Here is a 56266-nt window from a genome sequence, read left to right as displayed (position 1 = left end):
CGAGCCCTGCCATGTTGATGACCAGAAGTGCCTTGAGAAGCGGTGTGGGCGGCGGGGGATCGACCAGGCCAAGCTGTTCGAGACCGAGCCCGATCGCGGATAGGGCCACCAGCCCGTAAGCCATGACCAGCAGAATGGCGGCCAGCGGACCGCGCCGGTCGCGCAATTGCATCCACAGATCGACCGGCTGCTTGCCCCAGCCGAGCCGGTCCCATCCCTGCAGCGCGATGCCGTGCATCCAGCGGGTCTTCTGACGGACCGAGGCATCGAGCCGCGCGGGGAAGAACGCCCGCGTTGCAATCAGGCGGTTGTCGGCGCCGCGTATACGCAGGAACCGTCCACGTCCGCCCGCCTCCACTATCTTGAGGCCGAGTTCGTAGTCTTCGGTGAGCGATTCCTCGGCGAAGGGCTTGCCGCCCTGCCGGATCGCCAGCTTGTCGAGCGAGGCGCGCGCAATGGCGCAGCCCACGCCAGCCCCCGGAATGGCCGCGCCCAGAGCGTCACGCACCACCAGCGCCTTGGCGTGGGATTCGGCGAACTCGTCGCAATAGTGCGAGCCTACGAGGCGCGAGCCGTGCTGCGGCAGGGCCAGCACGGGCAACTGGACGAAATCGGCGTGCCACAGGGCCTGGTCCAGCACCGCCAGCGCCGCGGGATCGACCATGTCCTCCGCATCGTGAAGCACGACCATGCGCGCCTTTGTCCCGCTGCGGTATTCGTCCTCGCCCAGCGCCTGGTGCAGGCGGTTGAGGCAATCGGCTTTCGATGTGGGTCCGTCGCGGCCGTGCACGACCAGCCGTACGCGCGTGTCGCCCCGGGCAGCGGCGACGACCGAAGCCATGGTCTCCGGGTCATTGCGATAGCAGCCAACGTAGATCCGCAGTTCGTCCTGCGGCCACACCTGGAGCATGTGGCCCACGGTCGCACCGATGACGCTGGCTTCCTTCCACGCGGGAATGAAGACAGCAGCTGCGCCTGCAAGGTGCGTGATCTGGTTGGGGTCGCCCTCTTCAAGACGGGCGGTGCGGATGCGCCCGCGGAGGCGGAGCCACAGGTAGCTGCAGTCGAGCGCGAATTCGTCGATCAGGCCGAGTGCGAAGAACGCCGCTGCGAACAGCAGCAACTCGTGCTGAACCAGCACGAACCATTCCGCGATGGTAAACGACCCTAGTACCAAGCGGCACCCCCTGACTTTCTGGATAACCGCGAGTTTCAAGACTTGCAACGTGGGCCGCTTTGCGAAAGAGAGCGTCCCCAAGATGAACGAACGTCCTTCAGCTTTCCGCCTCGTCTTTGCCCCGGTCCGCGCGCTCTTCGTCAGCGACGCTTCGGCAGGCATCCTGCTCATCCTCGTGGCTGCCGCCGCCATGATAGCGGCCAACTCGCCGCTGGCCGGCGAGTACGAGCAATTGTTCTACGGGAAGCTGCCCTGGACCCCGATCCCGAAGCTTTACGACCTGCACCTGTGGATCAACGATGGTCTGATGGCGATCTTCTTCTTCGTCGTCGGGCTCGAAGTGAAGCGCGAATGGATCGAAGGGCAGCTTTCGACCGCGCAATCGCGCCGGCTGCCGATCCTGGCCGCCATCGCCGGCATGGCGATCCCCGCGCTGGTCTATGTCGGCGTGGTTGGCGGCGATGCTCAGCTGCTGCGCGGCTGGGCGATCCCGGCAGCGACCGATATCGCCTTTGCGATGGGCGTGCTCGGCCTGCTCGGCAACCGCTGCCCCGCCTCGCTGCGCCTGTTCCTGCTGACTGTGGCCATCGTCGACGACATCGGCGCGGTCATGGTCATCGCGCTGTTCTACACCGCCAACATCAAGCTGCTGTGGCTGGCAGCCGCGGCCGGCGTCGTTGCGCTGATGCTGGTGCTGAACCGCATGCGCGTGTCGTCCTACTGGCCGTTCATCCTGCTGGCGCTGGTACTGTGGTACTTCGTCCTCAACACCGGCATCCACGCAACCATCGCCGGCGTTGTCGCAGCGCTGTGCATCCCGATGCGCGGCAAGGACGACGACACCATGCTCGAACATCTCGAGCACGGCCTTGCGCCCTGGAGCGCCTATCTTGTCGTGCCGGTATTCGGCTTTGCCAATGCGGGCGTTCCTCTGGCCGGCATGGGCGTGGAGCAAATCCTCGCCCCGCTGCCGCTGGCGATTGCCGCTGGCCTGTTCCTCGGCAAGCAGCTTGGCATCTTCACCGCGATCTGGATCGCCGACAAGATCGGCTTCGCCCCGCGACCCGACCAGGCAAGCTGGCAGGAGATCTGGGGCGTTTCGATCCTGTGCGGTATCGGCTTCACCATGTCGCTGTTCATCAGCGGGCTTGCCTTCACGGGCGACCAGCTGCTGATCAACGAGGCCAAGATCGGCATCCTGCTGGGTTCGCTGATCTCGGCGGTCGCCGGGTACCTGATCCTGCGTTTCTCGGCCACGCACCCGGACGACGCCAAATCGCCCTACATCGACTAGGCAGCGGCGTTACCAGCTACCGGTGTTCTCCATGCTCGCCCAGGGTTCTTGCGGGTCGAGATAGCCTTCCTGCAACAGCTCGATCGAGATGCCGTCGGGCGTCTTGACGAAAGCCATGTGACCGTCGCGCGGCGGGCGATGGATGGTGTGGCCTGCGTCCATGATCCGCTGGCAGGTCGCGTAGATGTCGTCGACGCGGTAGGCCAGGTGACCGAAATTGCGCCCGCCATCGTATTTCTCAGCAGGCGTGCCGTCTTCGGCGGGCCAGTTGTAGGTCAGCTCGACCTCCGCAACGCCCTCTTGGCCCGGGGCTGCGAGGAAGATGAGCGTGAAACGGCCCGCTTCCACGTCGAAGCGGCGCACCTCCTCAAGTCCGATAAGCTTCAAGAAATCGACCGTCGCGTCGGGGTCTTCGACGCGGATCATGCTGTGCAGGTATTTGACCAAAGGTAACTCCATTCATCGCTATTCAAGCACGGTTCATCGCCGCGATACTACGCAATCCTCGGGAGGCACATTGCTGAGAGGACCGCGATCATGACCGACGAAACCGCCGACACCGCCAATGGTGCCACGCCGAACACGGGCGATGCAACGCTCAAACGCTGGCTTGCCAGTTCGGGAGTTATCGCGATCGGGCTGATCGTCGGTGGCTTCGTCCTTGGCGATGGTCTGGTGCGCATGAAGGCGGCCGAACGCAGCGTGACCGTGCGCGGCCTTGCCGAGCGCGAGGTTACTGCGGATCTCGCCACCTGGACCCTGTCCTTCGCCTCGACCGCCCTCAGCCTCCAGCAGGCGCAATCCAGCACCGACCGCGACGCCGAGGCGGTGCGCGAGTTTTTCGACGAGCTCGGCTTTCCCGATGACGCGCTGACCCCGGGCGGGGTCAATGTCTCCAACTACACCAACGACGGCCGCGTGTTCTACACGGTTCGCCAGCGGTTGATCCTGCGCACCAAGGACATCGAACGCGCGCAGAGTGCGGTGAGGCGCCAGGCCGAGCTGGTGCGCCAGGGTGTCGTCCTGGAGGACGGTTCCGGGATCAACTACACCTTCACCGGCCTCAACGCGATCAAGCCCGAAATGGTCGCCGAGGCCACGCGCGACGCGCGGTCCGCGGCCGAGCAGTTCGCCAAGGATAGCGGCGCCGATGTGGGCAGCATCCGCAAGGCGACGCAGGGGTATTTCTCGATCGACGCGCGCGATGGCGAAGCGGGCGGATGGGGCGTGGGCGATACGCCGTTCAAGAAGGTCCGGGTGGTGACCACCGTCGACTTCTCGCTCGATTGACATGCAAAAGGGGGCGCGCCGGCACAGCACGCCCCCCAGGTGTTTCCCGCCAGCGAATTCTCAGAAACTGGCGGAAAGCGTTCCGACGATGGCGTCGTCGGTGAAGCCGTCGATCGACGGGCCTTCGGTGCCGACATACGCAACGCCAAATTCGAAATTGCCCGACGATGCCGAGACACCGAGCGACCAGTCGAGACCGCTGTCGTCAGCCGTACCGGCGAGCAGCGGCGGAGCCAGCGCACCGTCGGTGTAGCCGAGGTGACCGGTGACGGTCAGCGGCGTATCGGGAATGCCGAAGCCGAGATCGGTGTAGAGGTAGAGGTTGTCCTGATTGCCGAGCGAATCCTGCGAGGGTGCATAGGCAATGCCGAAGGTCGCATCGGCCGGGCCGAAGTTCACGCCGATCGAGGCGTAGGGCTCGATATAGTCGGTATCGAGGCCAAGCGTTTCGGTCGGGTAGATGTAGTAGAGAACACCGATGTCGACGCTGACTGCGTCGCTGATGTTTCCGCCCCAGCCGGCGTAGATGTCGACTTCGAGGTCGCCGTAAGCCGCGCCGCCCTTGATGGAGCTGGCCCAGGTGCCGATGTAGAAACCGCTGTCATGGGCGACATCGAAGCCGCCCTGGACTGCCGGATCGCCGCCCGACAGCGAGACACCGCGAAAGCGGTAGTCGGTGGTCAGGGCAACATTGGCGGACGCGGTGAAGCCGCTGCCGATGTCTTCTTCATCCTGGGCCATGGCCGGAGTTGCGAGAGAGAGGCCCGCCGCAGCGAGCGAAACGGCCATGAGGCCGCGAAAGGACGTGAGCATTACAGACTCCTGTACGAGTGTCGCTTCGTCCCACCTGCGAATCCGCCGGGGCCATTTTGTTAGGCTCCTCGTCCGGATACGGGCATAAACCTGCACAGAGTCAGCCACTCACGCAAGATCGCTTCCGATGTTTTTCGCATACGCAGCGAAAGCTGTGCTTTTTTCGCAACTGCAATACGGTACGCGGGACACAGTTTGTTGCCCGCTCCGGTGCAAACGCCTATCTGTGTCGGCCCGTACTAGGTCGCACCTGAATACCCATGATGAAGCTCGCCAAACTCTTCAAGAAAAGCGCCGCCAGCAAATGGCAGCCCCGCATTCCCGAGGGGGAGCGCTATTACGTGATTGGGGACATTCACGGGCGCTGTGACCTGCTGGACGCGCTGGTCGAGGCGATCGAAGAGGATGACAAGGCCAGCGGCCCTGCTGAAAGCACCGTCGTCTTCCTCGGCGATCTCGTTGATCGCGGCCCGGAAAGCGCGCGTGTGATCGATGTGGCGCGCCAATGGGGCAAGCAGCGCCGCGTGCGCTATATCGCCGGGAATCACGAGGAAATGTTCCTCGAAAGCTTCGAAGACAAGGAAATGCTGCGGCACTTCCTCAAGCACGGCGGCAAGGAAACCGTGCTCAGCTACGGCATCAAGAAGAAGCGTTACACCGAGCTCACCATGAAGGAGCTCCAGGCGGAGCTGCACGAGCTGGTGCCCAAGAAGCACCGCAAGTTCCTCGAGGGCATGGAAGATATGGTGATCGCGGGGGACTATGTGTTCGTCCACGCCGGTATCAACCCAAAGCGCCCGCTCGACGACCAGAAGCAATCGGACATGCGTTGGATTCGCGAACGCTTCCTCAAGCACCGCGACCCGTTCTCGCATGTGGTGGTGCATGGCCACACGATCTTCGAAGACATCGAGCACACGCCTTATCGAATCGGCATCGACACCGGCGCGTTTCGCACGGGCAACCTGACGGCCCTGGTCCTCGAAGGCACCCAGCGCCGGTTGATCCACGCAAGGGAAGAGGACGGCACTATCGCCGTCGAGCACGCCGATTTCCCCAAGGGCAAATAAGCTTAGGGCATAAGCGCGATCATCGGGCCGAAACCGACCCTGGCGCCGCACGAGAGGTAGCGCGAGGCTTCATCGGGAGTGTCGCCCATATTGCCCGAATAGCGGAACTCCAGCCTGTCCCCGAGCAGGCGGAACAGGGGCACGCGGGTGCCGTCATCCTCCTGCGCCGAGTACCAGCCATTGGCCGGATCGAACCGGGCCCGCTCCACGCCGAGGCTGCACATATGCGCGTTGCCGCCGATTGCTTCGCCCGATGCGCTGATCGACCCGTCCTCGTGCATGGTAAGCGTGGCGCCCTGCAGCGCACTGGCCCGCAGGGGCTCGGCGAGCCGGCGATAGAGCGGTGTCGTGCGGAATGCCGGATCGAAGCGCAGCGCCGCCTCCACGTAGGTTCTCGTCGCCCCCGGCGTAAGCGTGCTTTTCGGACCAAGCTTGCCTAGGAGGGCGTCGGTGCGCGCTGCATAGGCCGCCTCGATGCAGTCGCTGTCCTCGCAGCGGTCGCGCTCGGCCAGCCAGCGCTTCTGCTCCGCCCCTGTGGTCAGGCCCTTGCCGCGCGCCTCAGCATAGACTTCGGCCAGCAGCCGATCAGCTTCACGCAAGCCCTGGGCCCATTCGCCGCAGATCAGGCGTTCGGCCCGGGTCCCAGCCTTCGCGCAATCGAAGGAGGGCGCGTCCTGCGAGCGGGGATCGACGATGTTGCGCCGGATTTCGGCGATATCATCGGGTGAGAATTCCTCCACCTGGCGCTGCGCGGGATCGGTGTTCGATGCATGGTAGAAATAGACCGGTCCGGTGAATTGCGCGGAGGCCGGCAGGTAGGCCAAGGCTCGCAAATCGAGCACCGTCCGATCGAACTCGGCCCCGGTGAAATCATCGCCGCCATAGACGGAAAGCTGCGAGAGATCCGCCCCGCGGAAACTCGCTCCGGTAAAGGTGGTGGCTTCAGTGCCGCAGCTTTCCGACATTACGATCGAGCATTCGAAAACGAAGCTTTCCATCTGCGCGCCGGTGAACCGGGTACTTGCCAGCGAGCTTTCCCAATAGGCTCCGACCCAACGCCCACCGCGCAGCGATGCCCCGGCAAGATTGGCGCCGGACAGGTTCACGCCGACAAAGCGCGGCGCATCCAGCCGCGCCCCGCGCATCCTCGCGCCCGAGAGGTCCGAGCGCACAAAAGACAGACCTGAAACCGAAACCCCGTCCCAATTCGATCGCGGAAAGCCGCTCGAATGAAAACAGGTGCGCTCCAGCTTGGCGGCCGCCTCGCGGAAATCGGCCTCTGCAATCTGCGCGCCGTAGACGATCTGCGGGGTCCCGCGATCGGGCAAGCGAGCAGTCATGTCCTCGACTGATGCAAGCGCGCTCGCGTCGAGGATGGCGGCTTGCGGGTAGCCGCAGGCGCTTCGCACCTCCTCGGCCCTGTCCTCAGTCAGCGGCGGCGCCGGCTCAGCATGGGCCGGCACGGCCAGCCCCACGCTGCTCAGGACCGCAAGGCTGCCAGCAATTTTCCGGATCATCCCTATCCCCCTTTTGAGGCAGAGGGCTACCACACTCGGCAGGATGCGGAAACGCCAGGGGGCCTGTAAGCCGGGTTCTGTCTCCACAGACGGTATCCGACAAGCGGACCGTATCTGCGGCGGCAGCCATTCGTCTGGGCCATGGATTGCTCCATGGCTCAAGCAGCCAACCCGGGCGGTCGATGCGAAACGCACCTGCTGCAAGCAGCGCGCCGCCCCTATTCGGCCTTGCTCCGGGTGGGGTTTGCCATGCGGACCGCGTTACCGAAGCCCCGGTGCGCTCTTACCGCACCCTTTCACCCTTGCCTGATCCCGTAAACGGGCCATCGGCGGTATGCTCTCTGTGGCACTTTCCCTCGGCTTGCGCCGGGCGGGCGTTACCCGCCACCCTCGTTTCGTGGAGCCCGGACTTTCCTCGCGATCGAAATCACGCGGCTGCCCGGCCCCCTGGCGAAGGCGCAGATAGGCGCAAAGCGGCGTTTCGCCAAGCGTCGGCGTTACTCGCCCTCGCCGCCGATACCTTCGAGCGATTCGTCGGGCGCCAGCAAGAAGCTCCAGATGAGCGCGCCGATTGCCCCGCCGATCAGCGGTGCCACCCAGAACAGCCACAACTGCCCGACCGCCGCGGTCTCGGCGTAGAAGGCGACGCCGGTCGAGCGCGCCGGGTTCACCGAAGTGTTGGTGACGGGGATCGAGATCAGGTGGATCAGCGTCAGCGCCAGGCCGATTGCGATGGGCGCGAAACCGCCGGGCACCTTGGACGAGGTCGAGCCGAGGATCACGATCAGGAAGCCTGCGGTCAGGACGATCTCGATGAGGAGTGCCGCCTGCATCGAATAGCCGCCCGGCGACAGCTCGCCAAAACCGTTGGAGGCGAATCCGCCGGGCGCGAAGCCATCCGCGCCCGAAGCGATCACGAAAAGCGTTCCGGCCGCTGCGAAAGCGCCCACGACCTGCGCCGCCCAATAGGGCACCAGTTCGCTCCAGGAAAACCGCTTGGCGACCGCAAGGCCGAGCGAGACCGCCGGATTGAAATGCCCGCCGGAAATGCCGCCGACCGCATAGGCCATTGTCAGAACGGTCAGGCCGAAAGCAAAGGAAACACCGACAAAACCAATACCGAGTTCGGGATAACCGGCCGCCAGCACCGCCGCGCCGCACCCGCCGAACACCAGCCAGAACGTGCCGAAGAACTCGGCAAAAAGCTTACGCATCATTGTCCCTCTCCCCTTGTTTTCGGGGGAGAGTGCACTTTGGCGCGGGAAACGCAAGGATTCCGTAGGGTCAGGCTCTCGCCTAGCGGTGGGCGCCGCGGTCCCGATCCAGCAGCAGCTGGAACAGGATCGCCCGGATTTCGCCATCGACCTCGCCGTCGATCTTGCGCGGACGCCACCGGCGCTGGAACGCCTCCACCGCCTTGTGGCCATCGGTCACGTCGTAGCCGAAGCGTTCGAGCGCGAGGTAGAACGCCCCATCGTTGTCGAACGGATCGCCGAGCTCGATCTTGGGCGTCGGAAGGCACAGGCCGTACTCAGCCAGCCGCTCCCATGGGAACAGCTCGCCCGGATCGATCTTGCGCTGCGGGGCGATGTCGGAATGGCCCAGCACATTGGCGCGCGGCACGTCGTGGCGCTTCATGATCGCGGCGAGGAGCGGCACAAGCGCCTCGAACTGCGCCTCGCTGAAGTCGCGGTAGCCGTGAAGATGGCCGGGGTGGTCGAGCTCGATCCCGATGCTGACCGAATTCACATCCTTCTGGCCGCGCCAGTAGGAAACGCCCGCATGCCAGGCGCGCTTCTCTTCGGGCACGAGGCGGGTGACCGTCCCGTCCTCGGCAATCAGGTAGTGGGCGGAAACCTTGGCTTCAGGATCGCACATACGCTCGAGGGCCGCTTCGGGGCCGAGCATCTCGGTGTAGTGGATGACGACCGTATCGATCGCGCCGCTGCGCTCGTCGAAATTGGGCGAAAGCCGTTCCTGGTGGACCAGTTCGTCCCCTCCGCCCGCAGTGCCGGTCAACCGATCAGCCCTTCGCCCTGCGGCAGGACCGCACCGAGAACCAGCGCATCGGCGCCCTTATGATACTGCAGCCCGCCGCCGCTCTGTTCGGCGAGCAGGTTGATCATGTGGGCCGCGGCCGTGCGGCTGGTCAGCTCGCTGCGGTCGAGCGAACCGTCGAGCGCCTTGCCGATGGTCTCGTCGAACGCGATCTTGGGCCCGGCGGCGCGGACCACAATTTCGCAGGCCCCATCGCGCATTTCCGCACCGATATCGAGCGTGCCGCCGCGCACCAGTGCATCGATCGCGATCTGGGCAAAGTTGAGCAGCACCTTGACCGCAGGCTTGCCCAGCGTTGCATCGGCAAGCGCCCAATTGATCGTGACATTGGCCTTTTCGGCGATCAGCGCCTCGATGAGCGCCTTGGGCTCCTCGATATCGACCCGTTCTCCGAAACCGCCGGCTGCGCCGAAGGCGAGGCGGAAGAACTTGAGCTTGTTGGTGCTGGTATGGGCGCTCTGTTCGAGCAGCTGCATCACGTTGGCCCGCATTTCCGGGTCGGTTTCCATCGCCAGCAGCTCAAGGCCGTTCGAAAGCGCTCCGACGGGGCTGAGCAGGTCATGACACAGGCGCGAACAAAGCATCGCGGCAAGATCGATCGATTGACGGTCGTCCATTGGGATCCCGGAATGGTAAATATGCAGGGAAGGGTCTTAGCGAGGGGCGACCACATAGGGAAGCGCTTCGAACCCTGCATCCCCCGAACGCCACAGCGTGATTCGCTCTGCCGCGATTATCGCCCAGATCGCCCCATCACCGGCTGACTGCTGGCGGTCGGTGGCTGAGGGTTCGGCGCGGCCGTTGGGGTGCGAATGATAATAGCCGATCACCGAAGGGCCGCCGGACCGCGCCGCACGGTGCGCGTCGACCAGCGCCTGCGGGTCGATTTCGAAATGGCGGTCGGGTGCGGGATGGACGTTGGTTGTGGGCCGGATCGCCTTGATTGTGTCGTCCGCCCCCAGCAGGATGCCGCAGCATTCCTGAGGATGCGCCGAGGCGGCCTCTTCAAGGAGGCGTTCCACGACTGCGCTTGAGAGTTCGGCCGGCATCGCGCATGGCCCATACCATGGCCGATGGCGAAATCATCACCGGAACGCTGGAAAGCGCGGGCCGCCTCGACAAGGCGTTGGCTGAGGCGAGCGACTTGTCGCGCGAGCGGGTGAAGGGCCTGATTGCAGCCGGGGCGGTGACTGTAGGCGAAACGCTGGCGAAAAGCGGGTCGGCCAAGGTCGCGGCAGGCACGCGCTTTTCGATCGCCCTGCCCCCACCCGAAGCGTTGGAGGCCGAGCCGCAGGACATCCCGCTCGATGTGGTGTTCGAAGACGCGCACCTCATCGTCGTCAACAAGCCGGCGGGCATGGTGGTGCATCCGGCTGCAGGCAATCCGGACGGCACCTTGGTCAACGCCCTGCTCTACCATTGCAAGGGACAGCTTTCGGGCATCAACGGGGTCGCCCGTCCGGGCATCGTGCACCGGATCGACAAGGACACCTCGGGCCTGCTGGTCGTCGCCAAGTCGGACGCGGCGCATGAAGGCCTGGCGAGGCAATTTGCCGACCATTCGATCACCCGGCGTTACCTTGCCGTGTGTGCTGGTCATCCGAACCCGCCAGCGCGGACCATTTCAGGCCGGATCGGCCGTTCGGACCGGGATCGCAAGAAAATGGCGGTCCTGCCGGACGATGCGACGCGCGGAAAGCACGCGGTCACGCATTTCGAGACCTTGCAGCGCCTCGATCACGCCTCGCTGATCGAATGCCGGCTTGAAACGGGCCGCACACACCAGGTCCGCGTTCACTGTGCGTCAATCGGCCATGCGCTATTGGGAGACCCTGTCTATGGACGCACTCCCAAGGCTCTCAAAGGCCTTCTCGACGAACTCGGTTTTGCCCGTCAGGCTCTCCACGCTGCACGGCTCGGATTCAGCCATCCTATCAGCGCAGAAACCTTGGATTTCTGCGCCGAATTGCCCGCCGATATGCGGGAACTGATCGACCAAACCGCACGTTGATATCGACGAATGCCATGTGCAATTTCGCCGGCGTCCGCTATATGTAACCGCAGTGGCCCGAGAGTCGGATGCCCATCAGGGGTCCGGCAAGTGAGGTCGACGCAAGAAAGGTCAGGGTACGAGTGAGCAACACCAAAACTTTGAGCGTTCCGGCGCTCGGCGGCGAGCAGAGCCTCAACCGCTATCTCTCCGAAATCAAGAAATACCCCGTGCTGACGCAAGAGCAGGAATACATGCTCGCCAAGCGCTACGAGGAGCATGACGATACCGAAGCTGCTGCGCAGCTCGTCACCTCGCACCTGCGCCTGGTTGCGAAGATCGCAATGGGTTACCGCGGCTACGGCTTGCCGGTCTCGGACCTCATCTCCGAAGGCAATGTCGGCCTCATGCAGGGCGTGAAGAAGTTCGAAGCCGATCGCGGCTTCCGCCTCGCGACCTATGCCATGTGGTGGATCAAGGCGAGCATCCAGGAATACATCCTTCGCAGCTGGTCCCTCGTGAAGATGGGCACCACCGCCGCGCAGAAGAAGCTGTTCTTCAACCTTCGCCGGATGAAGAAGAACCTCGACGCCTACGAAGACACCGATCTCCATCCCGACGACGTGACCAAGATCGCCACCGATCTCGGCGTGCCCGAGCAGGAAGTGATCAACATGAACCGCCGCATGCTGATGGGCGGCGACGGATCGCTCAACGTGCCGATGCGCAATGGCGAAGACGGCTCAGGCGAATGGCAGGACTGGCTGAAGGACGATGGTCCTTTGCAGGACGAGCTCGTCGCCGACGCACAGGAAAGCGAAGTGCGCCACGACATGCTGGTCGAAGCGATGGACAGCCTCAACGACCGTGAGAAACACATTCTCACCGAGCGCCGCCTGACGGAAAACCCGCAGACGCTCGAAGAGTTGAGCCAGGTCTACAACGTCAGCCGCGAACGCATTCGCCAGATCGAAGTGCGCGCGTTCGAAAAGCTGCAGAAGGCCATGAAGGCCATCGCTGGCGAACGGCTGCTGCCCGGCATGGCCTGAGGCGGCTCACCAATCACCGAGGACGGCGCGAGAGACCAACCGGTTTCTCGCGCCGTTTCGTTCTAGGACTCTGACATGTCCACGCGGGCCTGGTCGAAGGCGCCGCTGCGCAGGTCGGACCGCGCCAGCGTGATCCGCATCCTGCCGCCATCGGCGAATGTCCACCCTACCAGACGCGCGCTTTCAAGCTCCAGAAGCAGCACGTCCTGCGGCTGCTCCAGCTCTGCGCCGGCGCCCGTGGGTGCCCCGCCGATCTTGCCCAGAGGCGCACGCGCCTGCGCGGCAAGATACTGGCTCCAGAACGCGTTCTGCTCGTCGGTGAGAACGTCCGGTCGGCGCGTATAGGCCTGCTTGGCGTGCTCGATAGCAACGGGGATCATGGAGGATCCGGGATGCGGGTCCCCCGCGGTCACCTGCGTCAGAGGACGTTCGACCAGCTTCAGGCGGCGATCGCCGTCCTTGCCGCCGCGCATGCGGGCCGCCACCGGCACTTCGGCAAGCCCCTCCATGATCTGCGCGATTTCGGCCGGCTTGAGCCCGTTCTTGGTCGCATGATCACGGACCATCTCGGCCAGTTGCAGAAGGTGCGCCTGCGCCGCCGTGTTGGTATCGACCTCACTCACGAAATTATTGTGTTGGGTTTCGGTCCGCGACAGTTCAGCCCGCAGGCTCGCCGCTGCGTCCTGATCGGGCTTTTCCGCTTCGAGGGCCTGGGTGAGCTTGCGGCGCAGTTCATCCACCGCCTTGCGGCTTTCCGCAGCAACGCTTTCGTTATCCGAATAGCGCGCTTCGCTCACGGCGGCGAAATCGTCGTTGATGGCATCGAGCAGGGCCAGCATGGCAAACTCGTCGACAGGGTGCAGAGCGGGGTTGGCAAAATCGAACGTGTCAGGACCGGGCGTTGGAGCTGATCCTGATCCGTCCTTCACCGTCTCGTCCTGCAGTTCGAGTGTTACCGGCCACTCGGCAAAGCAGCGCGGAATTCGCCGGCCTTGCGGTTCATCGGCGGCGAAACCGCCAAACGGACCGAACAGGGAATAGTCGAAAGCAAATGCGTCCGGTCGTTCGTCCTCGCCCGTACCGATCGTGGCCACGTGTATCAGGTGGGGGGCGTTTGTCTCCGGATGAAGAAACACCAGCATCCAGCCCTCGCGCGGCCCTTCGCCGTGCCACATGCGCTCGTCCAGATCGGCGAGGCATATGCCGGCAAAGAACACGTAGCGCTTGCCGTCCGCTTCCGGCCATTCCGCGCCGAACGGCAAATGCGGGCGCCCGCCTAGCCAGCTGCGCAAGGGCGCGTCGCGATCGATCGGGACCTGGGGTACGAGCAGGGTCGACCATTGCTCCGGCCCCTCGGGCTCGGAGGCCGTTTTCTCCAAAGTTTCGGCAGGCGCGTACGGCTCCGCTTCGTACGCCGGTGCGGGCGGCGGATCGCTCTGATCTTGCTCCGCGAATTCAGGCGACACCAGCTCGCCGGTTTCGCTTTCCGGATCCGCCTCTTCTTCCTGTTCGTGCGCGCGCTCTTCCTGCTCCCGCCGCGTGGCGGCCAGGCGGGAGAGGCGCTCGCTTGCGACACGGTCGCTTTCCGATGCGACCTGCGCCTGCTCATCCAACCGCGCGCTGCGCGCGGCTCGCGCGCGCATCACCAGCCATGCGGCCCCAAGGAGCACGACCGAGATTCCAACAGCGACGAGTATGCGGATGTCCATGCAGCGGACCTAGCGGCTAATTGCAAACAAGGAGTGGAGGCCGGGAACGCCCGGTTACGAGGGCGGCGCGAGGTCGAGAACCGCGGCGATCATCGCCTCGGTGCCGAGCGTCACCGATTCGCGCGGCGCCACCTTGAAGAGCGGCGAATGGTGCGAGGGTACTGCGGGCCCGCCGGCAGCCTCTGCGTCGAAGGCTTCCTGCGGCGTACCGCCGACCGCGAAATAGTAACCCGGCACACCGTATTCATCGGCGACGAAATAGGCGAAGTCCTCCGCGCCCATGCCGCGCTGCTCCCAGGGCTGCCAGACATCTTCACCAAGGTCGCGCTTCATCACCGCGTTGAGGCGGCGCGCGAGCTCCGGATCGTTGTTGGTGACGGGTGTGCCTTCGGACACGGTGACCGTCACCGGCAGCTCGTCAGGCAGGCCGTGCGCCTTGCCGATACCAACAGCGATGCGCTCGATCGCGGCCAGCAGCTGCGCGCGGGTCGCCTCGTCATTGGCGCGCACCGTCAGTTGAAGGTCCGCGCGGTCGGAAATGATGTTGTGCTTGGTACCCGAATGGAAGGCACCCACGGTGATGACTGCGGGCGAGAGCGGCTGGATCTCGCGACTGACGACCGACTGCATGGCCGTGACGATCTGCGATGCGATATAGACCGGATCGCGGCCCATATGCGGGCTTGCGCCATGCGCGCCGACCCCGGGTACCATGATGTCGACCGAATCCGCGCTCGAATACTGGATGGATTCGGAAGCCGAGATCTTGCCGGTGGGCAGGATCGAGGCGACGTGGAACGCCAGCGCGTAATCCGGCTTGCCGAAGCGTTCGTAGAGCCCATCATCGAGCATCGCCTTGGCCCCGCCCACGCGTTCCTCGGCTGGCTGGACGATGAACATGAGCGTGCCCGACCACTGGTCCTTCATCGCCATCAGGCGCCGCGCGGTGCCCACCATCGAGGTGATGTGCACATCATGGCCGCACGCATGCATGACCGGGTACTCCTGCCCGTCGAGCCCGACCTGGGTCGCCGTGGAGGCGTAATCGAGCCCCGATTTCTCCGGCATCGGCAGCCCGTCCATATCGGCGCGCAGCAGGATCAGCGGACCATCGCCGTTGCGGACGATGCCGACAACGCCGGTGCCGCCCACACCTTCGGTTACCTCGAGACCCGCAGCGCGCAGCTCGCTCGCCATGCGCTTGGCCGTCTCGGTTTCAAGGAACGAGAGTTCGGGATTGGCGTGAAAATGCTTGAACAGCGCTTCGAGGTGGCTGTCGTAATCCGCCGCCACGGCCTGCTTGATCGCCGCGGGATCCGCGGCTGCGGGCGCAGCGCCCAGTGAAAGGGCCGCGGCGAACGCGGCGGTGCCCAAAAGTGCCTTGCGCATTGAATACTCCCTCACGGCCCCTCGCCGGGCCGCGACGTAAGCACGACGCGCGGCGCCGGGCAAGCTGGCAGATTGCGCCATGCCCGGCCGAAGGCTAAAGGCGCGCCATGCGCTGGCTGGTTCGCTTCCTGTTCAAGGCCTTACTCGGCTTCGTTGGCCTCAGCCTCCTGCTTGTGTTGCTGTTCCGCTTCGTCCCGGTTCCGGTGACCGCCACGATGCTGATGGACGCGAACGGCATCACCAAGGACTGGACCGCGCTATCGAACATCGACCGATCCATGGTCCGTGCGGTGATCGCGGCCGAGGACGGCAAATTCTGTGCCCACGACGGCTTCGACCGCGAGGCGATCGAGAAAGCGATTGAAAGCAACCGCCAGGGCGGGCGCCTCCGTGGTGGTTCCACGATCAGCCAGCAGACGGCGAAGAACGTCTTTCTGTGGCAAGGCGGCGGTTACATCCGCAAGGGTTTCGAGGCCTGGTTCACCCTGCTGATCGAGCAGATCTGGGGCAAGCGGCGGATCATGGAAGTCTATCTCAACGTCGCGGAAACCGGCATCGGCACTTATGGCGTCGAAGCGGGCGCGCGGCGCTATTTCGGCAAGTCGGCGGCCTCGCTCACCCAGCTGGAAGCCGCGCGGATGGCCGCCGCGCTGCCGCTGCCCAAGGAGCGGTCGGTGAAGAACCCGGGCGGCTGGCTGGCGCGCCACGGCAACACGATTTCCGCGCGTATCGGCGTCGTCGCGCGTGACGGGCTCGATTCCTGCGTCTATCGCTAGGACCGAGATGGGCGCGGGTCACAACCATACGCACAGCCATGGGCACGGGCATGGCCACGGTCACAGCCACGCGCCGGCCGATTTCGGCAACGCCTTCCTGATCGGGATCATCCTCAACACAGGCTTCGTGATCGTCGAGGCGGTCTACGGCTGGATTTCCGGTTCGATGGCGCTGATTGCCGATGCGGGACACAACCTGTCCGACGTGCTCGCCCTGATGCTCGCCTGGGGGGCAAGCGTCGCGGCCAAGCGCCCGCCCTCGCAGCGGTTCACCTACGGCTACAAGAGCTCGACCATCCTTGCCGCGCTGGCCAACGCGGGCCTTTTGCTGGTCGCCATCGGCGCGATCCTGTTCGAGACACTGCACCGCATCGCCGAGCCGGCTCCCGTCGAAGGCGAAACCATGGCCATCGTGGCGGGCATCGGCATCGTCATCAACGCCGGCACCGCCGCGCTCTTCCTGCGCGGCCAGCACGACATCAACATTCGCGGCGCCTTCCTCCATATGGCGGCGGACGCGCTGGTCAGCCTCGGCGTGGTTATCGCCGGGCTCGCGATCCTGTGGACCGGGAACGCGTGGATCGACCCGGCCGTCAGCCTCGTGATCGTGGCGGTCATCGCCTGGGGCACCTGGGGCCTGCTCAAGGATTCCATCGCCATGAGCATGCTGGCGGTCCCCAAGGGCATCTCCGAGACTGACGTACGAACCTATCTCACAGGCCTTCCCGGCGTAGCGGCGGTCCATGACCTCCACATCTGGCCGATGAGCACCACCGAAACCGCGCTGACCGCGCATCTGATCATGCCGGAAGGCCATCCGGGCGATGCACTGCTGCGCGAAATCCAGCACGCGCTCGATCACGATCACGGAATTGGCCATTCAACCATCCAGATCGAACGCGAACACCATTGCGAGAGCGGTTGCTGATGCGCGCCGCTTCCGCCGAAGCCCGCGAAAAGCTCAAGGCGGCCATGCGCCGGCTGGCAGGCGGCGACCGCGCGGCGCTCGAAGAGGTTTACCGTGCAACCTCGGCGAAACTATTCGGCATCTGCTACCGTATCTTGGGGGACGAGAAAGAAGCCGAGGACGCATTGCAGGACGTCTACCTTACCTTGTGGCGCCGTGCCGACCGCTACGACCCCGAGCGGGCGAGCCCGATTTCGTGGCTGGCGACCTTTGCCCGCAACCGCGCGGTCGACCGGCTGCGCACGGGCAAGGTGCGCCGCGGCGCCGTGCCGGAGGATGAAGCCGCCCCCATTCCCGACAGCGCGCCGCTCGCCGACACGATGATGATCGACGAGGAACGCAGCGCGCGCGTGCACACTTGCCTTGAAACGCTCGACGAGACCCCGCGCGAGGCGATCCGCACCGCCTTCTTCGAAGGGCGCACCTATGCCGAGTTGGCAGAGCGCATGGACGTGCCCCTGGGGACGATGAAAAGCTGGATCCGCCGCGGGCTTGCCAAGCTCAAAGGGTGTATGGAGGCGGGCGAATGACGGCTGAGCAGACCCTTGCCGCGGAATACGCACTCGGCCTCCTCGAAGGCGAGGAACTGCTTGCCGCGCGCGCCCGCGAAGCGAGCGATCCCGCGTTTGCCGCGCAGGTGACCCAGTGGCAGGAGCGGCTGGCCCCGCTGGCCGATGCGGTCGATCCGCGAACGCCCCGCGCCGAAGTCTGGCGGCGGATCGAGGCCGAGCTCGCCGATGATGGCGGAAGCGCCGAGGTGATATCGCTGCGCCGCAGCCTGCGCCGCTGGCAATGGGCCGGCGGATTGAGTGCCGCAGCCGCGGTTGCGCTGGCCTTCCTCGCCCTGCCCCAGCTGGGCGGGCCGACTGACCCCGATGCGCCCCAGGTGGCAAACGCCGGCCAGAACCTGCCGCTGCTTGCTGCGAACATGCCTATCGAAGGCACGCCGCTCAGCCTCGACTTCACCTATCTTCCCGAAGACGACAGCCTGCTGGTCGGCGCGGTCGGCCTTTCCGCTGATGGCGTACACGACCATGAGATCTGGTTTGTCCCGGCAGAGGGCGACCTTGTGTCGCTTGGCATCGTCACGCCGGGCAAGGTCGTCGCGCATACCGTACCCGCCGATGTCGCCCGCGCGCTCGAAAGCGGATCCCAGCTGGTGCTGACGCGCGAGCCTCTGGGCGGCAAGCCGGCCGATGCCGACGCAGGCCCGGTGGTCGCAGAAGCCCGGTTTACAACGATTTAGCCACTTTTTTGCAGCCCGCTGCATCCGCAGCGCAGCCGCCTTCGTAACTCATCGCACAGGCAGGACGGGGCCTTGTGCAAAGGAGAGTTACGAATGTCGATTTCCACCAAGTTCAAAGCCGCAGCCCTCGCTTCGTTTGCGGCCATGGGCACCTTCGCCCTTGCGACCGGAGCCCCGGCTATCGCTCACGACCATGGTATGAAGGCGGCCAAGAGCCAGCCCAACATCGTCGAAACCGCTGTCGGCACTGGCGTCCACGACACGCTCGTGGCTGCCGTGAAGGCGGCGGACCTCGTGGACACGCTGTCTTCGCCGGGCCCGTTCACCGTCTTTGCCCCGACCGATGATGCCTTTGCGGCCCTGCCGGATGGCACGGTTTCGACGCTGCTGAAGCCGGAGAACAAGGGCACTCTGACCAATGTCCTCACTTACCATGTCGTCTCGGGCCGCGTGCCGGCCGCAGCGCTGACGCAGGCGATCCGCCAGTCGGGCGGTACCTACGAATTCCAGACGGTCGCGGGTGAAACGCTGAGCGCGGCCTTCGATGGCCACACCATCGTCGTGACCGACAATGCCGGTCGCACCACCAAGGTTGTCCAGGCCGATGTGAAGACCACCAACGGCGTGATCCATGTCACGGACGGGGTTTTCCTGCCCGGTTGATCCGGTTGTCCCCCAGGGTGCCGGCCGGGCCACCCCATCCTCCGCGCGGCACCCAACTCGTCCCCGCCCGGCGCACACTCTCGCCGGGCGGGGATTTTTGGGTCTTCGGACGGTTTACTGACCGAAGTTGTAGGAGAACCGCAGACCGATCTGCCGCGGAGGCAGGATGTGCGTCGAGAAGGCCCGCGGATACACGGTGCCGCCTTCGAAGTCGGTCACGGTCTGGTTGAACTGCGGCGTACCGATCGCACCGGTCTCCGCAAACTTGTCGAACAGGTTGTCGACGAACAGCGTCGCGGTCCAGTTCGCCGCTTCATACGACACCGCTGCGTTCGCAACGGCGAATCCCGGCAGCGTGAAGCTGGACCCACGCCCGCCGGCGCGCGTCAGCACGCTGCTCTGGTAGGTCAGGCTGCCGTTGAAGACGAGGCCATCGCCATTGTCGAGCGGCAGGTTGTAGGCGCTGAACAGCGAGAACTGCGTCTTCGGCGAACCGGGCAGGCGATCGCCGTCCTGGCCATCCTCGAAGCCCGAACCGAAGCCCGGAGGCGTGATCGTGCGGATCAGGTCCGGCGTGAACGCGGTCAGCGTCGAATCGGTGTAGCTGAAGTTGCCGCGCAGCTGGAAGCGGTCGGTCGCCCGCCAGCTTGCCGACAGCTCGACACCCTTCGAGCTTGCGCCCGAACCGTTGACCGTGATCGGGATGTTCGCGTTCACCGTTGCCGAGCCGAGCTGCGGATCGATCCAGTCGATGTAGTAGAACGCCCCGTTGAACGTCAGCGCCCCGTCCGCAAGCGTCGACTTGAAGCCGATTTCGTAGTTGCGGGTGGTGTCGGGCGAGAACTGGCGTTCATCGCGCGCCGAGATATCGGTCGGGTTGGGGCCGAACTGCTGGCCCGGTGCCAGCGCACAGGCGCCCTGCGTGGCGTTGGGATCGAATGCCGGGCATTCGCCGAGGCCGTTCACGCCGCCGATGCGGTAGCCTTCGCTGACCGTTGCGTAGAGCAGCAGATCGTCGCTCGCCTGCCAGGACACGTTGGCCTTGAACAGGAAGCCATTGTCCGACTGCGCAAGCGCGGGATCGAAGGCCTGGCTCGCAACCTGGTCGAGCGTAAGCGGGGTGTAGCTGAGCGGCTCGAACAGCGGGAAGTCCACCGTCGAGGCGGCCTTGAGGCTGTAGTCGTAATAGCGGCCACCCAGGGTCACGGTCAGCTGGTCAAAGAAGGTGTAGCCCAGTTCACCGAAGACCGCGGCTTCCGTCAGGCGGCTGCGCGCGGTGGAGAAGTACTCCAGCGCGTCCGGACGGTCGGTCAGGCCGAAGCCCAGAGCCGGCTGGTTCACGTACTGGACGTAGTTGGGAACGAATTCCGACGAGGAACCGGCTGCATCGAAGCGGTTGTAATAGCCGCCGAGGATCCAGTTGAATGGACCATCGCCCTTCGACACGAGGCGGATTTCCTGGTTGATCCGCTCTTCTTCGCCCACTTCGCGGGTGAAGGCGGTGAAGCCCGGGAACAGCTCGTAGCTGTATTCCAGCGTGATCAGCAGGTTGGTCTGGTCGCGCTGGCCATCGTCGCTGAAGGTGCTCCAGCCGGTTGCCGAGGTCAGTTCGGCAAAGCCGAGGTCGGCGACCATTTCGAGCGCGATCAGGTCGTTGGTGATGGTGTTGGGTTCGCGCACGCGGAAGGCGGCTTCGTAGCGGCCGACGCTGGCGGTGCTGTCAAGCAGGCCCGGCACATTGTTGCGCCAGTGCGAAACCCGGCGGCCTTCGATGTCGGCTTCCTGGTAATAGTAGGTCAGCGTCGCATCGAACCAGGGCGCCGGTTCCCAGCGCGCCGCGATACGGCCCGACAGGGTCTGCTCGCCATCGGCATCCTTGACGCGGCTGAGGCCGGCACCCGTATCGGGGTTCGTGACGCCGATCTGGTCGACCACGTTGACGTAATCGATGAAGCCCGAATTGTCGGTCCAGTCGAGCGAGCCGCGGATCGCGAAGGTGTCCGTCAGGCCGACGTTGAGCGTCATGCCGGCTTCGTAGCTGAGGCTCGATGCCTCATCGAACTTCGACACTTCGCCGCGGACCGAGCCGGTGGTTTCGCCGAACTGCGGCTTGCGCGGGATGTAGCGGATCGCGCCGCCCAGCGTGCCGGCACCGTAGAGCGTGCCTTGCGGGCCAAGCAGCACTTCGACGCGCTCGAGGTCGTTGAGCTTGAGGTCAACGAACACGGGGATTTCGCCGATGTAGGTGGCGACCGTGCCGCCGCCGTCGTTGTTGCCGTCGCCCGAGCCGATTGCGTCGACGTTCAGGCCGCGCACGATCACCGGGTTACCCTGGCGGCCGCCACGGTCGACGATGTTGATGCCGGGTACGAACGGCAGGAGGTCCGACAGTTCGGTAAGGCCCTGCTCCTCGATCTGTTCGGCGCCCACGGCCGCGATGTTGAGCGGGATGTCCTGGACCGACGCTTCGCGGCGGGTTGCGGTGACGACGATGACGTTATCGCCTGTCGGCGCGCTCGCGGCTTCGCCGCCGTCCTGCGCAAAGGCGGGGACGGCCGTAGCGGCTGCGATCATGGTGCTGCTGAGCAGCGCCGCGCGGGTGATGTGACCGGTTGTTCTCTTTTTCATATCTTACTACCTCATGATTGGGCGTTTCGAGGAGCAGCCCCTCATGCTGCAAAGCAACATGCTTCAGATTTGAGACAAGGTTGGCGAAATTTGTCAACGCCGCGACGGGACGAACTGATATTTTCGATCTTCTAAGTGCACGAAAGCAACTATTCGCCGGGAATTTCCAGGCAGCCCATGCTGCAGCGCAGCAGGCGCTGAAAGCCGATCCTTCGGCGGTGGAGGCCGTGCTGATCATGGTTGCAATCGCCGTGGAACACGGCAATGGCCCGGGCGCGGAGCGGCTCTGCGCCATCGCCGCGCGCACCGGTCATACCAGTTGCTGGCTGGCGGTTCTCGAGGCGCGCGTGGCGTTGCTCAAGCAGGACCAGGAACGCGCGCGCGAACGGGCGCTGGCGGCGAGCACGCTGGGCACGGACGACCCGCATATCGCCAATCAGCTGGGCGTCGCCTTGTCGCGCACGGGCCGCCACGCCGAGGCTGTTGCCCCCTTCCGCCAGGCAGTGGACGGCGTGCCTGACCATGCGGACTACCGCTACAACCTCGCGGTGGCTCTGCAGTTTGCGGGCGAGCTTGAGGCCGCCGAAGCCGAATTTCACGCGCTTGTCGCCCTCGCCCCCGACCATGCAAAAGGATGGGGCGCGCTTGTCCAGCTGGCGGACACGCCGGCCCCCGAATGGGACGAACGCCTTGCGCGCCTGTTCGAGGAAACGACAGAGGTCGAGGCGCGCCTGACGCTGGGCCATGCCCTCGCCCGCCTTGCCGAAGGCCGCGAGGAGTGGGACAGCTCGCTTGAATGGCTGGACCGCGCCAAGGCCGCCAAGGCGCAGGAAGTCGCCTATGCGCGCAGCTTCGCCGACGCCCTGGCCGATGCAGCAACCGCCGCCAGGAAAGCCGGAAACTTTGCGCCGAGACCCGAGGGCGACGAGCGCCCTATCTTCATCGTCGGCATGCCGCGCAGCGGGACTACTTTGGTCGAACGCATCCTGTCCTCCCACCCGCGTGTGCGCTCGGTGGGCGAGCTGTCCGACTTTGCGATCCTCCTGAAGCAGGCCCTCAAGACGCCGGGACAGCTTGTGCTGGAACCCGCGCTCCTCGAAGCGGCCGAGTCGGCGGAAGACCTCTCCAAGGTAGGAGCCGCCTATCTCGACCGGGTCGGCCAGCTGGCAGGCGAGACACCGCATTTCATCGACAAGATGCCCTTCAACGCCTTCTTCACGCCCGCCATTCTGCGCGCGCTGCCGGGCGCGCGGGTGATTTGCCTGCGCCGTTCGCCCTTCGACGTGCTGTTCGCAAACTACCGCCAGCTCTTCGCCACCGGCTTCAGCTATTACAGCTACGCCTACGACTTCGGCGACACCGCGCATTTCGTCGCCTGTTTCGAGCGTATGGCAGACGCTCTCGAAGCGAGCTTGCCGCCCGAACGCTTCCTGCCCGTCCGCTACGAGGATGTGGTCGCCGACCAGCGCGGCCAGACAGAACGGCTGCTCGAGTTCTGCGGGCTTGAATGGGACGATGCCTGCATGGAATTCCACCGCAACGCCCAGCCCGTGGCCACGGCCAGCGCCGTGCAGGTGCGCTCGCCCATTTACGCAAGCTCAGTCGAGAAATGGCGGCGCTATTCGGACGGCGCAAAGCGGGCCATAGCCGAGCTAGGCCAATACGGACTGAGGCCCTGACCGGGGTTCGGTCAGGGCCTCAGCAGATTTCCATTTCGGAAGGCTGGGAGGGCTCGCCCTAAGCGGCCTCTTCCTCGTCCTTCTTGCCGCCGTGGACCTGGATCGGTTCCTTCTTGCCCTCGACCACGTCCTTGTCGATCACGATCTCGGTCACGCCGTCCATGTCGGGCAGGTCGAACATCGTGTCGAGCAGGATCGCTTCGACGATCGAACGCAGGCCGCGCGCGCCGGTCTTGCGTTTGATCGCCCTCTCGGCAATCGCGACCAGGGCTTCGTCGGTGAAGGTCAGCTCCACGTCCTCGAGCTCGAAGAGCTTGTGATACTGCTTGGCAATGGCGTTCTTCGGTTCCTGAAGGATCGTGACCAGCGCATCGACATCGAGGTCGTGCAGCGTGGCGATGACCGGCAGGCGGCCGACGAATTCAGGGATCAGACCGAACTTGAGGAGATCCTCAGGCTCGCTCTTCTCCAGCAGCTCACCGATGCGGCGCTTGTCCGGATCGGCGACATGCGCGCCGAAGCCGATCGAACGCTTCTGCAGGCGGTCGGCGATGATCTTGTCGAGACCGGCAAAGGCGCCGCCACAGATGAACAGGATGTTCGTGGTGTCGACCTGCAGGAATTCCTGCTGCGGGTGCTTGCGGCCGCCCTGCGGCGGGACCGAAGCGGTAGTGCCTTCCATCAGCTTGAGCAGCGCCTGCTGCACGCCCTCGCCCGAGACGTCGCGCGTGATGGAGGGGTTTTCCGCCTTGCGGGTGATCTTGTCGATTTCGTCGATGTAGACGATGCCGTGCTGGGCCTTCTCGACATTGTAGTCGGAGGCCTGGAGCAGCTTGAGGATGATGTTTTCCACGTCCTCGCCCACGTAACCGGCTTCGGTCAGCGTGGTGGCGTCGGCCATGGTGAAGGGCACGTCGAAGGTGCGCGCAAGCGTCTGGGCGAGCAGCGTCTTGCCCGAACCGGTCGGGCCGACGAGCAGGATGTTCGACTTCGCCAGCTCGACATCGCCGGCCTTCGCGCCGTGCTTCAGGCGCTTGTAATGGTTGTGCACCGCGACCGAGAGGACGCGCTTTGCACGGTCCTGCCCGATGACGTAGTCGGCAAGCGTGGCGCAGATTTCGGCGGGCGTGGGAACATCGCCTTCCTTCTTGCCGGTCAGTCCCGCCTTGGTCTCTTCACGGATGATGTCGTTGCACAGCTCGACGCATTCGTCGCAGATGAACACGGTCGGGCCCGCGATGAGTTTCCTCACCTCGTGCTGCGACTTGCCGCAGAAGCTGCAATAAAGGGTCGATTTGCTGTCGGTACCGCTCAACTTGGTCATATCCTAAACGTCTTCCCCGCGCTCCCGTCGGAAGATTCCCGACTGTAGGGCGCATGGGACATGGGTCAATATCCTAGGTATCGCGCACCCCTTGCCACAAGCTGAAGCGGCAAGGTTGCCCAATTCCTACGACATTCTTGCAACAGTCCCGCGCAGGAACAGGTTCCGTGCGCGGGGTAAACTGCTGGATCACTCGGGCGCGCCGCCCGATCCTTCGGCATCGCCGCCTTCACTTTCGGGGCGGGTCTCGAAGACCTTGTCGACGAGGCCGAACTTCATCGCTTCCTCGGCTTCGAGGAAGGTGTCGCGGTCCATCGCCTTTTCGATCTCTTCGAGGCTCTGGCCGGTGTATTTCACATAAAGGTCGTTCATGCGCTTCTTGATGCGCAGGATTTCGCGCGCCTGGATTTCGATGTCCGAGGCCATGCCGCGCGCGCCGCCCGAAGGCTGGTGGACCATGATGCGCGCGTTCGGCAGCGCAATGCGCATGCCCGGCTCACCGGCGGCGAGCAGGAAGCTGCCCATCGAGGCCGCCTGGCCCATGCACACGGTCGAAACGCGCGGCTTGATGTACTGCATGGTGTCATGGATCGCCATGCCGGCCGTCACCACGCCGCCGGGCGAGTTGATGTACATGCTGATCGGCTTGGAGGGGTTTTCGCTTTCCAGGAACAGCAGCTGGGCGGTGATGAGCGAAGCCATGCCGTCTTCCACCTGGCCGGTCACGAACACGATTCGTTCGCGCAGCAGGCGGCTGAAGATGTCGAAGCTGCGTTCGCCGCGGCTGGTCTGCTCCACAACCACGGGCACGAGCGCGCCGGTAACGGGGTCGGTGGTGAACTGGCCCTGGGTGCCGTGTGCATCGCTGCCGAACAGGTTGATCATGAATATTCCTCTTGCCGGATCGTTTGGCCGCCTATGTCGCCATGGCCCCCGCGATGTTCAAGGGGCTTTACCAAGCAATGCACCGGATATGTCGGAGATGACCAATATCGGGGCAGCCTTGCGGGACTAATGGACCACACATGTCGTCGGTCGAAGGGACGAATCCGTTTGTCGGGCTTCGAATGGCATCGGTCGAAGCGGGATTGGGATTACTGCCTACAAGCGTAGACGAAGCGCAAGAAAACAACGGAAGACTGCAATTCCATGACCTTACGCTTTGCCCCCCTCGCCGTATCCACCCTCGCCCTGGCCGCTTCTTTCGCGGCTCCTGCCCACGCCCAGGACGAGGCCGGCGATAGCGAGGCCAACGCCGTCCTGGCACCGCCGCCTTCCGATGGCGCGCAGGTCTTCGAGCCGGCCTATTTCGCCCAGTTCGCCCCGCGCAACGCGCTCGACATGGTCAGCCGCATCCCCGGCTTCACCATTAGCGGCGGCAACGACCAAGGCCAGCGCGGCCTCGGCCAGGCCAACCAAAACGTCATCGTCAACGGCGAGCGTTTCTCGAGCAAGTCCGACAGCCTGCGCGACCAGCTTCGCCGGATCCCCGCGAGCGATGTCATCCGCATCGAGATCCTCGACGGCAACTCCACCAACGTGCCAGGCCTCACCGGCCAGGTCGCCAACGTCGTCTACACCCGCAGCGAGACCTCCGGCCAGTTCCGCTGGGAGACCGGCTTCCGCGCACACAACACCGAAGCGCAACTCTTCGGGGGCGAGGCCTCGATCACCGGCAGCAGCGGCGCGCTCGACTACACAATCTCGATTTCGAACGACAACAACCGCTTCGGCGCCGACGGTCCGACCATCATCACGGACGGCACGGGCGCTCTGATCGAGGAGCAGTACACCAAGCTGTCGGGCAAGTTCGACAACCCCAAGCTCGCAACCATCTTCGGCTATGATTTCGGCGGCGGCGTGGTGGCCAACCTCAACCTCAGCTACCGCGAGGATTACTTCAAGCGTAGCGAACCGGAGATCGGCACGCCGGTCAACGGTCCCGTCCGCACCCGCGATTTCTACATCGAGGAAGACGGCCCCGAATACGAGATCGGCGCCGACATCGAATTCCCGCTCGGCCCCGGCAAGCTGAAGCTGATCGGTCTCGAACGTTTCGAGCGCGACAATTTCGTTTCCACCGTCGTCGACAGCTTTTCCGACGGCAGCGCCAGCAGGGGCTCGCGCTTTGCACAGGTCAACGAGGCGGGCGAACGGATCGGTCGCTTCGAATACGGCTGGGGGATGCTCAACGCCGACTGGCAGCTCTCGGGCGAGGCCGCGTTCAACCGCCTGGACCGCGTCTCCAGCCTGTTCGTGCTGAACAGCGCCGGAGAGTTCGACCAGATCCCCTTCCCCGCCGGCATCGGCGGCGTGACCGAAGACCGCTATGAAGGCAGCCTCAGCATCTCGCGCGAGCTTTCCGACACCTTCTCGGTCCAGCTCATCGGCGCGATGGAATTTTCAAAGATCGAGCAGACCGGATCGGCCGCGAATTCGCGCAGTTTCAAGCGCCCCAAGGGCTCGTTCGCTGCCACCTGGAAGCCGGCCGACGATTTCGACATCTCGGTCACGGTCGCGCGCCGCGTAAGCCAGCTGTCCTTCGGCGATTTCCTCGCCAGCGTGAACCTCAACAACGACAACAGCAACGGCGGCAACAACGAGCTGGTGCCCTACCAGAGCTGGAACGTGGAGATCGAGGCGAACAAGACGCTTGGCGAATGGGGTTCGATCCAGCTCCAGGCCCGCCAGGCCTGGTTCGAGGATTTCATCGACTGGTTCCCGCTTGCCAATGGCGGCGAGGCGCGCGGCAATATCGGCGATGCGGACCGGCTGCACCTGCAGGCGAACGCCACCATCAATCTCGACCCGATCGGATTCAAGGGCGCGCGGCTCGACATCGAAGCGGTCAAGCGCTGGATGAACGTGACCGATCCCTTCACCGGCGAGACCCGTCCCTTCTCCTACGACCAGGAAGGGATGTTCGAGATCGACTTCCGGCACGACATTCCCTCGACCGACTGGGCCTGGGGCGCAAACCTCAGCCACTTCGACAACGCGCCCTATTCGCGCCGCTTCGAAGCAGGCCGTGACTGGGAAGGACCGCTGTGGGGCATGCTCTTCATCGAGCACAAGGACGTCTTCGGCCTGACCGTGAGGGCGCGCGCGATGAACCTGCTGGGCGCCCGCAACCGCTGGCAGCGCACGGTCTTCGACGGACCCCGCCCCAATGGCGCGGTGCTGTTCAACGAGGACCGGAATCGCCGCATCGGCCCGATTTTCCGCCTGACCGTCAGCGGCGACTTCTAACGCGCAGGACCCAAGCGGGCCCCACGCGCGTTGGATGCGCAAAGGGGGCAGGATTTGGAACTCGATCCACGCATTGTGATGTTCATCGTGTTCGGCGCGGGGCTGACCCTCGCCGTGACGCTCGAACGCTGGCTGGCGAAGGTCTGGCTGTCGCTGCCCATCCTCTACGTCGCCGTCGGCTACGCACTGTGGTCGCTGCCCCTGGGCCTTCCCAGCATCAACCCGACCACCGATGGCTTCGACGCCCTGACGCTCGAATACATCACCGAGTTCATCGTCATCGCCTCGCTGATGGCGGCGGGGATTGCGATCGACCGTCCGGTGAGCTGGAAGAACTGGGGCCAGATCTGGCCCCTGCTGGTGATTGCCATGCCGCTCACCATCGCCGCCGTGGCCCTGCTCGGCTGGTGGGCGCTGGGCCTCGCCCCGGCAAGCGCCATGCTGCTCGGCGCTGCGCTAGCCCCCACCGATCCGGTGCTTGCGCGCAGCGTGCAGGTGGGTCCGCCCGGTGAGGACGAACGCCACGATGTGCGTTTCAGCCTGACCGTCGAAGCCGGCCTAAACGATGGCCTTGCCTTCCCCTTCACCTACCTCGCCATTGCCGCAGTGGGCATGACCGCGCTGGGCGACTGGACGCTCGAATGGGCGGCCTTCGACCTCGTCTGGCGGATCGCGGCGGGCTGCGTCGTTGGCTGGTTCGTCGGCCGGGTGGGCGCCTGGTACGTGTTCGAGCGCGAAGCCGATGCGCCGATGGAGGACATCGACGAGGATAGCGAAACGTCAGGCCGCCCTGTCTATTCAACCAGCGAAGGCCTGATCGTGCTCGGCACGCTGCTGCTGGCCTATGGACTTGCCGAGATCGTCGAGGGCTACGGTTTCCTTGCCGTCTTCGTCGGCGCCGTGACCGCGCGCCAGCAGGAGAACCGCAGCCGCTATCACAAGATCAGCCACCACTTCATCGACCAGATCGAACAGATCGTGCTGGTCGCAGTGCTCTTCGGGTTCGGGGCGATGCTGGCAAGCGGCGTGCTGGGCGCGCTGACCTGGCCGGCGGCGCTCGTGGGCATCGCGCTCGTGTTCCTGATCCGCCCGCTCTCCGGCCTGCTGGCCGAGCTCAATTGCGACCTGCCGATGATCGGCAAGCTGGCCGTGGCATTCCTGGGCGTGCGCGGGATGGGCTCGATCTATTACCTGGCCTATGGCCAGAACAGCGCCGATTTCGACCAGATCGAATTGCTGTGGGCGACCGTGAGTTTCACGATCCTGCTTTCGATCGTGGTGCACGGTATCGTTTCCGGCCCCTTCATCCGCCACGTCGAGAACCGGCGAGCGCATGTCCACACCGGCCAGGATACCAGCATGGCCTCGCTGTCGCCTGGCGGCACCGATATCGAGATCGAAGAGCCGACCAAACCCGGCTAGCGAGGGCCGCAGCCCTATACGCAAAGGGGCGGCGAACCGAAGTCCGCCGCCCCCTTGTGCGTTGCCGGTAAGCGAGGCTTACTTCTTGGCAGCGGCCTTCTTGGCCGGAGCCTTCTTCGCCGCAGGCTTCTTGGCAGCCGGCTTCTTGGCGGGTGCCTTGTCGTCGGCAGCCTTCTTGGCCGGGGCCTTCTTGGCGGCGGGCTTCTTGGCCGGAGCCTTCTTCGCAGCCGGCTTGTCGTCGGCCTTCTTCGAAGCGGCCTTCTTTGCCGGGGCCTTCTTCTTGGCCGGAGCCTTCTTCTTCGGCTTCTCTTCGGTGGTCTCTTCCGCTTCGATCGCAGCTTCGAGTTCCTCGCGCGTCACTTCGCGGTCGGTGATCTCGGCCTTGTCGAAGAGGAAGTCGACGACCTTGTCTTCGTACAGCGGCGCGCGCAGCTGAGCGGCAGCCATCGGGTCCTGCTGGACGTACTGGACGAAACGCTCACGATCTTCCGCGCGGTACTGCTGGGCAGCCTGCTGGATGAGCATGTTCATTTCGTTGGCGTTGACTTCGACGCCGTTCTTCTGGCCGATTTCCGACAGCAGCAGGCCAAGGCGGACGCGACGCTCGGCGATCGAGCGGTAATCGTCCTTCTCGTCTTCCATTTCCTTGAGCATGGCTTCGGCGTCGTCCGACTGCGCGGCTTCCTGCTGGAGCTGGGCCCAGATCTGTTCGAACTCGGCGTCGACCATGCCCTGCGGCACGGCGAAGTCGTGGCCAGCAGCCAGCGCGTCGAGCAGCTGGCGCTTCATCTGCGTGCGGGTGAGGCCGGCAGTTTCCTGCTCGAGCTGGCCGCGCAGCAGTTCCTTCAGCTTGTCGAGGTTTTCGAGGCCGAGGTTCTTGGCGAATTCGTCGTCGATCTTGGTGTCGGTCGGGACCTTCACCTGCTGGACGGTGATGTCGAACTGCGCGTCCTTGCCCTTGAGGTTTTCCGCCGGATAGTCCTCGGGGAAGGTCACGGTGATGGTCTTCTTGTCGCCGGTCTTCACGCCGGTGAGCTGCTCTTCGAAGCCGGGGATGAACTGGCCCGAGCCGATGACGAGCGGGGTGTTCTCGGCCTTGCCGCCTTCGAATTCGACACCGTCGATGCTGCCGACGAAGTCGATGATCAGCTGGTCGCCGTCGCCCGCCTTCTTGGTCTTGGCAGCATCCTTGTAGGCCTTGTTGTTCGACGCGATGCGCTCGACCGCTTCGTCGACCTGCTCGTCGGTGACCGGAACGGTCAGGCGCTCGAGCGTGAGGCCATCGGTGTCGGGCGCTTCGATTTCGGGAAGCACTTCGACGTCGACGGTCAGTTCGGCGTCCTTGCCTTCTTCGTAGCCTTCAGCGAGCTCGACCTTCGGCTGCATCGCCGGACGCAGCTTGTTTTCAGTCATCACCTGGTCGACCGATTCGCGGATCATGTCGTTGACCGTCTGGCCGTGCAGCTGTTCGCCATGCATCTTGCGCACGAGGTTGGCCGGAACCTTGCCGGGGCGGAAGCCCGGCATTTTCACCTGCGGAGCGATCTTCTTCACTTCGCCGGTAACGCGCTCTTCGATTTCCGCAGCCGTGATGGTGACGGTGTAGGCGCGCTTGAGGCCTTCGTTGGCGGTCTCTTTGATCTGCATGGGTTGAAACTCGTGACTTTCCAAAAGCGATATGTGCGGTGGGATTGCTTGCAGCGGCGGCACTGGTGCGGGCGAAGGGACTCGAACCCCCACATCTTTCGATACTGGTACCTAAAACCAGCGCGTCTACCAGTTCCGCCACGCCCGCTAACCCGAACGAAGCTGCGCGAAAGGCGCAAGGCCCTTCACGTGTAGGCGCGTGCCTCTAGTAGAGAGCGGCGCTTAGCGCAAGCGCGGCGAGGATGGATGGAACGACCGGCCACGCTGGACCGTTTGAAGTGGTGCAACAGCTCCGAGGAGGATGAGCATGAACGGCCAGCCAGACCCCGATACCGTGGAGCCAGGTGCACCGCAGGAAATACCTCCGGCAGCCCCTCCAAACGAAGCTCCGATGGAGGAACCGCCCGGCTTCGAGCCGCCTTCGCCCGACACCGACGATCCCGGCCAGCATCCGCTGGAAACGCCGCCGCCGCCCGATTGACCTTGCCCGCTGGTCCGAGCCGCATTATCGGCGCGCCATGAGCGAAGAAACCACAAGCCAGACCCCGCCCGACCACCTCTCGGTCAATCCGAAGAGCGAGCATTTCGACGTCGAAGTGCTCAAGCGCGGCGTCGGCATCCGCTTCAAGGGCAAGCAGCGCACCGACATCGAGGAATATTGCATTTCCGAAGGCTGGGTGCGCGTTCAGGCCGGCAAGACCGTCGATCGCAAGGGCAACCCCCTGACGCTCAAGCTTACCGGTCCGGTTGAGGCGTGGTACGAAGACCTCGGCGACAACCCGCCGGTCGCCAAGGCGTAGCTATCAGTCGGCGAAATCGGCAAAGGCGCTGAGGAAGCGGCGCGAGGTTTCCTTGCGCGCCGGCGCCTGTGCGATCTGCACGCGCGGCTGCGGGGCCGCGCGGCCCTCGCCATAGATAAATCCGGAAACCGGCCACGCGGTGCGCCCGACATCGCCGAGCGGCGCGTACCAGACGCGGACCTCGCTCCAGTCGTTTGCGGGCGAGACGTCCACGGCCAGCACATCCTTCTCGATCTGCCCCCGGCGCCCGTTGATCGGCGACCAGTTCGCATGGTCGAGCAGCACGCGGCGCGAATCGAGCACGCGGCTGACCGCGGCGACATGGCCGCGGGTCATGCTGCGATGCGGGCGAAAGGCCATGACCGCGCCCACGCGCGGCTCGTTGCCGGTCGCGTAGCGGCCCTGCGCCTGGCCCCACCAGGTGTGGGCATCGCCATAGATCTCTATCCCTGAAACCTGGCGCGCGTAGGGCACGCATTGCAGGTAGGCGTCGAGTTCGGCGCTGGGCTGCGGATAGCCTGCATAGTCTTCGGCCAGCGCCGGGGTGGCGCAGGCGAGGAGGGTGAGAGCTGCTAGTGGTCCCTTCATGAAAAGGGCGGATAGACCCGTTAACCTTGTCGCCACCCTTCGGTTTAGGGTTAACGCGAATTCACCATGAACCGCGCTTCGGCTTGCAAAGCGCGGCGTAAAGCGCCACTTGCCGCGCCATCATGGTGCCCTCCTCCTCCAAACCCACGGTGATCATCATCGGCCGGCCCAATGTCGGCAAGTCGACGCTGTTCAACCGGCTTGTCGGCAAACGTCTCGCGCTGGTCGACGACCAGCCGGGCGTGACGCGCGATCGCCGTTTCGGCGATGCCGAGATCGCGGGGCTCGAATTCCAGGTAGTCGACACCGCCGGCTGGGAAGACGACGATCCGGAAAGCCTGCCGGGCCGGATGCGCAAGCAGACCGAAGTCAGCCTCGAAGGGGCGGACGCGGCGCTGTTCGTTTTCGATTCGCGCCTCGGCCTCACGCCGCTGGACGAGGAAATCGCGCGCTGGCTGCGCGGTCAGGAAGTGCCTGTCGTGCTCGTCGCCAACAAGGCCGAAGGCAGCCAGGGCGATGCGGGCATTTACGAAAGTTTCTCGCTGGGCTTCGGCGAACCGGCGGCGATCAGCGCCGAACATGGTGAAGGCATTGCCGACCTGTTCGGTCACCTGTGGCCGATCATCGGCGCCAAGGCCGAAGCCGCCGAGATCGAAGCCCAGATCGACGAGGAAGACGAAGAGGCCCTCCTCGCCGGCCCGATGAAGCTGGCGATCGTCGGACGCCCGAATGCGGGCAAGTCCACGCTCATCAATCGCCTGCTCGGCGAAGACCGCCTGCTGACCGGCCCCGAAGCCGGCATCACCCGCGATTCGATTGCAATCGACTGGGAGTGGACCGACCCCAAGAGCGGCGAAGCGCGCGAGATCCGCCTGATCGACACCGCCGGCATGCGCAAGAAGGCGCAGGTGGTCGACAAGCTGGAGAAACTCTCGGTCGCCGATGCGCGCCGCGCGGTGGACTTTGCCGAAGTGGTCGTGCTGCTCCTTGATGCGACCCGCGGCCTAGAAGCGCAGGACCTCAAGATCGCCAACATGGTGCTCGAAGAAGGCCGCGCTCTGATGATTGCGATCAACAAGTGGGACGTGGCCGAAGACGCCAGCTCGCTGTTCAACGGTATTCGCGAAGCGCTGAACGAAGGCCTGGCACAGGTGCGCGGCGTGCCGCTGTTCGCGGTCAGCGCCAAGACCGGCAAGGGCCTCGACCAGATGCTGGGCGGTGCCTACCAGCTGCGCGAGGCGTGGAGCCGCCGCGTCCCGACCGCCGCGCTCAACCGCTGGTTCGACGATGCGCTGGAAGCCAACCCTCCGCCCGCGCCCAAGGGCAAGCGGATCAAGCTGCGCTACATCACGCAGGCGAGCATCCGCCCGCCCCGTTTCGTGGTCTTCGGGACGCGGCTCGAAATGCTGCCCAAGAGCTACGAGCGCTATCTGGTAAACGGCATTCGCGACAAGCTGGGCTTCGACGCTGTGCCCGTGCGCGTGGTGCTGAAGAGCCCGAAGAACCCTTACCAGAAAGACTAGGCGGCGATGGTGCTCGATATCCTCAGCGCCCTGCCCGGTATCGAAATCCTCGAGCGCACGAGCTCGACCCTGCGCGTGCAGCAGGTCGTCCAGCTCAGCCTTGCCCCGGCCTTCCTGCTCGCCGGGATCGGCGCGGTCATGAATGTCATGACCAACCGGTTGATCTGGGTGGCCAACAAGATCGAACGCATCCTCGATGCAGGCGATGAGGGCGATGTCGCTGCCATGCGGGCGGAGCTGCCGGCACTCGAACTGCGCCGCATCTACGCCCAGCGCGCGGTCATGTTCAGCACCGCATCGGCGCTCGCCATCAGCGTGGTGATCGTGCTCCTCTTCGTGAGCGCCTTCGTCCGCACCCCGCTGGGCACACTGGTCGCGGCGACCTGGGTCATTTGCATGGGGCTGCTGGTAGCCGGCCTCGGCTCGTTCCTGATGGAAACCCGCACCGCCGCCCACCGCAATCGCGAGCGCATGCGCGAGCGGCGCGGCGCAAGCGACTAGCCAGGCCTTTGCGGCGACTCACGGCCCCATGATACCCTCCCCGGCTGGGGAGATGGAACATGCACAAGACTCTGATCTACGCCGCGCTGGTGGCGGGAAGCACCGCGTTTGTCGGCCCGATGACGGCCACGGCGGAAGCCGGCATTTCGCAGGCGACGCTCGACGCGCTCGATCCGACCCGGCCGGGGCGCCTCGCGTGCAGGGGCCAGTTCACATCCGCCGCAGCGCTCGACCGGCGCCTCGCGCTCGCCCAGGATTACGCCACCCGGCTCGGCGCGACGGGCGGACCGATCAAGCTGTTCGACCAGATCGGTCCCAACCAGATCCCGGCCACCGGGCTTTCCCCGGAAGCGCGGCGCTATTTCGACCAGGGCGTGGCGCTCGTCTACGGCTTCAATCACAAGGCGGCGATCCGCAGCTTTGCGCAGGCCGCGCGGATCGATCCGGGCTGCGCCATGTGCTGGTGGGGCATCGCGCTGGCCAATGGGCCGAACATCAACGCCGGAATGGACGACAAGGCCAACCAGGCCGCGCTCGAGGCGCTGGAGCAGGCCGAGGCGCAAGGCAGTGCGCTGTCACCGCTCGAGCGCGAACTGATTGCGGCGCAGAAGATGCGCTACTCGGCTTCGGGCGATGCCGACAGGGCGGCGCTCGACGCGCAGTACGCCGACGCGATGATGGCGCTGGCCAAGGCCAATCCGGCGAATGATGATTTGCTGATCCTTGCAGCGGAATCGGCGATGAACACACGGCCGTGGGATTACTGGACTGACGACAAGCAAGCCCAGCCCCGCATTGGCGAGGCGGTCGCGCTGATCGAGACGGTGATCGCGCGCAACCCGCAGCACCCGCAGGCCTCCCACCTCTACATCCACCTGATGGAGAACGGCCCCGAACCCAAGCGGGCAGAGGCGGCAGCCGACGAGCTGGCGCGCAGCGGCCCGGGATCATTAGGCCACCTCGTCCACATGCCCGCGCATATCTACTACCGCATCGGTCGCTACGCGGATTCGATGGAAGCCAACATCGAAGCTGCCCGCGCGGATGAAGAGTATCTCGCCATTGCGGGCGACGACGGGCTCTACCGCTACGGCTATTATCCGCACAATGTGCACTTCCTGCTGACCTCGGCCCAGATGATCGGCAATCTCAACGCGGTTGCTGGCGAGACCGAGCGGCTGAAGTCGATCCTCAACGAGGACATCGCGCGGCAGATGCCCTGGGTGCAGGCAATCCACGCGGCCCCCGCCTTTGCGCTGGCGCAGTATGGATCGCCCGAAGCGATCCTCGCGCTCACGGCGGAGCCGACCGACCTCGCCTATGTCGAGACAATGCGCCGCTACGCGCGTTCGGTCGCCTATTCGCTGCAGGGTGACGAGGCGGCCTTCGAGCGGGAAGTCGCCGCACTCGAAGCCGCAGCCGTGTCGGACGATTTGGCCGCCATGAGCGAACAGGGCTTCCCGGCTCCCGATCTCGCCAAACTGGCGGCCCATGTTGCGCATGGCCGTTTTGCGCTGGCCAATGGCGACCCCGCGGCGGCGGTCAGGGCCTTCGAGGCGGCCGAGGCGATCGAGGCTACGATCCGCTACAACGAGCCGCCCTATTGGTATTATCCGGTGGCGCAGTCGCGCGGCGCCGCGCTTTACGCGATGGGGCGCCACGACCAGGCGAGCGCCGCTTTCCGCAAGGCGCTGTTCCAGGCACCCAACAACGGCTGGGCGCTCTACGGTCTGTCAAAGTCCGAAGCGAAAGCGGGACGGCGGCTCGAAGCCACAGCCGCGAAAGCCAAGCTCGACGAGGTCTGGCAAGGCGATGCGACGTGGCTGCGAATGACCCGCCTGTAGGCTAGCCCTCTTCGCCTTCGCCCGCGGGCTTGCTGTTGAGCTGGACGTAGTTTTCCAGCCCCATACGCTCGATCATGTCGAACTGGGTTTCGAGGAAGTCGACGTGCTCTTCCTCGCTTTCGAGGATGCGTTCGAAGATCTCGCGCGTGGTGTAGTCGCGCACGCTTTCGCAATATTCGATGGCGTCGCGCAGCAGCGGGATGGCTTCGTATTCGACCGCGAGGTCGGCCTTGAGAATTTCCTCGACCGTCTCGCCGACCTTCAGCTTGTGGATTGCCTGGAAGTTGGGAAGGCCGTTCAGGAACAGGATGCGCTCGGCCAGGATGTCGGCGTGCTTCATCTCGTCGATCGATTCGTGCCGCTCGTACTCAGCGAGCTTGGTCACGCCCCAGTCGGCCAGCACACGGTAGTGGAGCCAGTACTGGTTGATCGCCGTCAGCTCGTTGGTGAGCGCCTTGTTGAGGAACTCGATGACTTTCGGATCACCCTTCACGGCCCGTTCTCCTTTGCTTGGAACCGGCTGCGGATATGGGCGCGCAAGCGCGCGCTTGGCAAGAGCGGAAATGCGAAAAAACGGCGGAAATCCGTCAGTTGCGAGCGATTTGCGTTAGCGAAAAATCAGGCAGCGGCGGGCACGTATCCCAGCTCGCGTTCCTCCTGCAGGATGCCGTCGGCCTCTTCGAGGCAGGTGCCGCAGCACGCCGGCTTGCCCATCGCAGCGTAGCACGCTTCCGCATCGCCGGACACGTGACGCGCGGCGCGGCGCAGTTCGCTTTCCCTGATGGCGTTGCAGATACAGACGTACACTTCCGAACTCCTGCGATTGATTCGCAAGAGCAGATTTAGTGCGACTCGTTCTCAATAGCAAGTGCCGGAGGCGCGATTTACCGTTTGAGCGGGAACAGCCTGCGGTAGGTCAGGCAGCGCCACAGCCATTCGAGTGGGCCGAATCGGTACCGCTGGAGCCATGGTTTCGACCACAGCAGCATCAGCGCCCAGGCGGCGATCGCCACAAGGTAAAGCTCGCTCCGGCCCAGCTCGCCGAACAGGCCGCCTGCCCAGCCGTGGAACACGAACAGCATCAGCACCGATGTGCCGAGGTAGTTGGTGAAGGCCGCCCGCCCGGCAGCCGAAACCCGTTCCGCCAGCCAGCCGCTCGCGCGCATGCCCCACAGCGCCAGCAGCGCAGCAAGGCCGAGGATCACCAGTCCGCGCGGCAGCATCGAGAAGCCAACCATCGCCGCGAGCGTGCCGTAATAGGTGAGCCCGCCATCCTTGGCCCACAGCGCAACAGGGATTGTCAACGCCGTGCCGACAAGGACCAGGCCCCAGCCCCACGCGCGCTGGCGTCCCGGGTCCAGCCCTCCATCGAACAGGCCGTAGCGATAGGCGGCCATGCCGATCAGCATCAGCGGCAACGTCTCGAACCAGAACATGAAGAGGTAGAACGGCAGTTCCTGCGCATGCACCTCGATGTTATGTGCAACCCAGCCTGCATAATCGCCGTTCGAAATGAGCTCGGTCTCCAGACGTCCGTCGGCAAGGTCTTCCTGCTTGGAGGCTTCCAGCTCCTCGGCCATCTCCGCAAACGCGGCGCGCTCGCCCATCTCGCCATCGGCGACCATCGGCAGCAGTCCTACAAAGCCGGCGTAAAGCAGCACGCCGCCGATATAGCCAAGGACACCGAGCACCAGCTGATTGCGGCGCGAAAGACCCACGAAGAGCAATCCGGCGAGCCCGGCACAGGCGTAGAGGAAGAGGATGTCGCCGCGCCAGATGAAGAAATAGTGCAGCAGGCCGAACAGGCCGAGCCACAAGAGCCGCTGCGCTTGCAGCCAGCTGCCCTGCCCCCGCGCCCAGGCTTTCTCGAGGAAGAGATACATGCCGGCCCCGAACAGGAGCGAGAACAGCCCGCGCATCTTGCTGTCGATCAGGACGAACTGGCCGACCCACATCCAGTCTTCCGCAGCGCTGTGGGGCACGGTGAAGGCATCGGGGTACATATAGGCCGTCATCGGCTGCCCGAAGGCCACGATATTGGCGGCCAGGATACCCATGACGGCTATCCCGCGAATGAAGTCGAGGCTGCCGATCCGCGTGCCGGTGCCAGCCGCGATCGGCTGTGCGGGGCTATCGGGCGTGCTCGTTTCGGATGTGTCCATGCCAGACCGTGTGTATCAGGTCGATAACACGGTCAACCCGAAAGGCGCGGGCGGGTCACTCAGCGGGTGACGAGGCATCCTTGCCCGCTGCGCTTCAGCGAGGCGCAGGCAGCGGCAGCCTGGTCCCGGCTGGCGTAGCCTCCGGCCAGCAGCTTGGTCAGATTGCCGGACTTCACCAGAAGGCGCTGGCGGCCGGCGATCTCGCTGCGCCCCGACAGGCTGTTCCAAAGCCGCTCCGCATTGCCGGCAACGCCGAAGGCGCCCAGCTGGACTTTCCACGGCCCACTCGACGGCGCGGTGCGGGTTGCCGCGGCGGGCGCAGACGCCGGGGCGGCTGCCACGGGCGCAGCCGGGCGAGTTGCGGCGGCCACGGCTTCGCGGCTTAGTGTTTCCTCGCGCCGGGCGACAACGGTCGGCTGGGCGGCCGGCAGTGTATAGTCGGCCCCGGGTGCGGTAGTGGTGCGCGGCGCGCTTCCCGCGACACGCGGAGTTCCCGATGGCCGTGGGGCGGGCGCGCGGACGGTAGCAGGCACGCTGGGCGCATCGGTGCCGCCGGTGGCAAGGTCGACCGCGGCAAGCTGGCGCGCGCGCGCTGCCTCGGCCTCGGCCTTGAGCGATGCGGCAAGCGGCTGGGCCGCTTCGCGATCAGCGAGCGGGATGTAATCGTCCATCTGCGCCAGCGCGCCGCGCGCCTGCGGCAGGCCCGCCGAATTGGCGAGCGTCAGCAGGGCATAGGCGCGGCGCCAGTCCTTGGCGACGAGGTCGCCGTTGAAATGCGCGATGCCGAGCACGTATTGCGCGCGCGGATCGCCGCGCATTGCGGCCGCTTCGACATAGGGCATGGCCTGTTCGCGCGCGCCGCGCTGGAACAGCAGCAAGCCGAAATTGTCGGCGGCCTTCACATGCCCCTGATCAGCCGCGCGCGCGTAGAGCGCCTCGGCCTGGTCGAGATTGGTTTCGACGCCCCGGCCCAGCCGGTAGGCCTGCGCCATGTTGAACTGGGCATCGGGATCGCCTTGCGCGGCGGGCCCCGCCCATTCGCGCACGGCGGTCGCGAAATCGCCCGCGGTCCAGGCGTCGACCCCGGCCTTCACATCGGCAAGTGCAGGCGACGTCATGAGGCCCCCGGCCACCAAAACTCCCGCCATGAACGCTGATCTGGCCACTCGTCGCATTGCCTAGCCCTTCCCTTGCCGCGGCGCCGGTAGATGCGCCGGTTTGAGGTCATCCTATAGTAAATCGCGCGTTAGCAAAGTGTTGCCCTGCGGATTTCCGTCTCCTCCGCCACCTATCTCCCATCCGGTTAACCTAAAATTAGGGCTGGTCTGCGATTGCCATGCCAAGACCGCTGCAAACAGCTGCAGCACGATTGAATTGGACACGAGCGCAAACCAGGGGGACCAAACCTTGCGTGTACTGGCATTGGCATCGCAGAAGGGTGGATCGGGTAAGACCACGCTTTCGGGACATCTGGCCGTTCAGGCCCAGCGCGCAGGCGCCGGTCCCGTCGTCCTGATCGACATCGACCCGCAGGGTTCGCTCGCAGACTGGTGGAACGAACGCGAGGATGAATATCCCGCCTTCGCCCAGACCACTGTTGCTCGCCTTGCAAACGACCTCGCCATCCTGCGCCAGCAGGGCTTCAAGCTGGCCGTGCTCGACACGCCGCCGGCCATTACCATGGCGATCCAGTCGGTCATCTCGGTTGCCGAGCTGATTGTGGTCCCGACCCGTCCGAGCCCGCACGACCTGCGCGCTGTCGGCGCCACGGTCGACCTGTGCGAACGCGCCGGCAAGCCGCTGGTCTTCGTGGTCAACGCAGCAACGCCCAAGGCCAAGATCACCTCGGAAGCCGCCGTCGCGCTCTCGCAGCACGGCACCGTCGCTCCGATCACTCTCCACCACCGCACCGACTTCGCCGCCTCGATGATCGACGGCCGCACGGTCATGGAAGTGGACCCCGAAAGCCGCTCGGCTGCCGAGGTCACCGCGCTGTGGAAGTACATCGCCGACCGTCTGGAAAAGAACTTCCGCCGCACGGTCTTCGCCGCACCGAACACGCAGAGCGCGGTTCCCGGTGCTCATCGTCCCGCCGGTGGCTTTGGCCGCCGCGTGGCACAGTAAGAACGCTAGGGCGGAGACTGCCGGATGTCTGACGCCAATTTCGCCTCTCTTTCCTCCACCCTGCTGGCACGCAAGGGCGGCGCAAAGCCTGCCATGCGCCCGCAGTCGGGTATCCCGGGACCGGTCGACGGCAAGGAAGCCGCCGCCAACCTGGAAGACCTGGGCTGGAACGACATGGGCGACGAACAGCCCGCAGGAGGCCCCGAAGGCAAGACGGTGGTGGCACTTTCGCCGCAGCCCGAAGCGCCCAAGGCAGCCAACGAGAGCGGCGCTCCCAACCAGGTGCGCGCCTCGCTCGACAAGATCCAGGCCCAGCTCGACAAGCCGGCTCAGCCCAAGGCCAAGCCGGTCGTCCGCAAGTCGGCCGCTGCCCAGGGCAAGCGCGCCGCCTTCACGCTGCGCCTCGACCAGGAACGCCATCTGATGCTGCGCCTCGCCTGCACCGTACGCGGCCGCAGTGCTCAGCAACTGGTGACCGACGCGCTAGACGCGTTGCTCGCCGACATGCCGGAAATCGCAAGCCTGGCTGCCCAAGTGCAGCACGGCGACAAGTAACTCTAACGACGTGGGATCGCCTTCAAGGGGGTAATAATGAGCACCGAGACGAAAGCCAGGAACAAGCGGTTCGTCCAGCTCGCCGTCACCACGGCGCTGGCGACCACAGCACTCACCGCGTGCACGGGCAAGGTAGCCCCGTCCCACGCCTATTCGGCCGAACACGCCGAAAAGGCGCTGGTAAAGGGCAAGGCCGGCAAGGCCGTGCAGCATGCCGAAGCCGCCGTGCTGGCCGCACCGCGCGACGCTTACACTCGCACTCTGCTGGGCAACGCCTATCTCGAAGAAGGCCGCTTCGCATCGGCCGCCACCACCTTTGCCGAGGCAGTCGAGCTGGGTGACACCGCCCCGCGCACGATCATCAGCTTCGCGCTCGCACAGATCGCTACCGGCAACCAGGTCGGTGCGCTGGCTACGCTCGAGCGTTTCGAAGCCGCTCTCGATCCGGCCGATTACGGCCTTGCTATTGCACTCGCCGGCCGCCCCGACCAGGGCGTCCACGTGCTGAGCAACGCGCTGCGTTCGGGTCAGAACACGCCGAAGGTTCGCCAGAACCTCGCCTACAGCTACGCGATGCAGGGCAACTGGCGCGCCGCGCGCGTCATGGCTGCTGAAGATGTGCCGGCTGGCGAAGTGGGCAACCGGATGGCCGAATGGGCCGCCGTCGTGCGCCCCGAAGCCTTCACCGCCCGCGTGGCCGGCCTGCTTGGCGTCCAGCCGCAGGTCGACCCGGGTCAGCCGCAGATGCTGGCCCTGTCGAACCACCCGAGCGTCGACATGCTCGCCTCGCAGGAGGTCGAAGCGCCTGTTGAGCTCGCTCCGGTCGCCGACGCGCCGAAGAGCGATTTCGCCTTTGCCGAAGAACTGCCGCCGGTAGACACCGCGCCGCCTGCCGATGCACCGGTGTTTGCCGATGCCGGCGACGCCGCGCTCGCCGATGGCCCGGTTGCGCCCAATGTCGGCGGCATCCGCTTCGTTTCGAAGGAAGTCGTCCAGGACACGCCGGTTTCGGCCCGCCGTCCGGTCGCCCCGCGTGTCGCCGGCGCTGCAGCGCCCGCAACGCTTGCTCGCGGCGGCGAATACAACGTCCAGCTTGGCTCCTACTTCTCGATGTCGGACGCCAACGAAGCCTGGAAGCAGTTCCAGCGCCGCTATCCCGAGCTTGGCGATGCCGAGCGCGTGATCACCAAGGCGCGCGTGAACGGCAAGATCTATTACCGCGTTGCCGCCGCCGGCTTTGCCAAGGCTTCGGCGCAGTCGATGTGCCGCACGGTCAAGGGCAAGGGCGGAGGCTGCATCGCCTACGCATCGAGCCGTCCGCTGCCGGGCGCGATCGACGTGGTCTCGAGCGAAGTACGGGTTGCTGCGCGATAAGACACAACACAAAGCGCACTTCACAAACCATCGAGTGACCCCGTCCGGAGCGATCCGGGCGGGGTCTTTTTTCGCTTAGAGGTCGATCGTCACGCCGCCCTTGTAGAGCGCGGTCACGCGGCCCTGCGTAGGCTGGCCATCGAAAGGCGTGTTACCGGCGGTCGCGGCCATTTTGGCGCTCTGTATGATCCACGGGCGTTCGGGATCGACAAGGGCAATGTCCGCCTCATAACCTTCGCGCAGTGCGCCCGCTTCGACACCGAGGATGCGCGCAGGGGCCGTAGCCACCAGCTCGAAGGCGCGCTCCATGGAGACAACCCCGTCGCGCACCAGCGAAAGGGTCATCGCAAGCAGCGTTTCGGCCCCGGCCATGCCCGGCTCTGCGTCGGAGAACGGCAAGCGCTTGTCTTCCGGACCGCGCGGATCGTGACCGCTTGCGACAACATCGATCGTGCCGTCGGCCAAAGCCTCGCGCACGGCCTGCCGGTCATCCTCGCTGCGCAGCGGCGGGGACAGGCGGGCGAAGGTTCGGAAGTCGACCGTCGCAAGATCCGACAGCATGAAGTGTGCCGGCGTCACGCCGCAGGTAACCCTGGCGCCCCGCTCCTTCGCGCGGCGCACGGTTTCGAGCCCTGCCCGCGTGGTCACCTGGCGGAAATGAATGTGCGCACCGGCCATTTCGGCAAGCGCGATGTCGCGCGCCAGTGCGATCGTCTCGGCTTCGGCCGGAGCGCTCGGCAAGCCGCGCCGCGTGGCGATCTCGCCTGCAGTAGCGACAGCCTCGCCGACCAGCGCGGCGTCCTCGGCATGGGCAATCACGACCATGTCGAGCATCGCTGCGTATTTCAGCAGGCGCAGCATGGCACCGGAATCGGAAATCCAGCGGCGGCCGGTGGCAACGCCCCGCGCCCCGGCTTCGCGCATGAGGGCAAGCTCGGCGATTTCCTTACCTTCCAGCCCGCGCGTTGCGGCGGCCAGCGGGTGGACCCAGAAATCAGGTTTGCCGCTCTTGGCAATGTAGGAAACCCGGCTCGGCAGGTCCAAGGCGGGCGACTGGTCAGGCATCAGCGCGGCGCGGGTGATCCCGCCGAAGTGGAACGCAGGCTTGTCGATAGCGAAGACACCCAGGTCCACGAGCCCGGGCGCAACGATCAGCCCCTTCGCATCAAGCGTGTCGTCTCCGTCCTGCGGCGCGCCGCCGATCGCATCGATCAGGCCGTCGGCAAGGCGGATCGCACCTTCGGCAAGGCCATCGGGCCCAAGCAGGCGGCCGCCGGTGATCGTCAGGGGGCGTTGCTGCTTCATGCTGCGTCTCCCCATCCTTCGACCCCGCGGGCGCGGCGGGTGAGCACGTCGAGCGCCGCCATGCGGATCGCTACGCCCATCTCGACCTGTCGGGTGATAATCGAGCGATCGATCATGTCGGCCACCTCGCTGTCGATCTCGACCCCGCGGTTCATCGGCCCCGGGTGCATGACCAGCGCGCCCTCGGCTGCCTTGGCCAGCCGGGCTTTCGTGAGGCCATAAAGGTGATGGTACTCGCGCGCCGAGGGAATGAACTGCCCGCTCATCCTTTCGGTCTGCAAGCGCAGCATCATGGCGACATCCGCCCCCTCGAGCGCGGCATCGAAATCGTGGAACACCTCGGCGCCCATGGCCTCGATCCCGGTCGGCATCAGCGCCGGGGGCGCGCAGAGGCGGACGGTTGCGCCAAGCGCCTGCAGGCAGAGCAGGTTGGAGCGCGCGACGCGGCTGTGTAGGATATCGCCGCAGATCACGATGGTGAGGCCGGTGAAATCGTCCGCTGCTTCGCCCCGGTCGCGCAGGGCATGGCGCAGCGCCAGCGCGTCGAGCAGCGCCTGGGTGGGATGTTCGTGCTGCCCATCGCCTGCGTTCAGAACCGGGCAATCGACCTTGTCCGCGATAAGCTGAGTCGCCCCGCTCGATCCGTGGCGGATGACGATGGCGTCGGCGCGCATGGCGTTCAGCGTGATCGCGGTATCGATCAGCGTCTCGCCCTTCTTCACGCTCGACTGCGCGGCGTGCATGTTGACCACGTCCGCCCCCAGCCGCTTGCCCGCAATCTCGAAGCTCAGCAGCGTGCGAGTGGAGTTTTCGAAGAAGGCGTTGATGACGGTGAGGCCCGACAGCAGGTTCTCGTGCTTGGTCGCCTGGCGGTTGAGAGCCACCCATTGTTCCGCCTCGTCGAGCAGGAACAGGATCTCGTGGCGTTCGAGCTGGCCGATACCGATGAGGTCCCGGTGCGGGAAAGCGAGGCCGCCCGCAGGATAGCGGGCCGCGTGCGGCGAGGAAGGCGTCGATGTCATTGAAGCCATGCCCTTAGTGGAGTGGTATCCTACGCTCAAGCGCTTTCCAGTGGCAAACCGCCGCGCCCTTCCCTACCTCGGCGATAACAGGAGAATATTTGCATGAAATTCGCTGGGAAAGTCTGGCGCCTTCTGGTCGGCATCAAGGACGGGCTGGTGCTCGTGTTCATGCTGCTGTTTTTCACTGCCCTCTTCGCCGTGCTGACCGCCCGGCCGAGCCCCGCTGCCGTGCGCGACGGCGCGCTGCTGATCGAGCTCAACGGCGTGATCGTGGAAGAACGCACCCGGGTCGATCCGATCGATGCGCTGCTTTCTGGCGAAGCACCGATGGCCGAGTACCAGGCCCGCGACCTCGTCCACGCGCTTGACGAGGCAGCCAGCGATGCGCGCATCAGCGCGGTAGTGCTCGACCTCGACCGCTTTGTCGGCGGCGGGCAGGTCCACATGCAGGAAGTCGGCGAGGCGCTGGAACGCGTACGCGCCGCAGACAAGCCGGTCCTCACCTACGCGACGGCCTATGGCGACGATGCGATGGTGCTTGCCGCCCACGCCAGCGAAGTGTGGCTCAACCCGCTCGGCGGGGCCTTTGTCGCAGGTCCCGGCGGCCAGCGGCTCTACTATGCGGGCCTGCTTGAACAGCTGAAGGTCAACGCGCGGGTTTACAAGGTCGGCGAATACAAGAGCGCGGTCGAACCCTATAGCCGCGCGGGCATGTCAGACGCGGCTCGCGAGAACGCGCGGGCGCTCTACGAAACGCTGTGGGAAGAATACCAGGCGAACCTGAAGAAGGCCCGCCCCGGCGCCGAGATCGAGCGGGTCACCGGCCAGCCGGTCGAATGGATTGCCGAGGCCGAAGGCGACCTTGCGACTGCTGCGTTGCAGGCAGGCCTCGTCGACACGCTCGGCAACCGCGCCGAGTTCGACGCGCGGGTCGTGGAGCTGGTCGGCGAAGACAGCTGGAGCGACAGCCCCCACGCCTATCCCCACACCGAACTTGCAGCCTGGCTGCAGGGCACTCCGCGCTCGAGCGACGGGCAGGCAATAGGCGTCATCACCGTGGCCGGCGAAATCGTCGATGGCGATGCCGGCCCGGGCCTTGCCGGCGGCGACCGGATTGCCGAACTCCTCGACGACGCGCTCGACGATGAACTTGCCGGCCTCGTCGTACGGGTGGATTCGCCCGGCGGCTCGGTCCTCGCAAGCGAACTCATCCGCGAGGCGGTGCTGCGCCACAAGGCGCGCGATATCCCGATCGCGGTATCGATGGCCAATGTCGCGGCAAGCGGCGGGTACTGGGTATCGACCCCGGCCGATCGCATCTTTGCAGAACCGGAAACCATCACCGGTTCCATCGGCATTTTCGCGGTCATTCCGACCTTCGAGGAAACGGCGGCCATGGTCGGTGTCACCAGCGACGGGGTGCGCACCACCCCGCTGTCGGGCCAGCCGGACCTGATCGGCGGCTTCACGCCGGAAACCGATGCCATCCTGCAGGCCTCGATCGAGGACGGGTACAACGACTTCCTCGCGCGCGTTGGTGAGGCGCGCGGCATGACCCGCGACCAGGCCGACGCCGTGGGCCAGGGCCGTGTCTGGGACGGCGGCACCGCGCGCCAGCTCAAGCTGGTGGACGAATACGGCGGCATGGAAGAAGCGCTCGCCTGGGTCGCGGCGCAGGCCGAACTCGGCGACGAGTGGCATGCGCGCTACCTCGGGACGCAGCCCTCGACCTACGACACGCTGCTGCGCCGCTGGCTGGTGAGCGATAGCGAAAGCGCCGGGAGCGGCGGGGATGTCTTCGCCCGCATCGCGCGCAGCGAAGCGGCTCTCGTCACCCAGATCGCGGCCGATGCGGAGCGTCTTCTGGACGCTCGCGGGGCGCAGGCCTACTGCCTCGCCTGCCCGGCTCCCGAGACAGCTCCTGCCTCCTCCGTCGCACCGAAGGGATGGCTCGCGCGGATCTTCATGCGGCTTATCGGCTGAGGCGCTTGCCAGCGTGCGATTCGCACAGTAAAGGCGCGCCCCTGCCCTGCGGTTTGCCTGAGAGCCCGCAGCATCGGGCGGGCGCGTAGCTCAGTGGTAGAGCACACCCTTCACACGGGTGGGGTCGCAAGTTCAATCCTTGCCGCGCCCACCATCTTTTCAATGACTTATGGAAGATGGTTTGCATTTCCATGAAAAAAACATGGAAAACGGGGTGTGAGGATCAGCCGTAAGGCTTGCTCAATTCGCTCCGATAAGCCTCTTTCGAGGTAGCCACGCTGCGCACCATGTCCCGCACGTCTTGTTTCTTCAGATCGAGCATAAGAACATTGCCATCGACTTCGGCAACAGCTTCGATACGCTCAAAGTTGGCTCCATGCTTTTCCGCATAGTCAGCCAGCCCGCGCAGCTTCGATGCGCCATCCGCAAGGAAGTCCCCGTGCGGATCGACTATGTCCGCAATAACCGCGCCGCCCTCATCCATGCTGAAAAACAGAAAGTCGGGATGCAGGAGCAACGTGTCCCCTGCATAGTCATAAACAATCCCAAGTGAATCCTGACTGGTGCGCGATGGGTTTCGATACCACCCAACGCGCCCTTCCCGGTCCATCTCGACCGCCTGCACCTTCGTTTCCAATCCGTTCAATTCATCCGGGCACATGCCATCAGGATCACAAAGAAGATGATCGGGGAAGCAGGGAAGGACGGTTTCTTGCCCACCTTCCAGCACCCGCGTCGGCTGGACGCGCAACGCTGGCTTCTCCAGCTTCACGTCAAAGGGTGTCGCGCTCAATTCGCTTATCTCACGATACGCATCGCGCCGCTTGTCGCTCAACTTTGCGATTGCCTCCTGATACTCGCTTAGCCAATCATTCGCCAAGTCTTCGGCTGCTTGCTCCAGCCGCACCTTCACCGCATCGATCAGCCCCAATGCCGCAATGTCGGTGTGCGCATCGATCAGCGCCTCTTCTTCATCTTCTGCATCCTCATTCTGCGCCGCTAGATGCTCGCTATAGCTTGTAGCCAGATCGGGGCTGATGATCCGCCCAGCCCGCCGATAGGCATCCTCGATCACGGCGTAGTCAGCCGCTTCCACAAAATCATCGAAGCTGGTGCCGCCGGTCGCAATGTCGGCTGTCAGTGTCTTGCCTTCGACTGTGAGCACGTCCTTGCGCGCCTTGGCAATGTCACCCGCGAGATCAGCGCGCAGCCTATCCAGCACCTTGTGCATCGCCGCGTGAGCCTTCTTTCCGGCATCCGGCAAAATACCATCATGCGCCATTTCGTGCGCCAAGGCCGTGAGCCGCTTAACTGGGCGAGCAGACTTCTTGGGCAAGGATTGCGATGGGAGGGAAACGAACTTGTCCCACAGTGCTTGCGGCATCGCTGGATTGGGCAACAGGTCGACCGGCTGGATCAGCACCCGCTTCAGCGGCGTATCGCCCTCGGCATCGCTTCCGGACATAATCGCATTGGCAACGGCTTCGACCGCCACCTTGTCGAACTTGGGCAAGAGGCAATCGACCGCGTTGAGCTGATCATTGCCGGGAATGCGCCGCGCCAATGGGGAGCGCACCATCCGGCCCAATAGCTGCGTGATATGCGTGCGGTCGCTCGCCGCCCTGAAGGAAACCATCACTTCAGCACGCGGGCAATCCCAGCCGGTGCTGATCGCATCCTTGGCAATCAAAATGCGAATGTCCTCGCGCTCCTGCACCCTTTCCGGCTCGACATAGGGCACAGAGTAGCTTCCGAGCTGCTCCGTCCGGTGCTCACCCAGCACATTTGCAACGCAGTCTTGCGGCAATTCTGGCCACGTCTCGAAGATCGTGTCGAGCCAGCGTCCAATTTCATCGGGATCGGGATTGTTCGGCACCTGAAGCACCATGAGCGGCTGGACCGACTCGCCCTGCCCCTGAGCCGAACTGTAATCTGCCCACGCATTCGTCATGGCACGCAGGCGCTCCGTCCCGCGCCGCAAGAGCACGGTTGCGAAGTCGCCTGCCTCATCAGGCACGTCGAGCTTGATCGTGTCCTTGATCAAGCCGCTGTCCTGCACCTTCTTGGAATCCACCACTACGTCGGGAAGTTTGATGCGGTCCTGCATGCCCTGCATAGCATCGTTGAACCGCTTCACGGTCGCAGAGATACCCCAGACAATCGGAATGCCAGGAACAGTGCCGGTGCCATTGATAAGCTGCTTCACGATGGTGGGCCTGCCCCGCTCACCCGTGTTGCCGCCATCACGCATCCCCCGGTGAGCTTCATCGAGCACCAGATAGAGCGTCAAGTCCGGGTCTTCGATTGTGTTCTGGATCGTATCCCAGATCGTGTGCGAGCGCAGATCAGGCATCAGCCGCTCGCCCGTTGCGGTCTTCTCTAGAGACTCATCATCGGGATCGTGCCCCCGCACAAGAATGCTGCCCGAACGGAGCTTCTGCGTGTTGAGAAAATAGACCTTCCCCGGCTCGAACTTCTCGCGGCTAAAAGTGTTTTCGACCGTCACCAGATCGGAAACGGTGAGCTTGTCTGAAGCTTGATGCAGCCGCCACTTGGATTGCTCGTTCAATGACGGATCATCGCTGAACCAAATCACAACCGCGCCGGGATCGGCTTCAAACTCGTGATCGTCATTGCCGTAGAACAACGCCTCAAAAACAGCTGCTGCCATGACGGTCTTGCCCGCGCCGGTCGTGGCGGTGAGCGAAAAGGCGCTGATGCGTTTCCTTTTGCCGTGCCAATCTTCTCGCGCCTCATCCAGCCGGTCGAGAACGTCGCCAACGGCTTCTTCCTGATAATCCTTCAGTGTGAACTTCATGGCTCAGCGACCCATCGAAAAGCGGAAATTGGTGAGATAGGATTCGTACAACCGAACCGGCTCAACCGTGTCGGGCAATTGTCTCACGACCGATTGGAATCGCCGCTCATCATCAGTGACGATATAGGCGATGCTGATGCTGTCCTTGCCTAGGATCGCCTCAGCAAAGCTTGCTGCCTGATCCAGATCGGTGAGCAGGCCATAGCAATCGGTCACCGCCCAGCCGCCTTCCGGTAAAGTATCAATCCGACTTCCCTCGCTTCCGGCGCGCATCCAAAGCAGCGGCGCGATGCGCTCGAAGGCTCGATTGTGGCTGACCGCTATCGGGGTTTCATAGGTAAGCGTGAAGAACTCGGCGTTTTCCTCAAAGCCATCGGCCATAGGGAACTCGTCCGTGAACTTGTAATCACCCTTGATCGGCTGGCCTTCAGGGGTTTCGCCAGTGATAGCAGCCTTGATCCGGGGCTTGGTGATGTAGTCACAAATGCCCCATTGCTCCCAATCGGGATCGCCGGGACGCAGACCGTCCTTGCGCAGCTTGGCTTGCTCATCTGCGCCAACTTCGTTGTTGGTGACCGAGATGCATTGCCGCCTGCCGCCGTCCTGCTTGTTGAGGCGCATCACACCGTGTGCCGTGGTGCCGGAACCCGAAAAGAAGTCGAGAATGACGGCATCTGGTTTGTCGAGCAAGACTGAGCGGATCGCGTCTTCAACCGCATAGAGCGACTTGGGGAACGGAAAGGATCGTCCGGGAATAATTGCACGCAACAGAGCACTCCCGTGCATGCCCGCATTGTGCGCAGATCGGTTCCAAACCGTCTTGATGATCGACCCCATGCCCATCCCATCAAGCAACCGGACAGGCCCATCTTCGTCCGGCCTTTCAACAGAAAGGTCGCCGCTTGCTATTGCCTTGGTAGCACCAGCCATAAGGTATTTTATCGTCCAAGTGCCTCGCTTTGTGTCTGGCTGGGTTGCTGTCGCGTATCCTTGCTCAGACAGCTTCAACAAGCCCCGTCCATCTTTGCGCCAGATGCCAAGCTTCCCGTCTGAGCGAATGGGCCATGCAGCATCGAAGCCGTCCTTCGACCTGATACGCGCATTTTCATCTTCACCGTCGAAGGGATCACCGACCCCTTTAATTTTTCGCGTTTCTGGATCGATAAAGACCGGGTAGCAGAGGTTCGGTCGCATATGCCGATACCATGTGTTCCCTCGCCGCAACAAAGATTCCCATGGTAACGCCTTCGGTTTCCCTGCTTGTTCGGTAAGCAAATTGTCGGGAACCCTGCTAGGCGTGCGCTTTCCCAGAAATGCGAAGAATGCATACTCCTCGACTCTCGACAACAATCCTCGAGACGTGCCGCTTGGATTAATCACAATCGTGCACATTTGAATGTCGGCATCGGGTAGAAGCTGCTCAAGCAAGATTCCTGTTCGATGCACTTCCTTCTCATCGATAGTCAGGATGAGAATTGAATCTTCTGGGTTGAGTAGCTGACGCGCAATAATTAGGCGTCGTTCCATCATCGCCAGCCACTTAGAATGGCGATACTGATCGTCGCCTTCCACGTAATCGTTGTTGTATTTCCAGTCTTTCGCGCCGGTGTTGTATGGCGGGTCGATATAGATCGCATCCACCTTGCCACGATGAGTAAAGGTCAACGCCTCCAGCGCATGGAAATTCTCGCCATTGATCACCGTGTGATACGGCTTGTCGCCGCCGCGCTCGACCTTCCCGGTGCTAACAAGGCCGGGATAGATGTAGTCCCGAAACTCGGCCACCACGCACAGATCGGCAACTGGCGCTTCGGCCTGCTCCGGCTCATCTGCGTATAGTAGGGACAGGCTGGCCATGCGCTCAGCACCCTTGCCCGCAAGGCTCACCACCTTCCAAAGGCGTTGATCGCCCTTCTTTGTCGAGCCACGTTCAGGGAGGATGCGCACTTTGTCACCTTTGCGGATCGGGCGACCGGGAAGCTCGACATTCTCCGGGCGGTGCCGCTCGAAGTTGAGGCCAAACGACCGGCGCGATGAAAGTGCCTTGAACTCGCGCTCCAGCTCCCGCCCCAGATCGGCATCCTTGGACTTCGCCTTCGCAATCAGATCAGTCAGGCGCGACATGGATTCTCAGACACTCGATTGCTCCCCTGTAGGCCGCGCACCTAACAGGAAAACAAGCGCGGCTGGAAGGCCTTATCTAGCGCAAGTGCTCGACAGAAACTGGGTTAGCAATGTAACGGCCATGCCCGTCCGGTTTCATCAGCAGCGCTGCCAGAGATATGTGCACCCCTCCCAGCAAGCTCGCCTTAATTTCCAGCTTGGTATTTGCGCACGGTGTCCGCAATCATCGCTGCCAGTCGCTCGTCCTCTCTGTCAGTTTTCGGCTTACCAAGACCTCGGATAAGGTCCGCTTGTCGTGCCGCTGGCACCTTGCCGTAGCTCGTCAGGGTGGTGAGCACCCGCTCGTGCCCGATATTCTGCGACCATGCCTTGAACTGCTCAGGGGTGGTGCAGAGCCGCTCTCCAAGCTGCACCAGCGCATCCCTGAAGCAATGCGGGTTGAAGTAGGGCAGACCAGCCGCTGCGAAGGCATGCTTGTAAATATCCCGGATTGGCCCGGTGCCGCTCCAGTGCTCCCGCGCCAGACCTGTCGCTGCAAAGCAGCCCTGCTCGCCTAGGCCAATCTGGGTCTTCGGAAAAAGCGGGTCGTCTTCACCCCAGAGCGAGTCATTGCGAAGATACTCGCACCAGTCGTTGACAATCGGAAGTGCATCGCCGCCGACCGGGAAAAACCACGTGTTGAACGTCTTGCTGGCCTTCGTTCTAACTTCGCGGGCGTCCTGATAGATGCAGCCTTGCTCGATATCGATGTGCTTTAGCTTCAGGCTGGCCAGCGCCGCCGCTCGTGCCCCGGTGAGCAAGGCAAGTGCAATCAGCGCACGATTGCGCCGATCAATATCGGTTTCGGCTGGCATGGTGGCGAGAACGTGATGCACCTGCTCCAGGGTGGGCACCGGTTTTTCCCGGATAGCCTTGGCGATGCGGACATCCTTCTCGCTCAGGTTGAAATAGTCCGCGTCCGCATAGGCAATCTTGCTCTTGTAACCCGGCTGGCCAGCAAGCCAGATGAAGAATGCGCGGAGGGCCGATAGCGTGGAATGCACCGTTGCCCGTGCGAGCGGTCTGCCGGTGCGAGCGTTCTTTTCCTTGTCCAGCCGGTGCTTGAAGGCCTTGGCCTGCTCCCGGTGAAACTTCTTGAAGTCCTTATGCCCGGTCGACTCTTCGAACCGGGCAAGCGCCTTGGCCACCTGATCGATCGATGCTTCGTCCCTGCGCATCGCTTCCTTCAGATAGTCGAAATAGTCGCGCTTGATCCGTGTGTTTGCCGCATTGTGTTTTGCCATGGTCTAGGCTCCTGCCGGATTGTCAGTGTTTGGGGAGGGATGTGTGCGCTCAACTATGCTTGGAGCTGCCCTCGTGCGCTTCACGTCCAATCCGGGCATTAGGCGGGAAAGATCGGCCAGCCGGGTCCGCCGGTGCATCATGGTGCCGCACGTCTCGCAAAGCGCCCTGAGATTGCCTGTAGCGGCATTCGTGGCGGCATATTCGACCGTGCCCAAGGCAGGTGCTTTCGGCTCCCTGCATTTGAAGCAGTAGAGCTGCCCCGGCTGGCAGCGTCGCTTCGCTGCCTTGCGCCTCTTGCCCCACCACGCCTGAAATTCACTCCCAAGGATCAGGACGGGTTTAGCGCCGTCGATCACGGGCAAGCCTTTACCGATCCAGCCGCGCACAGTGTGCTTATGCACGTCCAGCCGTTCGGCCAGTTCAGTGACGCTGTAGGATCGATGCAGCTTGGCACGGCGCGGGTTGATCCGCTTCATCGCGCTGCCCCTAGTCCTGCCTGTCGACCAACCGCCGGAGCGATTCCGCCGTGACCAAGCGCCGCCGCCCCATCTTGCGTGTGTCAAGCTGGCCGGAGCGCATCAGCTCATAAATAGTTGTGCGGCCGACGCTCAGTGCGTTGGCGGCATCGGGGATCGAAACGAGAAGCTGTTCCATGCGAGAGGTCCCTGCATTGTGCCAGCGAACGCTAGCGGATGCGGGAACATATGCAGTCTTGGGCTTGTTCGTTCGGCCGAGAATGGCCGGAAAGACCTCTAATTCTTATCCGGCGTTTCAGGCGTTTCCAGCGAACGAATGATTTTTGCGGCGCGCTCGCGAACTTGGCTTGAAGCGGGAGCGTCGCCTTTCTGGCTGACAAACCAGTCAGCGATCATTTCCTCGATCCTTGCCTGCGCCCCATGACCGGTCGGCAAGCCATCCGGAGTTTGTGCTCTTGCCACCACATGAGAAATTGCGCCCTCCCAATCCCATTTTTGGGGACGCCCGACACGAGCGGTCCTGCCAACATCTCTGTCAATGCCGCTCGATACCAGTTCTAAATTTGAACTCGGCAAGAGCATTTCAATCGCCGAAAAGCTGAATGACATACCGCCGAACTCCGCTTCATAGTCGGCCCGGTCGAACTCTGAAACAAAGAACTCACCGCTTGGAAACATCCAATCAGCCGTGTCACGATCTGTCGGCACCCAGCTAACCCGAACTTTACCTTGGTCCCAATCGATCTCATCAGCAAAAAATATCCACCCGAGATCGATAGCGTCATGGCCATCCTCTGACTGCCAAACGATTGGCTCGTCATCCACTCGATCCATACGGTCCTTGCCAACCAACTTGGCAGCAAGTTCTGGATCGAAATGATTGCGGATAGCTGCATCCATCCTCTTACCTGTGAACTCGCCTGCATCATCGCGAAGCCCCAGCGTCAATGCGAAAGCATGGGTGTAGGGTTGGATACGCCCGTCCGAAAAATAGGCGACTATCTCCCCGTCAACGATCATGCATTTGAGCACCCTCTGGACCCAAGCTCGGGGCGCTGCCTGTGACAGAAAAACGACCGCATCACGAGATGATATTAGCTTCATAAGCCCGCCCTAGCACACGACCTGCAAAGGAGAACTAGGTTGAGATTTGACAAGGCGTTGCTTTAGATTGCGATGCTTGCCAGCGCCTCTTCGGCATCATCCCGAACCAGATGGCCGTAATGTCTTTCGATCATGGCGACGCTTGTGCCCGATAGCTGAGCGACAGTCAGAATCGGCAAGCGAGCGCGTATCAGATCGGTGATGACGCTATGACGCAATGTATAGGCAGACGCAGCACCGGGCACACCGGCCGCCTTCACCGCTTCCTTGATCGGATATTTCCAAGCGTCCTTGTTCCACGCCTCGCCGCCAGCGCGGGCGAAGATCGGCGCGGCTGGCAGTTTGCCCTTTACCTGTTCGGAGAAGAAATCGGCAATCACTGGCGGCAAGGAAATCTGGCGCGGGTTGCCGTTCTTGTCCTTGCCGATTGTGAGCGAGCGGGTGCGCTTCTCGAAGTCGCGCACGGTCAGACCTGCGAGTGCGCCGGGGCGAAGCGGCAAAAGGCAAAGCGCTTTCACGAAGGGCCGCGCCTCGTCTCCAGTCTCATCGATCAGTTTCCGGCGCTCATCCCGGTCAAGATACAGCTCGCGGCGCTTGTCGGCTCCCTTAAAGGGCTTCAACGCCTCTTGCCATGCCGCATCGGTATTAGGGGCACCGGACTTCAGCACCATGCCCAGAGCGGCGCGTAGGGGAACCATATCCCGGTTGACGGTCGATTTGGCGCGTTCCTTCCAACGCTTCTCGCCGTTCTTGCTGCGCGTGAGCAAGGCCGGTGCCTGTTCCAGACGTTTGCGCCAAGCCTCCAGATGGTGCCGCCTCAACTTGTCGAGCTTCACCTTGGAAATCGGATCGGAATAGACGTGGCGGCGAAATACACCTTCCGCAATCGATCCGGGCTTTTGTTCCAGATACGCTTCACAGGCGTCCTTGACTGTAACCAAATCGCGGGCGCGCTCGCCACCGCTTTCGACGGTCTCAGCCCAGCTTTCCGCATCGGCTTTGGCCTGCTTGAAAACGTCATGGCCAGTGAGTGTGCCATAATCGCCCAGCCGCTTGCGGGAGTTGCGATTAGCTTCGGAGTCGTAGAACCGCGCAAACCATGTTCCGCCCGCCTTCTTCTTCGAAGGCCGATACCCGAGATAGACCCCTTGGCGCAGGCGTTGCCAATGCGGCTCATCCCCGGCCTTGGGCTTCAGCTTTTCGCGTTCTCCAATCCGGCTCAGATCGGGCATTTTCGCGGCACTCCAAAATCCATGAAAAAAACATGAAAAACATAGGCGGACACGTCCGAACGCCCATGACTGTTTTTATTGGATTTTATCGTCCGTGTATAGCCGGAAATGTCCGTTCTCCCACCCTTCACACGGGTGGGGTCGCAAGTTCAATCCTTGCCGCGCCCACCATTCTCCCGCAATCTCGGCAATGGCACCCCGCTAGCGCGGTCCTGTTCCCCCAGGCGTTCAAGCCACTCCGAACGCAGCTTGGCCATGTGTTCGGCGCTGTTCGACGCGGTCATGGCGGCCCATCCCTCGCCCGTTGCCGGATCATATACGAGCTGCGTCTTGTAGGGACCGTTCGATCCCGTCTGCCAGCTGAGCATGCGGCCACCGACCTGGCGCACGCGCCCGCCGAGCGTGTACCCCTCCTCCTCGGTGGTGACCTGGTGAAGGGCTGCCAGGCTCTCCTGCGCAAGGCCGCCCGAATACGCCCAGTCGACAAGCC

The 56266-nt window shown here is 64.0% G+C and carries 51 protein-coding genes, 2 tRNA genes and 1 other RNA gene (2 of these 54 only partly in view); 23 read left to right on the top strand and 31 right to left on the bottom strand.

Going from position 1 to position 56266, the window contains the following annotated elements; translation table 11 throughout:
* Nucleotides 1-1177, bottom strand: partial view of a glycosyl transferase family protein gene (locus KUV82_RS04380; protein WP_258319844.1) — the 5' portion only. The gene continues 227 nt to the left of window position 1, outside the view; 1177 of the gene's 1404 nt are visible here — the first part of the coding sequence; it begins with the start codon at nucleotides 1175-1177; the stop codon falls past the left edge of the window.
* An 82-nt stretch (nucleotides 1178-1259) separates the two neighbouring features.
* Between KUV82_RS04380 and nhaA the strand changes: the two genes are divergently transcribed.
* Nucleotides 1260-2471: a Na+/H+ antiporter NhaA gene (gene nhaA, locus KUV82_RS04375; RefSeq protein ID WP_219955671.1), complete on the top strand. Its 1212-nt coding sequence runs from the start codon at nucleotides 1260-1262 to the stop codon at nucleotides 2469-2471.
* Nucleotides 2472-2480: 9 nt separating this feature from the next.
* On the opposite strand, the gene KUV82_RS04370 is transcribed toward nhaA, so the two are convergent.
* Nucleotides 2481-2918 carry a VOC family protein gene (locus tag KUV82_RS04370; protein ID WP_219956210.1) on the bottom strand — a complete coding sequence of 146 codons (438 nt, stop codon included), beginning with the start codon at nucleotides 2916-2918 and terminating at the stop codon, nucleotides 2481-2483.
* A 90-nt stretch (nucleotides 2919-3008) separates the two neighbouring features.
* Here KUV82_RS04370 and KUV82_RS04365 point away from each other — a divergent pair, with 90 nt between their 5' ends.
* The gene (locus KUV82_RS04365) at nucleotides 3009-3761 is read left to right on the top strand and encodes an SIMPL domain-containing protein (RefSeq protein ID WP_219955670.1); all 753 of its coding nucleotides are present in this window, start codon (nucleotides 3009-3011) and stop codon (nucleotides 3759-3761) included.
* 60 nt (nucleotides 3762-3821) lie between these two features.
* Here KUV82_RS04365 and KUV82_RS04360 read toward each other — a convergent pair whose 3' ends face one another.
* Entirely contained in the window at nucleotides 3822-4574 is a 753-nt protein-coding gene (locus KUV82_RS04360) for a TorF family putative porin (RefSeq protein WP_219955669.1), read from the bottom strand.
* 260 nt (nucleotides 4575-4834) lie between these two features.
* Between KUV82_RS04360 and KUV82_RS04355 the strand changes: the two genes are divergently transcribed.
* Nucleotides 4835-5644, top strand: coding sequence for a metallophosphoesterase family protein (locus KUV82_RS04355; protein WP_219955668.1), 810 nt, complete (start codon nucleotides 4835-4837; stop codon nucleotides 5642-5644).
* A 2-nt stretch (nucleotides 5645-5646) separates the two neighbouring features.
* Here KUV82_RS04355 and KUV82_RS04350 read toward each other — a convergent pair whose 3' ends face one another.
* The 6 genes from KUV82_RS04350 to KUV82_RS04325 all read right to left on the bottom strand — a co-directional run bounded on the left by KUV82_RS04350 (nucleotide 5647) and on the right by KUV82_RS04325 (nucleotide 10241).
* Nucleotides 5647-7161, bottom strand: a complete 1515-nt coding sequence (locus KUV82_RS04350; RefSeq protein ID WP_219955667.1) for a pentapeptide repeat-containing protein — start codon at nucleotides 7159-7161, stop codon at nucleotides 5647-5649.
* Nucleotides 7162-7211: 50 nt separating this feature from the next.
* Nucleotides 7212-7612, bottom strand: an RNA gene (gene rnpB, locus KUV82_RS04345) — RNase P RNA component class A.
* 46 nt (nucleotides 7613-7658) lie between these two features.
* Entirely contained in the window at nucleotides 7659-8378 is a 720-nt protein-coding gene (gene aqpZ, locus KUV82_RS04340; protein ID WP_219955666.1) for an aquaporin Z, read from the bottom strand.
* A gap of 79 nt (nucleotides 8379-8457) precedes the next feature.
* On the bottom strand, nucleotides 8458-9180 hold the full coding sequence (locus tag KUV82_RS04335) for an N-acetylmuramoyl-L-alanine amidase (RefSeq protein WP_219955665.1): 723 nt from the start codon (nucleotides 9178-9180) through the stop codon (nucleotides 8458-8460).
* Nucleotides 9177-9836: a histidine phosphotransferase family protein gene (locus tag KUV82_RS04330; RefSeq protein WP_219955664.1), complete on the bottom strand. Its 660-nt coding sequence runs from the start codon at nucleotides 9834-9836 to the stop codon at nucleotides 9177-9179. Before KUV82_RS04330 ends, KUV82_RS04335 begins: the two co-directional genes overlap by 4 nt.
* 36 nt (nucleotides 9837-9872) lie before the next feature.
* The gene (locus KUV82_RS04325; protein WP_309148095.1) at nucleotides 9873-10241 is read right to left on the bottom strand and encodes a M67 family metallopeptidase; all 369 of its coding nucleotides are present in this window, start codon (nucleotides 10239-10241) and stop codon (nucleotides 9873-9875) included.
* Nucleotides 10242-10273: 32 nt separating this feature from the next.
* On the opposite strand from KUV82_RS04325, the gene KUV82_RS04320 reads away from it, so the two are divergent.
* Both KUV82_RS04320 and rpoH read left to right on the top strand, forming a co-directional pair.
* Nucleotides 10274-11230, top strand: coding sequence for an RluA family pseudouridine synthase (locus KUV82_RS04320; protein WP_375541236.1), 957 nt, complete (start codon nucleotides 10274-10276; stop codon nucleotides 11228-11230).
* A 122-nt stretch (nucleotides 11231-11352) separates the two neighbouring features.
* Nucleotides 11353-12258, top strand: a complete 906-nt coding sequence (gene rpoH / locus KUV82_RS04315) for an RNA polymerase sigma factor RpoH (RefSeq protein ID WP_219955662.1) — start codon at nucleotides 11353-11355, stop codon at nucleotides 12256-12258.
* Between the two features lie 62 nt (nucleotides 12259-12320).
* Here rpoH and KUV82_RS04310 read toward each other — a convergent pair whose 3' ends face one another.
* Both KUV82_RS04310 and KUV82_RS04305 read right to left on the bottom strand, forming a co-directional pair.
* Nucleotides 12321-13967, bottom strand: coding sequence for a DUF1963 domain-containing protein (locus KUV82_RS04310; RefSeq protein WP_219955661.1), 1647 nt, complete (start codon nucleotides 13965-13967; stop codon nucleotides 12321-12323).
* A gap of 54 nt (nucleotides 13968-14021) precedes the next feature.
* A complete protein-coding gene (locus KUV82_RS04305; protein WP_219955660.1) occupies nucleotides 14022-15356 on the bottom strand; it encodes an amidohydrolase in 1335 nt (444 codons plus the stop codon).
* Nucleotides 15357-15463: 107 nt separating this feature from the next.
* Between KUV82_RS04305 and mtgA the strand changes: the two genes are divergently transcribed.
* The 5 genes from mtgA (at nucleotide 15464) to KUV82_RS04280 (ending at nucleotide 19008) form a co-directional block, all read left to right on the top strand.
* Nucleotides 15464-16132, top strand: a complete 669-nt coding sequence (mtgA, locus tag KUV82_RS04300; RefSeq protein WP_219955659.1) for a monofunctional biosynthetic peptidoglycan transglycosylase — start codon at nucleotides 15464-15466, stop codon at nucleotides 16130-16132.
* A 7-nt stretch (nucleotides 16133-16139) separates the two neighbouring features.
* Complete coding sequence (locus tag KUV82_RS04295; RefSeq protein WP_219955658.1) at nucleotides 16140-17060, top strand: cation diffusion facilitator family transporter; 921 nt, start codon at nucleotides 16140-16142, stop codon at nucleotides 17058-17060.
* Nucleotides 17060-17629 (top strand): sigma-70 family RNA polymerase sigma factor, encoded by a 570-nt coding sequence (locus tag KUV82_RS04290; protein ID WP_219955657.1) that lies wholly within the window; start codon nucleotides 17060-17062, stop codon nucleotides 17627-17629. The genes KUV82_RS04295 and KUV82_RS04290 overlap by 1 nt, the downstream gene beginning before the upstream one ends.
* On the top strand, nucleotides 17626-18345 hold the full coding sequence (locus tag KUV82_RS04285; protein WP_219955656.1) for an anti-sigma factor: 720 nt from the start codon (nucleotides 17626-17628) through the stop codon (nucleotides 18343-18345). The genes KUV82_RS04290 and KUV82_RS04285 overlap by 4 nt, the downstream gene beginning before the upstream one ends.
* 93 nt (nucleotides 18346-18438) lie before the next feature.
* Entirely contained in the window at nucleotides 18439-19008 is a 570-nt protein-coding gene (locus KUV82_RS04280) for a fasciclin domain-containing protein (protein WP_219955655.1), read from the top strand.
* A gap of 114 nt (nucleotides 19009-19122) precedes the next feature.
* Here the strand turns inward: KUV82_RS04280 and KUV82_RS04275 are convergent, their stop codons facing one another.
* Nucleotides 19123-21636, bottom strand: a complete 2514-nt coding sequence (locus KUV82_RS04275; RefSeq protein WP_219955654.1) for a TonB-dependent receptor — start codon at nucleotides 21634-21636, stop codon at nucleotides 19123-19125.
* 80 nt (nucleotides 21637-21716) lie between these two features.
* On the opposite strand from KUV82_RS04275, the gene KUV82_RS04270 reads away from it, so the two are divergent.
* Nucleotides 21717-23315, top strand: coding sequence for a tetratricopeptide repeat-containing sulfotransferase family protein (locus KUV82_RS04270; protein ID WP_219955653.1), 1599 nt, complete (start codon nucleotides 21717-21719; stop codon nucleotides 23313-23315).
* A 58-nt stretch (nucleotides 23316-23373) separates the two neighbouring features.
* Here the strand turns inward: KUV82_RS04270 and clpX are convergent, their stop codons facing one another.
* Both clpX and KUV82_RS04260 read right to left on the bottom strand, forming a co-directional pair.
* Nucleotides 23374-24639 (bottom strand): ATP-dependent Clp protease ATP-binding subunit ClpX, encoded by a 1266-nt coding sequence (gene clpX, locus KUV82_RS04265; RefSeq protein ID WP_219955652.1) that lies wholly within the window; start codon nucleotides 24637-24639, stop codon nucleotides 23374-23376.
* A 189-nt stretch (nucleotides 24640-24828) separates the two neighbouring features.
* Entirely contained in the window at nucleotides 24829-25524 is a 696-nt protein-coding gene (locus KUV82_RS04260; protein ID WP_219955651.1) for an ATP-dependent Clp protease proteolytic subunit, read from the bottom strand.
* A 264-nt stretch (nucleotides 25525-25788) separates the two neighbouring features.
* On the opposite strand from KUV82_RS04260, the gene KUV82_RS04255 reads away from it, so the two are divergent.
* Together KUV82_RS04255 and KUV82_RS04250 are read left to right on the top strand one after the other, a co-directional pair.
* A complete protein-coding gene (locus tag KUV82_RS04255; RefSeq protein WP_219955650.1) occupies nucleotides 25789-27888 on the top strand; it encodes a TonB-dependent receptor plug domain-containing protein in 2100 nt (699 codons plus the stop codon).
* Between the two features lie 54 nt (nucleotides 27889-27942).
* Complete coding sequence (locus tag KUV82_RS04250) at nucleotides 27943-29310, top strand: cation:proton antiporter (protein ID WP_258319843.1); 1368 nt, start codon at nucleotides 27943-27945, stop codon at nucleotides 29308-29310.
* A gap of 78 nt (nucleotides 29311-29388) precedes the next feature.
* Here KUV82_RS04250 and tig read toward each other — a convergent pair whose 3' ends face one another.
* Complete coding sequence (gene tig, locus KUV82_RS04245) at nucleotides 29389-30957, bottom strand: trigger factor (RefSeq protein ID WP_219955649.1); 1569 nt, start codon at nucleotides 30955-30957, stop codon at nucleotides 29389-29391.
* Between the two features lie 63 nt (nucleotides 30958-31020).
* Nucleotides 31021-31105, bottom strand: a tRNA-Leu gene (locus KUV82_RS04240).
* 159 nt (nucleotides 31106-31264) lie between these two features.
* Here KUV82_RS04240 and KUV82_RS04235 point away from each other — a divergent pair.
* Together KUV82_RS04235 and KUV82_RS04230 are read left to right on the top strand one after the other, a co-directional pair.
* Nucleotides 31265-31438 carry a hypothetical protein gene (locus tag KUV82_RS04235; protein WP_219955648.1) on the top strand — a complete coding sequence of 58 codons (174 nt, stop codon included), beginning with the start codon at nucleotides 31265-31267 and terminating at the stop codon, nucleotides 31436-31438.
* Nucleotides 31439-31475: 37 nt separating this feature from the next.
* Nucleotides 31476-31757 (top strand): DUF3297 family protein, encoded by a 282-nt coding sequence (locus KUV82_RS04230; protein ID WP_219955647.1) that lies wholly within the window; start codon nucleotides 31476-31478, stop codon nucleotides 31755-31757.
* Between the two features lie 3 nt (nucleotides 31758-31760).
* On the opposite strand, the gene KUV82_RS04225 is transcribed toward KUV82_RS04230, so the two are convergent.
* Complete coding sequence (locus tag KUV82_RS04225; RefSeq protein ID WP_219955646.1) at nucleotides 31761-32345, bottom strand: CHAP domain-containing protein; 585 nt, start codon at nucleotides 32343-32345, stop codon at nucleotides 31761-31763.
* Between the two features lie 122 nt (nucleotides 32346-32467).
* On the opposite strand from KUV82_RS04225, the gene der reads away from it, so the two are divergent.
* The 3 genes from der to KUV82_RS04210 are packed head-to-tail and all read left to right on the top strand — an operon-like array spanning nucleotide 32468 to nucleotide 36213.
* A complete protein-coding gene (der, locus tag KUV82_RS04220) occupies nucleotides 32468-33868 on the top strand; it encodes a ribosome biogenesis GTPase Der (protein ID WP_219955645.1) in 1401 nt (466 codons plus the stop codon).
* 6 nt (nucleotides 33869-33874) lie between these two features.
* On the top strand, nucleotides 33875-34369 hold the full coding sequence (locus KUV82_RS04215; protein ID WP_219955644.1) for a DUF2721 domain-containing protein: 495 nt from the start codon (nucleotides 33875-33877) through the stop codon (nucleotides 34367-34369).
* 59 nt (nucleotides 34370-34428) lie between these two features.
* Nucleotides 34429-36213: a hypothetical protein gene (locus tag KUV82_RS04210; protein WP_219955643.1), complete on the top strand. Its 1785-nt coding sequence runs from the start codon at nucleotides 34429-34431 to the stop codon at nucleotides 36211-36213.
* Nucleotide 36214: 1 nt separating this feature from the next.
* Here KUV82_RS04210 and bfr read toward each other — a convergent pair whose 3' ends face one another.
* The 4 genes from bfr to KUV82_RS04190 form a co-directional block, all read right to left on the bottom strand.
* Nucleotides 36215-36706 (bottom strand): bacterioferritin, encoded by a 492-nt coding sequence (gene bfr / locus KUV82_RS04205; RefSeq protein ID WP_219955642.1) that lies wholly within the window; start codon nucleotides 36704-36706, stop codon nucleotides 36215-36217.
* Between the two features lie 125 nt (nucleotides 36707-36831).
* The gene (locus KUV82_RS04200; protein WP_219955641.1) at nucleotides 36832-37020 is read right to left on the bottom strand and encodes a (2Fe-2S)-binding protein; all 189 of its coding nucleotides are present in this window, start codon (nucleotides 37018-37020) and stop codon (nucleotides 36832-36834) included.
* Between the two features lie 77 nt (nucleotides 37021-37097).
* Nucleotides 37098-38375, bottom strand: a complete 1278-nt coding sequence (locus KUV82_RS04195) for a DUF418 domain-containing protein (RefSeq protein ID WP_258319842.1) — start codon at nucleotides 38373-38375, stop codon at nucleotides 37098-37100.
* Between the two features lie 59 nt (nucleotides 38376-38434).
* Nucleotides 38435-39493 carry an SPOR domain-containing protein gene (locus KUV82_RS04190; RefSeq protein ID WP_219955640.1) on the bottom strand — a complete coding sequence of 353 codons (1059 nt, stop codon included), beginning with the start codon at nucleotides 39491-39493 and terminating at the stop codon, nucleotides 38435-38437.
* A 289-nt stretch (nucleotides 39494-39782) separates the two neighbouring features.
* On the opposite strand from KUV82_RS04190, the gene KUV82_RS04185 reads away from it, so the two are divergent.
* From KUV82_RS04185 to KUV82_RS04175, 3 genes are read left to right on the top strand one after another with little or no spacing between them, the layout of a single operon-like run.
* Nucleotides 39783-40499, top strand: a complete 717-nt coding sequence (locus tag KUV82_RS04185) for a ParA family protein (RefSeq protein WP_219955639.1) — start codon at nucleotides 39783-39785, stop codon at nucleotides 40497-40499.
* A gap of 24 nt (nucleotides 40500-40523) precedes the next feature.
* Nucleotides 40524-41054: a hypothetical protein gene (locus KUV82_RS04180; RefSeq protein ID WP_219955638.1), complete on the top strand. Its 531-nt coding sequence runs from the start codon at nucleotides 40524-40526 to the stop codon at nucleotides 41052-41054.
* A 36-nt stretch (nucleotides 41055-41090) separates the two neighbouring features.
* A complete protein-coding gene (locus KUV82_RS04175) occupies nucleotides 41091-42428 on the top strand; it encodes an SPOR domain-containing protein (protein WP_219955637.1) in 1338 nt (445 codons plus the stop codon).
* 75 nt (nucleotides 42429-42503) lie between these two features.
* On the opposite strand, the gene KUV82_RS04170 is transcribed toward KUV82_RS04175, so the two are convergent.
* Nucleotides 42504-43733: a dihydroorotase gene (locus tag KUV82_RS04170; RefSeq protein ID WP_219955636.1), complete on the bottom strand. Its 1230-nt coding sequence runs from the start codon at nucleotides 43731-43733 to the stop codon at nucleotides 42504-42506.
* Nucleotides 43730-44755, bottom strand: coding sequence for an aspartate carbamoyltransferase catalytic subunit (locus tag KUV82_RS04165; RefSeq protein WP_219955635.1), 1026 nt, complete (start codon nucleotides 44753-44755; stop codon nucleotides 43730-43732). The genes KUV82_RS04170 and KUV82_RS04165 overlap by 4 nt, the downstream gene beginning before the upstream one ends.
* A 102-nt stretch (nucleotides 44756-44857) precedes the next feature.
* Here KUV82_RS04165 and sppA point away from each other — a divergent pair, with 102 nt between their 5' ends.
* Nucleotides 44858-46738 carry a signal peptide peptidase SppA gene (sppA, locus tag KUV82_RS04160; RefSeq protein WP_219955634.1) on the top strand — a complete coding sequence of 627 codons (1881 nt, stop codon included), beginning with the start codon at nucleotides 44858-44860 and terminating at the stop codon, nucleotides 46736-46738.
* Nucleotides 46739-46817: 79 nt separating this feature from the next.
* A tRNA-Val gene (locus KUV82_RS04155) sits at nucleotides 46818-46892 on the top strand.
* A 69-nt stretch (nucleotides 46893-46961) separates the two neighbouring features.
* On the opposite strand, the gene KUV82_RS04150 is transcribed toward KUV82_RS04155, so the two are convergent.
* The 8 genes from KUV82_RS04150 to KUV82_RS04115 form a co-directional block, all read right to left on the bottom strand.
* Nucleotides 46962-49556, bottom strand: a complete 2595-nt coding sequence (locus tag KUV82_RS04150; protein ID WP_219955633.1) for a DEAD/DEAH box helicase — start codon at nucleotides 49554-49556, stop codon at nucleotides 46962-46964.
* Nucleotides 49557-49559: 3 nt separating this feature from the next.
* The gene (locus KUV82_RS04145) at nucleotides 49560-51680 is read right to left on the bottom strand and encodes a site-specific DNA-methyltransferase (protein ID WP_219955632.1); all 2121 of its coding nucleotides are present in this window, start codon (nucleotides 51678-51680) and stop codon (nucleotides 49560-49562) included.
* A gap of 185 nt (nucleotides 51681-51865) precedes the next feature.
* The gene (locus tag KUV82_RS04140) at nucleotides 51866-52963 is read right to left on the bottom strand and encodes a tyrosine-type recombinase/integrase (protein WP_219955631.1); all 1098 of its coding nucleotides are present in this window, start codon (nucleotides 52961-52963) and stop codon (nucleotides 51866-51868) included.
* A gap of 3 nt (nucleotides 52964-52966) precedes the next feature.
* Nucleotides 52967-53440 carry a helix-turn-helix domain-containing protein gene (locus KUV82_RS04135; protein ID WP_219955630.1) on the bottom strand — a complete coding sequence of 158 codons (474 nt, stop codon included), beginning with the start codon at nucleotides 53438-53440 and terminating at the stop codon, nucleotides 52967-52969.
* A gap of 10 nt (nucleotides 53441-53450) precedes the next feature.
* Nucleotides 53451-53618: a helix-turn-helix domain-containing protein gene (locus KUV82_RS04130; RefSeq protein WP_219955629.1), complete on the bottom strand. Its 168-nt coding sequence runs from the start codon at nucleotides 53616-53618 to the stop codon at nucleotides 53451-53453.
* Nucleotides 53619-53716: 98 nt separating this feature from the next.
* Nucleotides 53717-54460, bottom strand: coding sequence for a hypothetical protein (locus tag KUV82_RS04125; RefSeq protein WP_219955628.1), 744 nt, complete (start codon nucleotides 54458-54460; stop codon nucleotides 53717-53719).
* Nucleotides 54461-54606: 146 nt separating this feature from the next.
* Entirely contained in the window at nucleotides 54607-55776 is a 1170-nt protein-coding gene (locus KUV82_RS04120; protein WP_219955627.1) for a tyrosine-type recombinase/integrase, read from the bottom strand.
* Nucleotides 55777-55925: 149 nt separating this feature from the next.
* Nucleotides 55926-56266, bottom strand: partial view of a serine hydrolase domain-containing protein gene (locus tag KUV82_RS04115; RefSeq protein WP_219955626.1) — the final stretch only. The gene runs 643 nt beyond the window's last position; only the last 341 of its 984 coding nucleotides appear in the window; its start codon lies beyond the right edge, outside the window — the gene reads right to left on this strand; its stop codon occupies nucleotides 55926-55928.

The sequence above is a fragment of the Qipengyuania flava genome (assembly GCF_019448255.1).
Classification (GTDB): Bacteria; Pseudomonadota; Alphaproteobacteria; order Sphingomonadales; family Sphingomonadaceae; genus Qipengyuania; species Qipengyuania flava_A.
The sequence above is the reverse complement of the archived record's forward strand: the minus strand, read 5'-3'. Positions and strand labels throughout refer to the sequence as shown.

Bases quoted from the DNA above. Each gene is read 5' to 3' on its own strand.
- KUV82_RS04120 (WP_219955627.1), bottom strand. From the start codon at position 55,776: ATGCCCGATCTGAGCCGGATTGGAGAACGCGAAAAGCTGAAGCCCAAG.
- tig (WP_219955649.1), bottom strand. From the start codon at position 30,957: ATGCAGATCAAAGAGACCGCCAACGAAGGCCTCAAGCGCGCCTACACC.
- KUV82_RS04365 (WP_219955670.1), top strand. From the start codon at position 3,009: ATGACCGACGAAACCGCCGACACCGCCAATGGTGCCACGCCGAACACG.
- KUV82_RS04350 (WP_219955667.1), bottom strand. From the start codon at position 7,161: ATGATCCGGAAAATTGCTGGCAGCCTTGCGGTCCTGAGCAGCGTGGGG.
- KUV82_RS04195 (WP_258319842.1), bottom strand. From the start codon at position 38,375: ATGGACACATCCGAAACGAGCACGCCCGATAGCCCCGCACAGCCGATC.
- der (WP_219955645.1), top strand. From the start codon at position 32,468: ATGGTGCCCTCCTCCTCCAAACCCACGGTGATCATCATCGGCCGGCCC.
- KUV82_RS04215 (WP_219955644.1), top strand. From the start codon at position 33,875: ATGGTGCTCGATATCCTCAGCGCCCTGCCCGGTATCGAAATCCTCGAG.
- KUV82_RS04210 (WP_219955643.1), top strand. From the start codon at position 34,429: ATGCACAAGACTCTGATCTACGCCGCGCTGGTGGCGGGAAGCACCGCG.
- KUV82_RS04150 (WP_219955633.1), bottom strand. From the start codon at position 49,556: ATGAAGTTCACACTGAAGGATTATCAGGAAGAAGCCGTTGGCGACGTT.
- KUV82_RS04285 (WP_219955656.1), top strand. From the start codon at position 17,626: ATGACGGCTGAGCAGACCCTTGCCGCGGAATACGCACTCGGCCTCCTC.
- KUV82_RS04330 (WP_219955664.1), bottom strand. From the start codon at position 9,836: ATGGACGACCGTCAATCGATCGATCTTGCCGCGATGCTTTGTTCGCGC.
- KUV82_RS04225 (WP_219955646.1), bottom strand. From the start codon at position 32,345: ATGAAGGGACCACTAGCAGCTCTCACCCTCCTCGCCTGCGCCACCCCG.
- mtgA (WP_219955659.1), top strand. From the start codon at position 15,464: ATGCGCTGGCTGGTTCGCTTCCTGTTCAAGGCCTTACTCGGCTTCGTT.
- KUV82_RS04190 (WP_219955640.1), bottom strand. From the start codon at position 39,493: ATGACGTCGCCTGCACTTGCCGATGTGAAGGCCGGGGTCGACGCCTGG.
- KUV82_RS04175 (WP_219955637.1), top strand. From the start codon at position 41,091: ATGAGCACCGAGACGAAAGCCAGGAACAAGCGGTTCGTCCAGCTCGCC.
- KUV82_RS04295 (WP_219955658.1), top strand. From the start codon at position 16,140: ATGGGCGCGGGTCACAACCATACGCACAGCCATGGGCACGGGCATGGC.
- KUV82_RS04125 (WP_219955628.1), bottom strand. From the start codon at position 54,460: ATGATCGTTGACGGGGAGATAGTCGCCTATTTTTCGGACGGGCGTATC.
- KUV82_RS04145 (WP_219955632.1), bottom strand. From the start codon at position 51,680: ATGTCGCGCCTGACTGATCTGATTGCGAAGGCGAAGTCCAAGGATGCC.
- KUV82_RS04235 (WP_219955648.1), top strand. From the start codon at position 31,265: ATGAACGGCCAGCCAGACCCCGATACCGTGGAGCCAGGTGCACCGCAG.
- KUV82_RS04320 (WP_375541236.1), top strand. From the start codon at position 10,274: ATGGCCCATACCATGGCCGATGGCGAAATCATCACCGGAACGCTGGAA.
- KUV82_RS04135 (WP_219955630.1), bottom strand. From the start codon at position 53,440: ATGAAGCGGATCAACCCGCGCCGTGCCAAGCTGCATCGATCCTACAGC.
- KUV82_RS04360 (WP_219955669.1), bottom strand. From the start codon at position 4,574: ATGCTCACGTCCTTTCGCGGCCTCATGGCCGTTTCGCTCGCTGCGGCG.
- KUV82_RS04280 (WP_219955655.1), top strand. From the start codon at position 18,439: ATGTCGATTTCCACCAAGTTCAAAGCCGCAGCCCTCGCTTCGTTTGCG.
- nhaA (WP_219955671.1), top strand. From the start codon at position 1,260: ATGAACGAACGTCCTTCAGCTTTCCGCCTCGTCTTTGCCCCGGTCCGC.
- sppA (WP_219955634.1), top strand. From the start codon at position 44,858: ATGAAATTCGCTGGGAAAGTCTGGCGCCTTCTGGTCGGCATCAAGGAC.
- KUV82_RS04130 (WP_219955629.1), bottom strand. From the start codon at position 53,618: ATGGAACAGCTTCTCGTTTCGATCCCCGATGCCGCCAACGCACTGAGC.
- clpX (WP_219955652.1), bottom strand. From the start codon at position 24,639: ATGACCAAGTTGAGCGGTACCGACAGCAAATCGACCCTTTATTGCAGC.
- KUV82_RS04165 (WP_219955635.1), bottom strand. From the start codon at position 44,755: ATGACATCGACGCCTTCCTCGCCGCACGCGGCCCGCTATCCTGCGGGC.
- KUV82_RS04140 (WP_219955631.1), bottom strand. From the start codon at position 52,963: ATGGCAAAACACAATGCGGCAAACACACGGATCAAGCGCGACTATTTC.
- aqpZ (WP_219955666.1), bottom strand. From the start codon at position 8,378: ATGATGCGTAAGCTTTTTGCCGAGTTCTTCGGCACGTTCTGGCTGGTG.
- KUV82_RS04305 (WP_219955660.1), bottom strand. From the start codon at position 15,356: ATGCGCAAGGCACTTTTGGGCACCGCCGCGTTCGCCGCGGCCCTTTCA.
- KUV82_RS04290 (WP_219955657.1), top strand. From the start codon at position 17,060: ATGCGCGCCGCTTCCGCCGAAGCCCGCGAAAAGCTCAAGGCGGCCATG.
- KUV82_RS04275 (WP_219955654.1), bottom strand. From the start codon at position 21,636: ATGAAAAAGAGAACAACCGGTCACATCACCCGCGCGGCGCTGCTCAGC.
- KUV82_RS04310 (WP_219955661.1), bottom strand. From the start codon at position 13,967: ATGGACATCCGCATACTCGTCGCTGTTGGAATCTCGGTCGTGCTCCTT.
- KUV82_RS04180 (WP_219955638.1), top strand. From the start codon at position 40,524: ATGTCTGACGCCAATTTCGCCTCTCTTTCCTCCACCCTGCTGGCACGC.
- KUV82_RS04355 (WP_219955668.1), top strand. From the start codon at position 4,835: ATGATGAAGCTCGCCAAACTCTTCAAGAAAAGCGCCGCCAGCAAATGG.
- KUV82_RS04170 (WP_219955636.1), bottom strand. From the start codon at position 43,733: ATGAAGCAGCAACGCCCCCTGACGATCACCGGCGGCCGCCTGCTTGGG.
- KUV82_RS04230 (WP_219955647.1), top strand. From the start codon at position 31,476: ATGAGCGAAGAAACCACAAGCCAGACCCCGCCCGACCACCTCTCGGTC.
- KUV82_RS04255 (WP_219955650.1), top strand. From the start codon at position 25,789: ATGACCTTACGCTTTGCCCCCCTCGCCGTATCCACCCTCGCCCTGGCC.
- KUV82_RS04260 (WP_219955651.1), bottom strand. From the start codon at position 25,524: ATGATCAACCTGTTCGGCAGCGATGCACACGGCACCCAGGGCCAGTTC.